This window comes from Thermococcus sp. 21S7, assembly GCF_012027615.1.
GTDB lineage: Archaea > Methanobacteriota_B > Thermococci > Thermococcales > Thermococcaceae > Thermococcus.
In genome coordinates, this window is the sequence record NZ_SNUT01000003.1 from 164,358 (window position 1) to 220,140 (window position 55,783).

The 55,783-nt window shown below is 55.5% G+C and carries 56 protein-coding genes and 1 tRNA gene (2 of these 57 only partly in view); 32 read left to right on the forward strand and 25 right to left on the reverse strand.

What is annotated here, in order from left to right:
- The 6 genes from E3E51_RS06570 to E3E51_RS06595 all read left to right on the forward strand — a co-directional run.
- Positions 1-681 carry the end of an elongation factor EF-2 gene (locus E3E51_RS06570; protein ID WP_167912323.1) on the forward strand. Its footprint begins 1,518 nt before the window's first position, so 681 of the gene's 2,199 nt are visible here — the last part of the coding sequence; its start codon lies beyond the left edge, outside the window; it ends in the stop codon at positions 679-681.
- A gap of 134 nt (positions 682-815) precedes the next feature.
- A complete protein-coding gene (locus tag E3E51_RS06575; protein ID WP_167912324.1) occupies positions 816-2,210 on the forward strand; it encodes an ATP-binding protein in 1,395 nt (464 codons plus the stop codon).
- A 186-nt stretch (positions 2,211-2,396) separates the two neighbouring features.
- The gene (gene tuf / locus E3E51_RS06580; RefSeq protein WP_167912325.1) at positions 2,397-3,683 is read left to right on the forward strand and encodes a translation elongation factor EF-1 subunit alpha; all 1,287 of its coding nucleotides are present in this window, start codon (positions 2,397-2,399) and stop codon (positions 3,681-3,683) included.
- A gap of 51 nt (positions 3,684-3,734) precedes the next feature.
- Entirely contained in the window at positions 3,735-4,043 is a 309-nt protein-coding gene (gene rpsJ, locus E3E51_RS06585) for a 30S ribosomal protein S10 (protein ID WP_167912326.1), read from the forward strand.
- Between the two features lie 16 nt (positions 4,044-4,059).
- Positions 4,060-4,146: transfer RNA gene (locus E3E51_RS06590), tRNA-Ser, on the forward strand.
- Positions 4,147-4,213: 67 nt separating this feature from the next.
- Entirely contained in the window at positions 4,214-4,573 is a 360-nt protein-coding gene (locus E3E51_RS06595) for a hypothetical protein (protein WP_167912327.1), read from the forward strand.
- Here the strand turns inward: E3E51_RS06595 and E3E51_RS06600 are convergent.
- Positions 4,563-6,491, reverse strand: coding sequence for a helicase C-terminal domain-containing protein (locus E3E51_RS06600; protein WP_167912328.1), 1,929 nt, complete (start codon positions 6,489-6,491; stop codon positions 4,563-4,565). The two genes, E3E51_RS06595 and E3E51_RS06600, sit on opposite strands and share 11 nt — an antisense overlap.
- A 40-nt stretch (positions 6,492-6,531) precedes the next feature.
- Between E3E51_RS06600 and E3E51_RS13050 the strand changes: the two genes are divergently transcribed.
- Complete coding sequence (locus tag E3E51_RS13050; RefSeq protein WP_206204508.1) at positions 6,532-6,930, forward strand: hypothetical protein; 399 nt, start codon at positions 6,532-6,534, stop codon at positions 6,928-6,930.
- Here E3E51_RS13050 and E3E51_RS06610 read toward each other — a convergent pair.
- Both E3E51_RS06610 and E3E51_RS06615 read right to left on the reverse strand, forming a co-directional pair.
- Positions 6,893-7,939, reverse strand: coding sequence for a M42 family metallopeptidase (locus tag E3E51_RS06610; protein WP_167912329.1), 1,047 nt, complete (start codon positions 7,937-7,939; stop codon positions 6,893-6,895). The two genes, E3E51_RS13050 and E3E51_RS06610, sit on opposite strands and share 38 nt — an antisense overlap.
- A 53-nt stretch (positions 7,940-7,992) precedes the next feature.
- Positions 7,993-9,348, reverse strand: coding sequence for an ATP-binding protein (locus E3E51_RS06615; protein WP_167912330.1), 1,356 nt, complete (start codon positions 9,346-9,348; stop codon positions 7,993-7,995).
- Between the two features lie 97 nt (positions 9,349-9,445).
- On the opposite strand from E3E51_RS06615, the gene sfsA reads away from it, so the two are divergent.
- Entirely contained in the window at positions 9,446-10,153 is a 708-nt protein-coding gene (sfsA, locus tag E3E51_RS06620) for a DNA/RNA nuclease SfsA (RefSeq protein ID WP_167912331.1), read from the forward strand.
- On the opposite strand, the gene E3E51_RS06625 is transcribed toward sfsA, so the two are convergent.
- Complete coding sequence (locus E3E51_RS06625; RefSeq protein ID WP_167912332.1) at positions 10,150-11,388, reverse strand: glycosyltransferase; 1,239 nt, start codon at positions 11,386-11,388, stop codon at positions 10,150-10,152. The genes sfsA and E3E51_RS06625 overlap by 4 nt on opposite strands.
- Before the next feature lie 96 nt (positions 11,389-11,484).
- Between E3E51_RS06625 and E3E51_RS06630 the strand changes: the two genes are divergently transcribed.
- Positions 11,485-12,381 (forward strand): toprim domain-containing protein, encoded by an 897-nt coding sequence (locus E3E51_RS06630; protein WP_167912436.1) that lies wholly within the window; start codon positions 11,485-11,487, stop codon positions 12,379-12,381.
- A gap of 1 nt (position 12,382) precedes the next feature.
- Positions 12,383-13,225 carry a site-specific tyrosine recombinase/integron integrase gene (xerA, locus tag E3E51_RS06635; RefSeq protein ID WP_167912333.1) on the forward strand — a complete coding sequence of 281 codons (843 nt, stop codon included), beginning with the start codon at positions 12,383-12,385 and terminating at the stop codon, positions 13,223-13,225.
- Here the strand turns inward: xerA and E3E51_RS06640 are convergent.
- The 3 genes from E3E51_RS06640 to E3E51_RS06650 all read right to left on the reverse strand — a co-directional run bounded on the left by E3E51_RS06640 (position 13,176) and on the right by E3E51_RS06650 (position 16,742).
- Complete coding sequence (locus E3E51_RS06640; RefSeq protein ID WP_206204509.1) at positions 13,176-14,492, reverse strand: ATP-binding protein; 1,317 nt, start codon at positions 14,490-14,492, stop codon at positions 13,176-13,178. The two genes, xerA and E3E51_RS06640, sit on opposite strands and share 50 nt — an antisense overlap.
- Before the next feature lie 68 nt (positions 14,493-14,560).
- Positions 14,561-15,940, reverse strand: coding sequence for an ADP-specific phosphofructokinase (pfkC, locus tag E3E51_RS06645; protein ID WP_206204510.1), 1,380 nt, complete (start codon positions 15,938-15,940; stop codon positions 14,561-14,563).
- A gap of 88 nt (positions 15,941-16,028) precedes the next feature.
- Complete coding sequence (locus tag E3E51_RS06650) at positions 16,029-16,742, reverse strand: aspartate/glutamate racemase family protein (RefSeq protein WP_167912334.1); 714 nt, start codon at positions 16,740-16,742, stop codon at positions 16,029-16,031.
- Positions 16,743-16,837: 95 nt separating this feature from the next.
- Here E3E51_RS06650 and E3E51_RS06655 point away from each other — a divergent pair, with 95 nt between their 5' ends.
- The 5 genes from E3E51_RS06655 to E3E51_RS06675 are packed head-to-tail and all read left to right on the forward strand — an operon-like array spanning position 16,838 to position 20,159.
- Entirely contained in the window at positions 16,838-17,446 is a 609-nt protein-coding gene (locus E3E51_RS06655) for a nitroreductase family protein (RefSeq protein ID WP_167912335.1), read from the forward strand.
- 41 nt (positions 17,447-17,487) lie between these two features.
- Positions 17,488-17,814, forward strand: coding sequence for a hypothetical protein (locus tag E3E51_RS06660; protein WP_167912336.1), 327 nt, complete (start codon positions 17,488-17,490; stop codon positions 17,812-17,814).
- A gap of 4 nt (positions 17,815-17,818) precedes the next feature.
- Positions 17,819-18,961: a tRNA uracil 4-sulfurtransferase ThiI gene (thiI, locus tag E3E51_RS06665; RefSeq protein ID WP_167912337.1), complete on the forward strand. Its 1,143-nt coding sequence runs from the start codon at positions 17,819-17,821 to the stop codon at positions 18,959-18,961.
- A gap of 9 nt (positions 18,962-18,970) precedes the next feature.
- Complete coding sequence (locus E3E51_RS06670) at positions 18,971-19,525, forward strand: DUF998 domain-containing protein (RefSeq protein ID WP_167912338.1); 555 nt, start codon at positions 18,971-18,973, stop codon at positions 19,523-19,525.
- A gap of 43 nt (positions 19,526-19,568) precedes the next feature.
- Positions 19,569-20,159, forward strand: a complete 591-nt coding sequence (locus tag E3E51_RS06675; RefSeq protein ID WP_167912339.1) for a hypothetical protein — start codon at positions 19,569-19,571, stop codon at positions 20,157-20,159.
- Between the two features lie 42 nt (positions 20,160-20,201).
- Here the strand turns inward: E3E51_RS06675 and E3E51_RS06680 are convergent, their stop codons facing one another.
- The 3 genes from E3E51_RS06680 to E3E51_RS06690 are packed head-to-tail and all read right to left on the reverse strand — an operon-like array spanning position 20,202 to position 23,626.
- Complete coding sequence (locus E3E51_RS06680; RefSeq protein WP_167912340.1) at positions 20,202-21,101, reverse strand: hypothetical protein; 900 nt, start codon at positions 21,099-21,101, stop codon at positions 20,202-20,204.
- Positions 21,102-21,143: 42 nt separating this feature from the next.
- The gene (locus E3E51_RS06685; protein ID WP_167912341.1) at positions 21,144-22,145 is read right to left on the reverse strand and encodes a hypothetical protein; all 1,002 of its coding nucleotides are present in this window, start codon (positions 22,143-22,145) and stop codon (positions 21,144-21,146) included.
- A 23-nt stretch (positions 22,146-22,168) separates the two neighbouring features.
- Entirely contained in the window at positions 22,169-23,626 is a 1,458-nt protein-coding gene (locus E3E51_RS06690; RefSeq protein ID WP_167912342.1) for a hypothetical protein, read from the reverse strand.
- A 302-nt stretch (positions 23,627-23,928) separates the two neighbouring features.
- On the opposite strand from E3E51_RS06690, the gene E3E51_RS06695 reads away from it, so the two are divergent.
- The 5 genes from E3E51_RS06695 to E3E51_RS06715 all read left to right on the forward strand — a co-directional run bounded on the left by E3E51_RS06695 (position 23,929) and on the right by E3E51_RS06715 (position 27,719).
- The gene (locus E3E51_RS06695; protein WP_167912343.1) at positions 23,929-24,750 is read left to right on the forward strand and encodes a PLP-dependent cysteine synthase family protein; all 822 of its coding nucleotides are present in this window, start codon (positions 23,929-23,931) and stop codon (positions 24,748-24,750) included.
- Positions 24,747-25,091 carry a hypothetical protein gene (locus tag E3E51_RS06700; RefSeq protein WP_167912344.1) on the forward strand — a complete coding sequence of 115 codons (345 nt, stop codon included), beginning with the start codon at positions 24,747-24,749 and terminating at the stop codon, positions 25,089-25,091. Before E3E51_RS06695 ends, E3E51_RS06700 begins: the two co-directional genes overlap by 4 nt.
- A 93-nt stretch (positions 25,092-25,184) precedes the next feature.
- On the forward strand, positions 25,185-25,883 hold the full coding sequence (locus tag E3E51_RS06705; protein WP_167912345.1) for a DUF257 family protein: 699 nt from the start codon (positions 25,185-25,187) through the stop codon (positions 25,881-25,883).
- A complete protein-coding gene (locus E3E51_RS06710; protein WP_167912346.1) occupies positions 25,870-26,568 on the forward strand; it encodes a DUF257 family protein in 699 nt (232 codons plus the stop codon). The genes E3E51_RS06705 and E3E51_RS06710 overlap by 14 nt, the downstream gene beginning before the upstream one ends.
- A 26-nt stretch (positions 26,569-26,594) precedes the next feature.
- Complete coding sequence (locus E3E51_RS06715) at positions 26,595-27,719, forward strand: MFS transporter (RefSeq protein WP_167912347.1); 1,125 nt, start codon at positions 26,595-26,597, stop codon at positions 27,717-27,719.
- Between the two features lie 20 nt (positions 27,720-27,739).
- On the opposite strand, the gene E3E51_RS06720 is transcribed toward E3E51_RS06715, so the two are convergent.
- The 4 genes from E3E51_RS06720 to E3E51_RS06735 all read right to left on the reverse strand — a co-directional run bounded on the left by E3E51_RS06720 (position 27,740) and on the right by E3E51_RS06735 (position 31,960).
- Positions 27,740-28,450, reverse strand: a complete 711-nt coding sequence (locus E3E51_RS06720) for an acetate--CoA ligase family protein (RefSeq protein WP_167912348.1) — start codon at positions 28,448-28,450, stop codon at positions 27,740-27,742.
- 26 nt (positions 28,451-28,476) lie between these two features.
- The gene (locus E3E51_RS06725) at positions 28,477-29,895 is read right to left on the reverse strand and encodes a CoA-binding protein (RefSeq protein ID WP_167912349.1); all 1,419 of its coding nucleotides are present in this window, start codon (positions 29,893-29,895) and stop codon (positions 28,477-28,479) included.
- Positions 29,896-29,998: 103 nt separating this feature from the next.
- Positions 29,999-30,766, reverse strand: a complete 768-nt coding sequence (locus tag E3E51_RS06730) for a sugar phosphate isomerase/epimerase family protein (protein ID WP_167912350.1) — start codon at positions 30,764-30,766, stop codon at positions 29,999-30,001.
- A complete protein-coding gene (locus tag E3E51_RS06735) occupies positions 30,767-31,960 on the reverse strand; it encodes a magnesium transporter (protein ID WP_167912439.1) in 1,194 nt (397 codons plus the stop codon). It abuts the gene before it with no gap.
- 124 nt (positions 31,961-32,084) lie between these two features.
- On the opposite strand from E3E51_RS06735, the gene E3E51_RS06740 reads away from it, so the two are divergent.
- The 3 genes from E3E51_RS06740 to E3E51_RS06750 are packed head-to-tail and all read left to right on the forward strand — an operon-like array spanning position 32,085 to position 34,069.
- On the forward strand, positions 32,085-32,693 hold the full coding sequence (locus E3E51_RS06740) for a potassium channel family protein (RefSeq protein WP_167912351.1): 609 nt from the start codon (positions 32,085-32,087) through the stop codon (positions 32,691-32,693).
- Positions 32,686-33,264, forward strand: a complete 579-nt coding sequence (locus E3E51_RS06745; RefSeq protein ID WP_167912352.1) for a potassium channel family protein — start codon at positions 32,686-32,688, stop codon at positions 33,262-33,264. The genes E3E51_RS06740 and E3E51_RS06745 overlap by 8 nt, the downstream gene beginning before the upstream one ends.
- 49 nt (positions 33,265-33,313) lie before the next feature.
- Entirely contained in the window at positions 33,314-34,069 is a 756-nt protein-coding gene (locus tag E3E51_RS06750; protein WP_167912353.1) for a hypothetical protein, read from the forward strand.
- On the opposite strand, the gene nth is transcribed toward E3E51_RS06750, so the two are convergent.
- Positions 34,047-34,763, reverse strand: coding sequence for an endonuclease III (nth, locus tag E3E51_RS06755; protein ID WP_167912354.1), 717 nt, complete (start codon positions 34,761-34,763; stop codon positions 34,047-34,049). The two genes, E3E51_RS06750 and nth, sit on opposite strands and share 23 nt — an antisense overlap.
- Positions 34,729-35,160, reverse strand: coding sequence for an ATPase (locus tag E3E51_RS06760; protein ID WP_167912355.1), 432 nt, complete (start codon positions 35,158-35,160; stop codon positions 34,729-34,731). The genes nth and E3E51_RS06760 overlap by 35 nt, the downstream gene beginning before the upstream one ends.
- A gap of 94 nt (positions 35,161-35,254) precedes the next feature.
- On the opposite strand from E3E51_RS06760, the gene E3E51_RS06765 reads away from it, so the two are divergent.
- From E3E51_RS06765 to E3E51_RS06785, 5 genes are read left to right on the forward strand one after another with little or no spacing between them, the layout of a single operon-like run.
- Positions 35,255-35,719, forward strand: a complete 465-nt coding sequence (locus tag E3E51_RS06765; RefSeq protein WP_167912356.1) for a PadR family transcriptional regulator — start codon at positions 35,255-35,257, stop codon at positions 35,717-35,719.
- Positions 35,706-36,683, forward strand: a complete 978-nt coding sequence (locus E3E51_RS06770; protein WP_167912357.1) for an ATP-binding cassette domain-containing protein — start codon at positions 35,706-35,708, stop codon at positions 36,681-36,683. The genes E3E51_RS06765 and E3E51_RS06770 overlap by 14 nt, the downstream gene beginning before the upstream one ends.
- Positions 36,684-36,687: 4 nt before the next feature.
- Positions 36,688-37,452 carry an ABC transporter permease gene (locus tag E3E51_RS06775; RefSeq protein WP_167912358.1) on the forward strand — a complete coding sequence of 255 codons (765 nt, stop codon included), beginning with the start codon at positions 36,688-36,690 and terminating at the stop codon, positions 37,450-37,452.
- A gap of 11 nt (positions 37,453-37,463) precedes the next feature.
- Entirely contained in the window at positions 37,464-37,772 is a 309-nt protein-coding gene (locus E3E51_RS06780; protein ID WP_167912359.1) for a hypothetical protein, read from the forward strand.
- A 59-nt stretch (positions 37,773-37,831) separates the two neighbouring features.
- A complete protein-coding gene (locus E3E51_RS06785; RefSeq protein ID WP_240924271.1) occupies positions 37,832-38,374 on the forward strand; it encodes a hypothetical protein in 543 nt (180 codons plus the stop codon).
- On the opposite strand, the gene E3E51_RS06790 is transcribed toward E3E51_RS06785, so the two are convergent.
- Positions 38,375-39,610 carry a phosphoglycerate kinase gene (locus tag E3E51_RS06790; RefSeq protein WP_167912360.1) on the reverse strand — a complete coding sequence of 412 codons (1,236 nt, stop codon included), beginning with the start codon at positions 39,608-39,610 and terminating at the stop codon, positions 38,375-38,377.
- Between the two features lie 145 nt (positions 39,611-39,755).
- Here E3E51_RS06790 and E3E51_RS06795 point away from each other — a divergent pair, with 145 nt between their 5' ends.
- Positions 39,756-41,894: a restriction endonuclease gene (locus E3E51_RS06795; protein ID WP_167912361.1), complete on the forward strand. Its 2,139-nt coding sequence runs from the start codon at positions 39,756-39,758 to the stop codon at positions 41,892-41,894.
- Here the strand turns inward: E3E51_RS06795 and E3E51_RS06800 are convergent, their stop codons facing one another.
- The 7 genes from E3E51_RS06800 to E3E51_RS06830 all read right to left on the reverse strand — a co-directional run bounded on the left by E3E51_RS06800 (position 41,895) and on the right by E3E51_RS06830 (position 50,938).
- The gene (locus E3E51_RS06800) at positions 41,895-42,518 is read right to left on the reverse strand and encodes a hypothetical protein (RefSeq protein WP_167912362.1); all 624 of its coding nucleotides are present in this window, start codon (positions 42,516-42,518) and stop codon (positions 41,895-41,897) included. It abuts the gene before it with no gap.
- Between the two features lie 80 nt (positions 42,519-42,598).
- Positions 42,599-44,581 (reverse strand): metallophosphoesterase, encoded by a 1,983-nt coding sequence (locus tag E3E51_RS06805; protein WP_167912363.1) that lies wholly within the window; start codon positions 44,579-44,581, stop codon positions 42,599-42,601.
- 65 nt (positions 44,582-44,646) lie between these two features.
- A complete protein-coding gene (locus E3E51_RS06810) occupies positions 44,647-45,252 on the reverse strand; it encodes a DUF447 domain-containing protein (protein WP_167912364.1) in 606 nt (201 codons plus the stop codon).
- A gap of 32 nt (positions 45,253-45,284) precedes the next feature.
- The gene (locus E3E51_RS06815; protein WP_167912365.1) at positions 45,285-46,349 is read right to left on the reverse strand and encodes an ABC transporter ATP-binding protein; all 1,065 of its coding nucleotides are present in this window, start codon (positions 46,347-46,349) and stop codon (positions 45,285-45,287) included.
- Positions 46,350-46,359: 10 nt separating this feature from the next.
- Positions 46,360-48,198, reverse strand: a complete 1,839-nt coding sequence (locus E3E51_RS06820; RefSeq protein WP_167912366.1) for an iron ABC transporter permease — start codon at positions 48,196-48,198, stop codon at positions 46,360-46,362.
- A gap of 164 nt (positions 48,199-48,362) precedes the next feature.
- Entirely contained in the window at positions 48,363-49,802 is a 1,440-nt protein-coding gene (locus tag E3E51_RS06825) for an extracellular solute-binding protein (protein WP_167912367.1), read from the reverse strand.
- Positions 49,803-49,894: 92 nt separating this feature from the next.
- Positions 49,895-50,938 (reverse strand): CGP-CTERM sorting domain-containing protein, encoded by a 1,044-nt coding sequence (locus E3E51_RS06830; RefSeq protein WP_167912368.1) that lies wholly within the window; start codon positions 50,936-50,938, stop codon positions 49,895-49,897.
- A 123-nt stretch (positions 50,939-51,061) separates the two neighbouring features.
- Here E3E51_RS06830 and E3E51_RS06835 point away from each other — a divergent pair, with 123 nt between their 5' ends.
- The 3 genes from E3E51_RS06835 to E3E51_RS06845 are packed head-to-tail and all read left to right on the forward strand — an operon-like array spanning position 51,062 to position 55,331.
- Positions 51,062-52,189: a tyrosine--tRNA ligase gene (locus E3E51_RS06835; protein ID WP_167912441.1), complete on the forward strand. Its 1,128-nt coding sequence runs from the start codon at positions 51,062-51,064 to the stop codon at positions 52,187-52,189.
- A 32-nt stretch (positions 52,190-52,221) separates the two neighbouring features.
- A complete protein-coding gene (locus tag E3E51_RS06840; RefSeq protein WP_167912369.1) occupies positions 52,222-52,695 on the forward strand; it encodes an Lrp/AsnC family transcriptional regulator in 474 nt (157 codons plus the stop codon).
- A gap of 20 nt (positions 52,696-52,715) precedes the next feature.
- Complete coding sequence (locus E3E51_RS06845; protein ID WP_240924280.1) at positions 52,716-55,331, forward strand: DEAD/DEAH box helicase; 2,616 nt, start codon at positions 52,716-52,718, stop codon at positions 55,329-55,331.
- A 3-nt stretch (positions 55,332-55,334) separates the two neighbouring features.
- Here E3E51_RS06845 and E3E51_RS06850 read toward each other — a convergent pair whose 3' ends face one another.
- On the reverse strand, positions 55,335-55,783 hold the 3' portion of the coding sequence (locus tag E3E51_RS06850) for a DUF63 family protein (RefSeq protein ID WP_167912370.1). The gene runs 358 nt beyond the window's last position; 449 of the gene's 807 nt are visible here — the last part of the coding sequence; its start codon lies off the right edge, out of view; its stop codon occupies positions 55,335-55,337.

Below are 55,783 nucleotides of genomic sequence, written 5' to 3' on the forward strand. Positions count from 1 at the left end.
ATCCCCGAGGGCAGGCCCAAGAACCCGAAGGAGGTCGCCAAGAAGCTCGCCGAGCTCGGCATGGACTACGAGGTCGCCAAAGGCATCGTCGACATCTACCAGGGCAACCTGTTCCTCGACAACACCAAGGGTATCCAGTACCTCAACGAGGTTATGGACCTCCTCGTCGATGGATTCCACCAGGCCATGGATGAGGGCCCGCTCGCCAGGGAGCCCGTCATGAAGGTCATGGTTCGCCTGCACGACGCCAAGATCCATGAGGACAACGTCCACCGCGGTCCGGCCCAGATATACCCGGCCATCAGGGGCGCCATCCAGTGCGCCATGATGAAGGCCCAGCCGATCCTCTACGAGCCGTACCAGAAGGTCATCATCAACGTGCCCTACGAGTACATGGGTGCCGTCAGCAGGGAGATCAACCAGAGGCGCGGTCAGCTCATCGACATGCGCCAGGAGGGCGAGGTCATGATCATCATCGCCGAGGCCCCGGTCGCGGAGATGTTCGGATTCGCCGGAGCCATCCGTGGCGCCACCAGCGGAAGGGCCCTCTGGAGCACCGAGCACGCCGGATTCAAGAGGGTTCCAGGAGAGCTCGCTGTGAACATCATCAGGCAGATACGCCAGAGGAAGGGTCTCGACCCGAACCCGCCGAAGGAGCAGGACGTCTGCCCGCAGCAGTGAGGGCTTTCTGCCCTCTAAGTTTTCTCTTCTCTTGGACTTTTGGAAGGCTGATTGGTCTTTTCCAACATGAGGCACATCACTTTCGGCGTTCTTTCGCGAAACTCTTAAATAGTTGAAGCACGAGTATTATACTCATGAGTAGACAAACTTTCGTGGACCGGAAGAGGGAACTTGAGTTTCTGGAGAGGAGGTACCGCAGTGACAAAGCCGAACTGCTCATTATATACGGCCGCAGGAGAATTGGAAAGACCGAGCTGCTCCTCCAGTTCGCCCGGGACAAACCCCACGTTTATTTTCTCGCAACGGAAAAGCCGTACCATGAGAATCTCCGAGAGCTTCAAAAGCTCCTCGCGGAATTCCTCGGCGATGAATTATTCAGCAGAGTCTCTTTCCATGATATTGACGAGCTTTTGATGGCCTTCGCCGAGAGGGTACGTGATGAACGCGTTGTCCTGGTGATTGACGAGTTCCCCCTGCTTATAGAACGCTACCGGCCGGTTCTCTCGCTCCTTCAGAGGGCATGGGACTTGAAGCTCTCGAAGGGCAGAATAATGCTGATTCTCTGCGGTTCGAGTGTTTCGGCAATGGAAACGGAGGTTTTGGGCTACAAAAGCCCGCTCTACGGAAGGCGGACCGGGCAATGGCGCTTAACGGAGATTCCCTTCTTCTACATCGGTGAGTTCCTTCCCGGCTATTCGATCGAAGACCTCGTGAAGGTCTGGGGTGTGGTGGGGGGCATTCCGGCCTACCTCCTTAAGTTTGAGCCCGGGAAGGACTTTAACGAAAACGTCGTTGACAACGTCCTCTCAAAGGGTGCCTTCCTCTACGAGGAGGCTGAAATACTACTGCGGGAAGAGCTCAGGGAGCCGGCCAACTACTTCGCGATACTCGAAGCGATAGCGGGTGGGAGGAATAGATTTGGAGAGATTGTGAACGCAACCGGGCTCGACAAGAGCCTCGTTTCCAAGTACCTGAGCGTTCTTCAGAGGCTTGGAATAGTCCGGAGGGAAGTTTCCGTTACTGCAACGGCCAAAGAAGCCAGCAAAAGAGGACTCTATTCCATAGACGACAATTACTTCTCCTTCTGGTTCAGGTATGTCCTCCCGAACAGGAGCTACCTTGAGGCTGGACTGGCGGAGGACGTCTGGGAGCGTTCGCAGAGGAATTTCAACGCTTATATGGGTTCGGCCTTCGAACGACTTGTTGGAAGTCCGGAGGTTTTCATCAAGCTCACCGGCTTCCACTTCACAAAACTCGGTCGCTGGTGGCACAGGGGGGAAGAGATTGATTTGGTGGCGTTAAACGAGCACGAGAAAAATGCTCTGTTCGTCGAGGTGAAGTGGAAAAGTCTTAGCGAGAGGGAAGCGCGGGGGATTTTGAAGGACTTGGAAAGGAAGGGTGAGTTGGTTGGCCTCGAAGACTGGAAAAAGCACTGGGGACTGGTTGCCAGGAAAGTCGAAGGAAAGGAACGGTTGAACGCCGAGGGCTGGCGGGTGTGGGATTTGGGCGATTTTGAAGTGCCGTCCTGAAAATTAACAAATTCCCGTCCAACATTCATTAGTTAACTTTTTAAACCCGCTTCGTAACTTAGGGACGGAACTCATGAGGCCTCCCCGAGAAAAGGCGGGTTTCCCGCCCGAGGGGGCCGAGGTTCGAAAGATTTAAAAAGCCATCCTAGTCAACGAGACTAGACCAAAATATGGAGGTGTATGAAAATGGCTAAGGAGAAGCCGCACGTTAACATCGTCTTTATAGGCCACGTCGACCACGGAAAGAGCACCACCATCGGAAGGCTGCTCTTCGACACCGCCAACATACCGGAGAACATCATCAAGAAGTTCGAGGAGATGGGTGAGAAGGGTAAGTCCTTCAAGTTCGCTTGGGTCATGGACAGGCTCAAGGAGGAGCGCGAGAGGGGTATCACCATCGACGTCGCTCACACCAAGTTCGAGACCCCGCACAAGTACATCACCATCATCGACGCTCCGGGCCACAGAGACTTCGTTAAGAACATGATCACCGGTGCCAGCCAGGCCGACGCCGCCGTTCTCGTCGTCGCCGCCACCGACGGTGTCATGCCGCAGACCAAGGAGCACGCCTTCCTTGCCAGGACCCTCGGTATCGGCCACATCATCGTTGCCATCAACAAGATGGACATGGTCAACTACGACGAGAAGAAGTTCAAGCAGGTCGCCGAGCAGGTTAAGAAGCTCCTCATGATGCTCGGCTACAAGGACTTCCCGATCATCCCGATCAGCGCTTGGGAGGGCGACAACGTCGTCAAGAAGAGCGACAACATGCCCTGGTACAACGGCCCGACCCTCATCGACGCCCTCGACCAGATCCCGGAGCCGCCGAAGCCGACCGACAAGCCGCTCCGCATCCCGATCCAGGACGTCTACTCCATTAAGGGTGTCGGTACCGTCCCGGTCGGCCGTGTCGAGACCGGTGTCCTCCGCGTCGGTGACGTCGTCATCTTCGAGCCGGCCAGCACCATCTTCCACAAGCCGATCCAGGGTGAGGTTAAGTCCATCGAGATGCACCACGAGGCCATGCAGGAGGCCCTTCCGGGTGACAACATCGGATTCAACGTCCGTGGCGTTGGTAAGAACGACATAAAGCGCGGTGACGTTGCCGGACACAGCAACAACCCGCCGACCGTCGTCAGGCCGAAGGACACCTTCAAGGCCCAGATCATCGTCCTCAACCACCCGACCGCCATCACCGTCGGCTACACCCCGGTCCTCCACGCGCACACCCTCCAGGTCGCCGTCAGGTTCGAGCAGCTCCTCGCCAAGCTCGACCCGAGGACCGGCAACATCGTCGAGGAGAACCCGCAGTTCATCAAGACCGGTGACTCCGCCATCGTCGTCCTCAGGCCGACCAAGCCGATGGTCATCGAGCCGGTCAAGGAGATACCGCAGATGGGCAGGTTCGCCATCCGTGACATGGGCCAGACCGTCGCTGCCGGTATGGTTATCTCCATCCAGAAGGCCGAGTGAAGGCCTTCTCTGACCTTTCCTTTACTCCCTTAAGCCTTAGGAGGGACTGAAATGCAGAAGGCAAGGATTAAGCTCGCGAGCACGGACATTAAGGCCCTCAACGAGGTCACCGACCAGATCAAACAGATCGCCGAGAGGACCGGCGTCAGGATGAGCGGCCCGATACCGCTTCCGACCAAGAGGATAAGGATCACCACCAGGAAGAGCCCGGACGGCGAGGGCACCGCAACCTTCGACAAGTTTGAGCTCCGCGTTCACAAGAGGCTCGTCGACATTGAGGCCGACGAAAGGGCCATGCGCCAGATCATGCGCATCCGCGTTCCCGAGGACGTCACCATCGAGATCGAGCTCATCTCCTGATTCCTCTCCTTTATGCGCCGGGGTAGCCTAGCCTGGGAAGGCGCGGGCCTGGAGAGTCCGTGGGCGTTAGCCCGCCAGGGTTCAAATCCCTGCCCCGGCGCCAAAACCTTCGCGGCTTCTTTTCCGTAAAGTTTATTACTCGTGGTAACGATTAACTTAACGATGCGACCATGAGGATAGTCAAGGTTCCCACGGGGGACAGGGTGGGCATCATCCCGGGTGGAATCCCACCGGAGGTGAACCTGGAGATAACGGTGACTTTCAAAAACGGAGTCCTGAGCCTGTGGATCTCCAACCCCAACCCGCATAAAGTTGAGGTCAGCAACGTCATAGAGCTCTACCAGCACGCCGGCGCCTGGAAGAAGCTAGACCTCGGACTGGTCTTTATAGAGCGCCCCATAGTTTTAATCCCCGGCGAGACCATCGAACAGAAGGTACAAGTAAACTTGTTCCCCGGCAGGTATAAAGTCGTTAAATTCGCCTACGTCAACGGCGCGAGAGTAAAGGTCGAAAAGGAGTTCACCGTGTAGTCCAGAATCTTCTCAGGTACAGCCTCATCCTCGCACGATCTACGGGTCTTATACTCTCGCGCATCCAGTCAGGTAAATCCTTCTTTATCGAGTTCCAGAGAAGGCGATAGTCGAGGACTATTATCGAGCCCTTCTCCTCGGCGGAGCGGTGAACCCTGCCGGCGGCCTGAACCAGTTTCCTGTGGGCGGGGAGGAAGTAGCCGTAGTACCTGCCCTTTCCAGGGAACTTCCTCTCGAAGTACCTTATCCGGGCCTGAACCCTGGGAGTGGGCCTCGCATAAGGGATTCCTACTAGCACAACTCCGTTCATCTCGTCGCCGCTGTAGTCCTGCCCCTCGCTGTTCCTGCCCCCCATAACCCCAAGGAGCACCGCCCCTCTGCCCTTCGCATGCGCCTTAAAGCTCGCCACCATCGCGTCGTTCTCGGCGGAGCTGACCCCCTGCTTCTCAATGAATATCGCCTTCCCGGTCTCCTCAAGACGAACCTGGAGATTCGCCGAGAGGAGTCCCTGAAGAACCTCATAGGAGGCCGTGAAAACTCCGACGTTCTTCGGTATAAATCTGGCTGCCTCAACGATGTATTCCACCATGCGGCTGTAAACCTGGAGTGAACGCTCATCACCCCTCGTTGAGACGTCTTTCGCGACAAGAACCTGGGCATTTTCGCGCTTTACCATCCGCGGGAACTTCTTCAGGCGGGTGTTTTCCACGCCCATGACGTCGCGGAATGCCTCAAGCGGGGTGAGCGTTCCGGACATGAATATCGCACTCTGGACGTTTTTGACGAAGCCCAGAGCCTTCGAAGGATCCAGGGCAACCAGTTCAAGGCTCAGCCCCCTTTCCCTGCTCATGAGGAAGAGGTAGTCCTCCCTTCCGGTAAGGGAAAGCCAGAGGAGAAGGAACTCACCTATTCTGCCTATGTAGGAGCGGGGCGGCTTGCCCTTCTCTATCCTGTCCTCTCTTATGGCATCGCCAACCGCCACCATGTCATTGAGTATTCTGACGAGCCTTCTGGTGTCGAGGCTCAGAATGTCAATGACGTGTGCAAAAACGAGCTCCGGCTGAATGGGGGTTTCGTGAACGTCCCGGCCCTTGAGCTTTTCGTCGTGGAGCATCTCCAGCCCCCTGCCCAGGATGCTGAGGAAGTTGGCTATCTCGTGCTCGTTGTACTCGTCGGCCTCTTTTATTGCTCTGTTTACCGTGTGTATGCTTATCCTATCGCTTAAAGCCGAAATCGCCTGGTCGGGCAGGTTGTGCGCCTCGTCGAAGATGACTATCAGGTCGGAGTAGTCGATGTCAAGGGAGCTTATGAAGTTCTCCCGGATGGTGGGGCTGAGGAGGTAGAGATAGCTGGCCACTATAACGTCAGCCTTCTCCGCTATCCTCTTGGTTAAATCGTAGGGACACAGCTCCAGGGTTTCGGCGTAGCTCAGAATCTCGGCCGGATGGCTCGGCTCGCTCAAGAAGAACTTCACCAGCTCGTCGAACTCGGTCTTTTTCTTCTTTTCATTCTCATAGAACTCGCACTTCTTGAGCTTCTTGAGGTTCCTGCAGACCACCATGGCGGTATAGGCGTCGCTCGTGAACTGGGTGAGATACGTATGAAGGCAGAGATCCTTTCTGCTCCTGAGCTCAACGCCGGAGACCGGATTCTTCCCGTTTATCGCCTTCAGCTCCTCTATAACCCTGTCCATCTGCCTGTGGGTTCTCGCGAGGTAAAGAACCTTGTAGCCCATCTCCCTGGCGTAGGGCAGGATTCCAGCTAAAACGCTCACCGTCTTTCCAAAGCCTGTGGGGGCCTCTATTATGGCGTTCTCACCGTTTCTAACCGCCTCCGAAACGAGGTCTATGAATTCCCGCTGATGTGGCCTGAGTTCCCTGTAGGGAAAGTACTCGAATCTTTCGCCCGTTTCGTTCATGGGAAAGAGTTTTAACGGCTCGCTTTTAACTTTTCCCCAGGTGAAGGGCGTGAACGAGAGGGAGCGGAGACTGGTTGAATACTCCATTGAGGCCGTTATAATAGCGTGGCTCGCGTACCTGTTCTTCTATCAGAACTACCTGCTTCACGGCTGGCACCGGGGGTTGCCACTTCCCTCGAAACTGCCCTTTATGGTGGCTGGAATCGTTGTTGCGGCGCTGTTCTTCTGGTACGAGTGGAAGAGATTCGAGCGCGAGCTTGATGGGGGGAAGAAGGTGCCCCTGAAGTCCGCCCTGCCCGTTGCCCTTAAGAACGAGAACCTCCCCGACTCAGACTCGAACGAAACAGAGAACGACGGCGAGACTACGGGTAATGGGGCCCAGAAAGAAGAATGGGAAGAGGTCAGAGCTTCAGCTCCGGAATCTCCTCAAGAACCTTGACGGTCAGCTTAACGGCTGCATCGACGTCGCGCTCGTCAACGACCTCCGTGTTGGAGTGGATGTAGCGCGCTGGAATGCTTATTCCGCCGCTCGGAACGCCGGCCTTGTTGAGGTGTATCGCTCCCGCGTCGGTTCCGCCGCCGGTGAGGATGTCCCACTGGTAGGGAATCTCGTGCTTCTTGGCCACCTCTTCCATCCAGCGGACGATGGTCGGGTGGCAGATAACGGAGCGATCCATTATCTTAATCGCGACGCCCTTTCCGAGCTGGCTTATCTGCTTGTGCTCCGGAGTTCCAGGAACGTCGGCGGCTATGGTGACATCGAGGGCGAAGCCGTAGTCGGGGTCTATGCCGAAGGACGAGACCTTTGCACCGCGGAGGCCAACCTCCTCCTGGACGGTGGCGACAAAGTAAACATCTGCGTCGGTCTCGGCCAGCTGCCTCGCGGCCTCGACGAGGATGTAAACAGCTATCCTGTCGTCGTGGGCGATGCTCACCAAGCGGTGCTTTCCAAGGCGCTCAAGCCTGCCGTCCCAGGTGATGACGGTGCCTATCTTGACACCCATCTCCTCGGCCTCTTCCCTGCTCTCGGCGCCTATGTCTATGAAGACCTGATCCCAGGTCGGGGCCTTGTTCCTCTGCTCCGGCTTCTGGATGTGCGGCGGAACGCTTCCACCGACGCCGTAGACGAACTCGTTCGGGCCGACCCAGACTTTAAACCTCTGGGCTATGAGCGTCCTCGGGTCAACACCGCCAACCGGCGCAACGCGGAGGAATCCGTTCTTCTCTATGTGGGTCACCATGAGACCAATCTGGTCCATGTGCCCCGCGAGCATGACCTTCGGGCCCTTGCCCTTCTTGTGGGCAATGACGTTGCCGAGCTTGTCGACGGTTATCTCGTCGACGTGGGGCTTGAAAGCCTCGATAACAACGTCCCTGACGCCGAGGAACTCGTAGCCGGAAACACCCGGCGCCTCTATAATCTTTTTCAGAAGTTCGTAGTCAACCATCACAACCACCCCTTTCGTTTAGATTTCCATCTAAATGGTCATGCAAGGGATATTTAAGGTTTTAGGTGCTCCAGAACTCCATCAATAGTAATACAGTCGGCACACTCCCTGCGAAAGCCCCTTGCTATGAGGAGGTAGCGCTTTTCCCCCTTCCATGGGGCGTTTTGGGCCTTGGCGATGAGCCTGCCGATCTCCCTCGGGCCATCAACGTTGGTTTTCCATTTCGTCTCTATGAACGTGGCGATGTTCTCTTCCCTGTTGATGGCAACGAGGTCTATCTCGTAGTTTCTCCCCCAATGAGGGCCGATACTGTCAAAGGTAATTAGCTCCCCGTTCAGGTCGTGCAGGAGGTCTAGAACGACCCTCTCAAAGACCCTCCCAAAGAACTCCTGGAACTTCCCTTCGATGTTTCTTCTGAAGGCATTAAAGTCCCCTGCCTCAACCTGCCTGCGGTTCGGTTCTATCAAACTGAACCAGAAGTTCAGGAAGTAATCGCTGATTACGTACCTCGAACGTCTACCGCCGAGGATGGGCCTTTCACGGGTTATTATTCCATAGTAGTCTTCCAGGGCCTCAAGGTACTTCGTTATGCTGCCCGGCTTCATCCCCACGGCATTGGCAATCTCAACGAGCCTGTTCTTTCCACTCGCTATTGCATCGAGGATTGAGAAATAAGTCCTGTACGCCTTACCGAACTCGTCCATAAGGAGGCCTTCTCCTTCAGCCGTTAGCAGTGTGGAGTACCGGACCGCATCAACAACGAGATTCAGTGGGTTGTCCGCTTCGAACACCTCCAAGAGTTCGTAGTACTTTGGGATTCCACCGAAAATACCATAGAACTCAACCTGCTGGACGGGCTCCGTGATTCCAAAATCTTTGAGCATCTCGAAAACCCATCTTGGACGCAGGGGTTGCAGTTCCACGAAGAGGGTGCTCCTGCCGTAGAGGGGGGCTTTCCTGGAGGTCAGCAGTTTCCTCATCATTCCAAGGTACGAACCAGATAGAATCATGAGGAGCGGCTTATCCCGGTTTCTGTCTATGAAGCGCTGGAGGTCAAAGGCTATGGCCGGGTTTACCCGGAGAACGTTCTGAAACTCGTCAAAGAAAACTGCCCCGATGTCGGCCACTTCAAGGTATTCAAACATCTCGGAGAATGTCTCAAACCGTGGAGAATACCCCAACTTTGCCCTGAGCTCCCTGGAGAAGTCCTCAAGGATGAGCTTTTCGCTTTTGACTGGAATGAAGAAGTCGAGATAATCAACGCCTTCCCTTTTGAAAAACTCCCTAACAAGTCTTGTCTTTCCAACTCGCCGGCGTCCTGTTATGGTCACAACCACGAGCCGGGAGCGGGATAGTTTGAGCGCCTTCCTAAGGGATTCCATCTCGCGCTCCCTGTTGTAGAACCTCATTTATAACCACCAACAGGATTATCCTGTAACAGGATATAAAATTTTCGAAGTTTTGCATGTTCCAAAAACTTATATTCTCACCCTCCGAGACCGGACTATGCACGTCCTGCTCGAACTCAACATCGTCCCCTGCACCTTCCTCAAAAGGCTCAACCGCTTCGTGGCGCTGGTCGAGGTTGATGGTGAGGAAAGGAAAGCCCTGGTGACCAACACAGGTCGCTTGGAGGAGTTCATGGTTCCGGGTAGGAAGGCCTTCTGCACGCCCAAGACCGGCGGAAAGACAGACTTCGTCCTGGTCGCCTTCGAGGACCTGGGCGGGAAGGGAGCGATAATTGACACGAGGACTCAGGCGAGGGCCTTCGAGAGAGCTTTGGAGCTTGGTCTGGTGCCCTGGCTGAGGGACTGCAGGATAAAGCGGAAGGAGGTCACGGTCGGCAAATCGCGCCTTGATTACCTCTTCGAATGTCCCGAGGGCGAGGTCTACGCCGAGATGAAGAGCGCCGTCCTGCGCGGCGGGAATAAGGGTGAGTACGCCATGTATCCGGACTGTCCGAGCGTCAGGGGGCAGAAGCACATCGGGGAACTTATAGAGCTGTCAAGGGCAGGAAAGAGGGCCATGATCTTCTTCATTGGCGCGATGCCGGGCGTTGAGAGGTTCCGGCCCTATGATGTGGGCGACCCGAAGATAGTGAGGCTCCTTAGGGAGGCGGACAAGGTGGGCGTTGAAATCCACGCGCTGGGCATATCCCTCCTGCCAGATGGAAGGATCATCCTTGAGAGGCCGAGCCTTGAAATCGAGCTCTAAACCGCCGTCCGCGGGGTTTTGTACCACACCTTCTTGGCTTTTCCCGCCTCCCACAGGCCGGCCAGCGAAATGAATATCCATATCTGGGAGTAGGTGTAGTACATGAGCGGCGCGAGGAGCCAGCAATCAACGCTCCTTATCTTTCCGTCGTAGAGGCCGGCGAATATCTCCAGCAGGAATGATACGTAAACGAAGCTCAGGATGAATCCTGTGAACCACGTGACGTTTCCGAAGGTTACCAGGAGCGCTACGAAGGCCACGTCCGCCACTATGACCGCTATCGCCAGGAGATAGTACACCATCAGCGTGAGGAGCAGGTCAAAGCGCAGGCCCCAGCCGGGAATCTCGCGGAACCTCTTTATGTGCTCCCTCACGGTGTAGACGTTTCCCGCCGCCCAGCGCGTCCGCTGCCTGAACCACACGCGCCAGCTCTCGGGCTCCTGCTCCCAGGTAACGGCGAGTGGATTGTAGGCTATCCTCTTGCCCGTTGAGAGTATCCTGAAGGACATCTCCAGGTCCTCGGCCAGAGCCTCTTCATCCCAGCCTCCGAGCTTTTCGAGCAGGCCCTTTCTGATTACAAAGTTCGTTCCCGGGAGCACAGCGGTTTTGTAGAGTTTGCTCTTTCCGCCCTGGCCGGCCAGCTGGAAGTAGAGGTACTCCATGCATATGAACCTCGTGAGGATGTTCCCCTTCCAGTTTATCGTCCTGACCTTTCCAGTCACCGCCGGCGTCTCATCGCTCAGCATCGCTACCAGGGCCTTGAGCGCCCCTGGCTCGGGTCTGTTGTCCGCGTCGTAGACCGCTATGACCTCTCCCTTCGCCAGCTTTAGGCCGTAGTTCAGGACGTAGCTCTTTCCCCTGCCGCCGCCCTCAACGCGGATTACTTTGATGAACGGGTACTCCCTAGCGACCTCCTCAGCTATCCTCACGGTATCATCCGTGGAGCCGTCGTCCAGGAGGAGAACCTCCAGTTTATCCCCAGGATAGTCGAGGTTCGCCATCGCCAGGAGAGTGTCCCTTATAACTACAGCCTCGTTCCTCGCTGGGATGAGGATGGTGACGGAGGGAAGCTCGTCAGGAATCTCGGGTTCCTTAAACTTTGAGTTGTAGCTCAACCCCGCCACAGTCAGGGCTATGTAGTAAAAGAACACGGGGTAGATAATCGCAGCTGAGAACAGCCAGATGAAGTGGAGGACGGACACGGCAATGTCCACGGCACCGGTTAACGGCTCCATACTCCCCTCCAGTTGTTATGTCCGTTTTCCTTATAAGTCTCTCCCAACGCGGAAGCGTTTTAAACCCGAAGGGGGAGAGAAAGTCAGGTGATGCGTATGGCCATAGTCGATGTTAGAATCCTCGTGGAAGGTGCGAGCGACGTCGAGGTTGTAAGTAAGGCCCTTCAGGGCTTGGCTTTGGGAAGCGAGTACAACATCACGATTTCCGCGATAATCCCGACAACCAACGTGGAGATAGCGAAGAGCGCCGCCGCGGGCGCCGACCTCCTCATCATAGCGACCGACGCCGACCGGGTCGGGCGAGACCTGGCCGAGAGGCTCTTCAGTGAGCTGGGGGAGATGGTCGGGCACGTTGAAAGGATGAAGCTCCCCCTCGGCCACGATTTGGAGCACGTTGACGTTGAACTCGTCAGGAAGGAGCTCAAGAACACCCTCGTCCGCGCCGGTCTCAAGACCCTCCAGCTTCTCCCCGGATACATGGAGCTGAGGAAGCAGCTGCTGGATGTGAAGGGACAGTACGACCTTTTAGCTCAGGAATACGAGAACCTTGAGAAGGAGCACGGGGAGCTTCGGGAAAAGTACGAGGAACTCCGCGCCGAATACGTCAGGGTTAGAAACGAGAACGATGGCCTGAGGGAACTGCTTGAGAAAAAGAGCAAGCCCCTCAGAATAGACGATGCCTGGAAGTCCCTCTTCCCCGCGGAGCCTGTTCCGGAAGAGAGGGTCATAGCTCTGGCCGTGGAGAAGCTCGGCTTGGCCGGTAAGGTGATAGTCGGGCAGGGCTACATCTTCGCCGAGGAGAAGGAGCTCGTGGAGGAACTCCTGAAGACGGTCTACCTGAGCCTGAGCATAAAGGAGGAGCTTCCCAAGCCGCCCAGGCCGCCGGCTGAAGAGCCGCCGAAAGCCCCAGAGCCCAAGCTAAGCGAACCGGGGGTCGTTGAGGACGCTGAAGTAAAGCCAGAGGACATCGAGGGACTTCTGAAGGGGCTGTGAGATGGAAGTCCCCGAGCTTATAGAGGAGTACGAAACCTACCTCGACCTTGAGGGGAAGAGCCCGAACACGATTAGGATGTACTCCTACTACGTGCGCCGGTATCTGGAGTGGGGCGGCTCCCCAAACGCCCGCTCCGCCCTCCGTTTTCTCGCGAGGCTTAGGAAGGAAGGCTACTCCAACAGGAGCCTCAACCTCGTGGTTCAGGCCCTGCGCTCCTACTTCCGTTTCGAGGGCTACGATGAGGAAGCCGAGAAGCTCAAGCCCCCAAAGGTCCCCCGGAGTCTCCCGAAAGCCCTAACGCGCGAGGAGGTTAAGAGACTCCTCTCGGTTATTCCGCCGACGAGAAAGCGCGATAGGCTCATAGTTCTCCTCCTCTATGGCGCCGGTCTGCGCGTAAGCGAGCTGTGCAACCTCAAGCGGCGCGACGTTGACCTGGAGCGCTCCATCATCGTGGTTCGGGGCGGCAAGGGTGCCAAGGACCGCGTCGTACCCATTCCAGAGTTCCTTACAAAGGAGATACGGGCATACCTCGAAACGCGCTCCGACGACAGCGAGTACCTCCTCGTCGAGGAGAGAAGGAGGGAGAAGGACAGGCTCTCCACCAAAACCGTGTGGTACCTCTTGAAGCGCTACGGCGTCAGGGCCGGCGTTGAGGTCACGCCCCACAAGCTCCGCCACAGCTTCGCGACCCACATGCTCGAAAACGGCGTCGACATAAGGGCCATCCAGGAGCTCCTCGGCCACTCGAACCTCTCAACGACGCAGATTTACACCAAGGTTACCGTCGAGCACCTCAGAAAGGCGCAGGAGAAGGCGAGGCTGATAGAGGGGCTGATGGAGTGAGCCCGAGCAGGAACTTCCAGAGCGGAACAACGTTTAGTCTGCGGCCGTCCATTTCAATGGTTTCCTCTTCATCGAGTGTCACAACCGTGAGATTCTCGCAGCCGAGATTTTTGCCGGCTCTAACGATGGCAGACAACTCCCGCTCCCGTGCATCCTTGAGGCTTAAGGTCACCTGAATCAGTTCCACAGTCTTTCCCGACTCCGAGACGACGAAATCAACCTCCTTCTCGCCGGAACCACCGTAGTAGTAAATGTTGAGAAGCGGGTTCAGATAGTGCTTCCTTCTGAGAAGCTCAAGGAACACGGCGTTTTCAATATCCCTTGCGGGGTCCTTCTTTGAGAAGAGGGCCAGGCCGGTATCGACGAGATAAACCTTCTTGGGGGCTCTGAGGGACTCTTTTTCGGAGCGGGCAAACTTCGGAAGGAAGAAGACGAAGAAGGAGTCTTCAAGTGCTCTGAGGTATTCGAGGACCGTCGTTTTTGATGTTCCAAACTCGGACTTGAGGAAGCGGTGGATTGAGCTGTACGAGGTGTATCTTGCGTAGTTCAAAAGCAGAAGCTTGACAATGGCCTCAATCAGGGCCACGTTCCTTATCCCGTGCCTCTCTACGACGTCCTTCGTTATCATCACGGAGAGGTACTCTTCAAGTATTCTGACCTTATCGCCGAGCAGGGCCACCTCGGGGAAGGCGCCGTATCTTAAGTACTCATCCAGAAGATTTTTTATCACGTGCACCTTTCTGCCGTAGAGGTCGCGCTTTTTAAAGTCCACCCCCCTGAATCGGAGGAACTCCCGAAACGAGAGGGGGAGGAGTGTGTATGAAATCCCGCGTCCCCTCAGCTGGGTCGCAACCTCCCTTGAGAGCAGCCGTGAGGACGAACCCGTAACCGCAACCATGAAACCCTCGTCAAGCAGATACCTTACGCCGATTTCCCAGTTGGGAACGTTCTGAATCTCGTCGAGAAGGAAGAAAACCTCGCCCCCAACGTTCTCGGGATATAGGTCAAAGTACGCATCAACAACTCCAGGAAAGTCCCGTCCAGTTATCCCGAACAGGAGCGGGTTCTCAAAGTTCAGGTAAACGTAGCGTTCCCTCTCATCGCCAACCAGGGAATAGAGGAGATACGTCTTCCCGGAGCGCCTTGGACCGATTATCACCGTTGCCTTTCCCGGGTTTAGGGAAAGCTTTAGCTCTCTCTCCACAACCTGCGGCAAATCCCTCTCGTGGAAGAGGCGGATATAGCGTTTGATGTCGTCCGGCTTCATGGTACAGTATACAGTACCAATCTTTAAAAGCATTTGGTACGCCATACCGTACCAAAAATATTGAACGTTCAAAGCTCCCCCTTCTTCTTCAACATCGCAAGGTAGCTCGTGAATGCTCCGGCGGAGATTGTGTCGCCCAGGCCCACCGTTGAGACAGGGTTCCTGACGAGCCTCGTCGGGATTATGACGACCTTGTACTCCCTGGTTCTCAGGCGCCTCTTGGCCTCCTCGAAGCGGAGCTTCACGAACTCGCCGTACTCGTTGTATGGAACCCTCGTGCCGACTTTCACGTCCCCCGGGCTTTTTATGTCCCCCAGCGATGCCCTCGCTGCCGCGAGGGTTGTTGCGAGCTCAAGGCTGCTCCTCAGCTCGTCCTCGCTCAGCGGGTTGTCAGCGTGGGTAATGTACATGATGTAGTAAATCGTGTGTATCTGAAGAACCTCAAGGTTCATCTCATCAACGAGGATTTTGCCGCCCAGGACGGTGTCCTCTATGCGGTTGTAGGTAAATATTCTCTCCGCGAGCCTGGAGTAGCCGAGGGCGTTGAGGACGTGGGCTATCTCCGCCTCGTCCATTCCCACGCTGTCAACGAGCGGGAAGAGGTTGTAGATGACCTTCTTCCTGAGTTCTCTGCTCTGTATCGAGGCAAACTCCAGGTGAACCTTAACGTCCTTCTCACGCTTGAGCAGGAGTATGTCCTTTTTGGCCTCCCTGAGGTAGTGGTTCGCGTCCTTCCCATCAGAATAGCGGAGCTTTATCCCCTGGTAACCGGAGAGGATTGCCCCGTCAACCTGGAGGCCAATCTCAGGTAAGAACCGCTTCAGCTCCGGCTCGGTGTAAATCCTTATGCTTTCGAAGCGGGCCGAGACGATGAACCTGCCCGAGAAGGGAACCCGTATAGTCTCGTTTCCCAGCCTGAACCTTGTCCCAGCGCGGAACTCGAAGATGCGGTTCACCTTTATCGGGTCGCCTTCCCTGTATGCCTCGCGGGGGTGTTTGAAGGCCAATTTCCCGTCCTCGATGACAGGATAGAGAAGGTTGGGTTTATTAACGAACATCTCGGCCTGCTTTCTCGCGAGGTGGGGGGTGTAGACTATCACCCGCCCGAAGTCCAGGTTCGCCAGGAGGTTGGCTATGATTCCGGCCTGACCGCCCATCCTCTCAACGTCGTATTTGAAGTGGGAGTCGAACCACGTGTGAAGTTCCTCGTTGACGAGGGGGACCGCCATAGGTTTGCCCGTCTTGAGGGCATGAACCAGTCTCGCGACGAAGTCCAGGGGCTCGTTTATCTCCCTCGGATAGTCGTCCATCCTTTTTCGAACCGCTTCGGCACCGAACTCATCTATGAGCCCCTCCACTATCTCCCCGTTCAGGAAGGTTATCGCATCGACGTTCGTGTTGTACGCGGTGTAGATTGAGAGCTTCCTCGCCTCATCCAAGAGCCCCATTTGTATCACCCTCAGTGACTAACCTTTAGAAAATGCGGATGAATTCTTAAAAGGGTTTCGGAGGGATGGACAGAAAAATGTTGAAGGCTCAGAACTCCGTGAGGAGCTTTCCAAGCCAGGGAATTCGTTCCATGACGTCCATCTCTCTCAGAGCAAGCCACAGTGAGGCCTGGTTGCTCGTAACGACCGGAATCCCAAAGTCTTCCTCAAGGGGCTCGATTATCTCAAAGGTTCTGAGGTTGGTGCAGCTGATGAAAATCGCATCTGCCTCGTCCATGAAGCTCGCCTTGGCTAGGCGGTAGGCCTCGTGGGGTTCGAGCTTTCCAATCTGGGTGTTGTCCTCTATTCCAAGCCCCCTTATGTCGAGCACTGTGAACTCGTTCGCCTCCAGGAACTCTTTTTCACGTTCATTTATCTCGTCGGTGTAGGGGGTTATCACGAGGACGTCCCTCGCGTCAAGCATCTTGAGGGCCTCGACAACGGCCGTGCTGGTGCTGACCACTGGGACGTTTACCTCCTCCTCGATCTTCGCCTCAATCTCCTTTTCGTAGTCCTTCCCCCCGATGAAGGAGCCGCTCGTGCAGCCGTAGAGGATAAGCTCAACGCCCGCGTCGCGCAGAAGTCTGGCGCTCTCAACGGCCATGGCGTTCATCTTGACCAGTTCTTCCTCGGTGACGTTCTTCAATGGAACCCTCGCAGTATGAAGGGAGACCCCCTCCGGGAGCGCCGAGTGAAGCTCCATCTCCATGGTAGTGTTCGATGATGGAACGATAAGACCGAGCCTGCCTCTCCATCCGTACATGCTTTCACCTCTTGGGGATTACTCCGGAGTTCTCTTAAACCTTTGGTTTCGGAAAGGCTGATTAATGCTGGCGAGGAATCCCTAGGGGTGATAGCGTGGAGCTCGACGACGCGATATTGAACAGGACTTCCGTGAGGTATTTTGAGGAGAAGAACGTCCCTGAGGAGCACGTTAGAGCGCTTGTGGAGGCCGCGGTGAGGGCACCGACCGCGAGTGGCCTGGAGAACTGGAAGTTCGTGGTCTTCATGAGTGAAAACGTGAGGGAGAGGCTCTACAACCTCATAGCTGAGGGCATGATTCGATACTACCGCGCCGTGAACCTGCCCGATGAGAAGATAGAGAAGCTCAAGAAACGCATGTACGAAAGCGGGATGTACCGTGCACCGGTATACGTGGCGGTCTTCATCGACAGGCGCGTTCGATTCCTCCCAGGTGAGGAATTCGATGAGCCCGAGTTCATCTGGAGCATCGAGAGCGCGGCGATGGCGATTCAGAACCTCATGCTCAAGGCCGTTGAGCTCGGTCTCGGAACTGTCTACATCGGCGTTACGAATTTTCCTGGGATAGAGGAGGAAGTTCGGGAGCTCGCGGGCCTCGACGGGAACCACTACCTCGTTGGAGTCATCCCGGTTGGCTATCCCAAGGGGGAAGTTAAACCAAGGAAGAGGAGAAAGACCCTCGATGAGGTACTGGTCTTCATCTAAACGTTTTTATTCCCTCCCCCTCAACTCCACCTGGTGGAAGGATGATAGAGTTCGTGATACTCCTCGGCGTCATCGGCGGCTGGATAATAGTGGCCTCGACGCTCTTCCTCATGCTGGCCCTGGGCAAGATGTGGGGCCTAGTGGGGGTTCTGCTCCTCGTTGTGGCGATTCAGACAAACCACTGGCTCAAGGGAAAGTACATGCAGGCCATAGTCGATGCCACGCCGAGGGCCAAGGCCATAGCCGCGCACATATTCGAGATGAACGAACTCATCCTTCTCTCCTCCTACCTAATATCCGTGGTTCTCTACGTCGTCATCCAGAAGTACGTGGAGATAGTCATCAAGTTCCCGCACGCACTGGGGTGAGAGCATGAACGTCGTCATAGTCCGATACGGGGAGATAGGAACGAAATCCCGGCAGACGAGGAGGTGGTTCGAGAGCATACTCATGAACAACATCCGCGAGGCCCTGGTGAGCGAGGGAATCGAGTTCAAAAAGGTCGAGGCGAAGCACGGAAGGATTCTCGTGAAGACGAATAAAGCGAAAGATGCTGTTGACGTTCTCAGACGGGTTTTCGGCATAGTCTCGCTCTCCCCGGCGATGGAAATCGACGCCGAGCTGGATAAAATTAACAGAACTGCTCTAAAGCTCTTCAGGAGGAAGAAGCGCGAGCTTGGCCTTGAGAGGCCGCGCTTTAGGGTCACCGCGAGGAGAATCACCAAGGAGTTCCCCCTCAAGAGCCCCGAGGTTCAGGCGAAGGTCGGCGAGTACATCCTTGAGAACGAGGAGAGCGAGGTAAACCTTCACGACTACGAGGTTGAGGTCGGCGTCGAGCTGATGGAGGGCAGAGCCTACGTCTTCATCGACAAAATCTACGCCTGGGGCGGTCTTCCCATCGGCACCCAGGGCAAGGTGGTGGCGCTCCTCAGCGGCGGCATAGATTCGCCGGTTGCCGCTTTCCTCATGATGAAGCGCGGCGTTGAAGTCATTCCCGTCCACATCCACACCGGCGAGAAGACCCTTGAGAAGGTGCGCAGGATATGGAACCAGCTCAGGAAGTACGGCTACGGCGGAAAGGGCGAACTGATAGTCATCAAGCCGAAAGAGCGCGAGAAAATCCTTGAGAAGCTGCGCGAGATGAAGAAGGAGAAGTACACCTGCGTCTTCTGCAAGTACATGATGGTTAGGCACGCCGACAGAATAGCCAGGGAGTTCGGGGCGAAGGGCATCGTCATGGGCGATTCCCTCGGGCAGGTCGCCTCGCAGACCCTTGAAAACATGTACATAGTCAGCCAGGCGACTGACCTGCCGATATACCGTCCGCTCGTGGGGCTCGACAAGGAGGAAATCGTCAGGATAGCGAAGGAGATAGGAACCTTCGAGCTCTCAACGCTGCCGGAGGATGAGATTCCATTTATCCCAAAGCATCCGGTCATAAGGGGCTCCTGGGAGGAGTTCAGGAAGCTCTACAGGGCGGTCTTTGGGGAGGAACCCCGGAAAAGGCAGTGCTGAGGTGCTCCCATGGACTTTGAAAGGGCCAGCGTGTACTTTAGCCTCTCCCTTCCCATCATCTTCATCGCGGGACTGCTCATCGTCCTGAGCCAGAATCCCTGGTTCTCCTTTACGAAAAACGCCCTGAGCGACATGGGCTCCATACAGAATCCGGTGAACTACTACTTCAACGGTTTCTTAAAGGTCTTCGCGACCATTAGCTTCGTCGCCTCCATCGGGGCCCTCAGGCGTGGTCTCTCTTATCTGATGCCCCTCGCAATGGTTCTCCTGTTCCTCGTGGGAGTTTTTCCCGAGGAGTACGCCCCTCACGCCCCGGCGGCGGTCTTCTTCTACGTCCTTGCCCTGGCGGATATAGCGATTATCGGCCTGAAGCTCGGGAGAAGCGGGCTTTCGGCCGGCTACGCCTGGAGCGTCCTGGCGGTTCTCACCTTCGCCCTGATGCTCTACCTCGTGAAGGCGGGGATTTTTAAGGGGATTGCGATTCCTGAACTGATTGGCGCCGCCACGATACTCGCGTGGTTCACCTACATCGGCCTGCTCCAGCTCAAGGGTTTCAAACTCTGAGTTGAGGAAAGCTTCATATATCCTTCCCCGCCTCCCTTCAATTATGAAGGCAGTGGCGCTCTTAAGTTCGGGCATTGACTCGCCGGTGGCGATCTACCTCATGCTTAGAAAGGGCTTTGAAGTGACCCCCGTTCACTTCAGACAGAGCGGTACGAAGGAGTCCAAGGTTTTTGAGCTCTGCGAGGTTCTCGGAAGGTACGGAAAGCTGAACGAGCCGGTTATAGTGGATGCCTACGATGAACAGGCACCGATTTTTTCGAAGCTGGCCGAGATTGGAAAAGCGAAGTGGACGTGCCTTTTCTGCAAGTGGACGATGCTGAGGAAGGCCTGCAGGGTGGGGCACCGGATTGGGGCAAAGGCGATAATCACCGGGGACAGCCTCGGGCAGGTCGCCTCGCAGACCCTCGACAACCTGCTCATCATAAGCACCGCGAGCGACCTTCCGATTCTGCGGCCGCTCATAGGCCTTGACAAGGAGGAGATAGTTAGAATCGCCAAGGAGATAGGGACGTTTGAGATAAGCATCGAACGGGAGGAGCCGTGCCCCTTCGTGCCGAGGTATCCTGTTGTCAGGGGCTCGCCCGGTGAGTTCGAGAGGATAAAGGAGAGGCTCGTGAGGGAAGGGCTTCTTTAAACATCCCGTCCAGTTCACGAGGGCATATCGAAACGTCACTGGTCACCACAGGCTGAGTATTTTGTAGGCTCTCACCCCTTCAGTGGTTTGAACGTAAACGATGTTTCCTTCGAGTTTGACGTTTAGAGGTCTATCACCATCTTTAAATTCTCTGCAGGCAAGTTTTCTTAAGCTCCCTGCTGTAAACACACAAACTCCGTTCTTCTCCTCTTCGCGTTCGTTTGCCAAAAAGTAAGCAACAACCGCGTACTTCTCATTAGCGTCTATTAAGAGTCTGATGCCAACTCCCTCTCCCGGGATGCTGGTAATCCCCGCTTTCCTAATCTTTCCGTCTTCCTTCATGTAAATCAACGCGTGAGTCTCCAGTGGGGGCCTTCTCGGCTCTCCAATGGTGGCGTATATTCTTCCATCAGTGATTTTAACGTCCGAGACGTGGCCGCCAAGCACATCCGGGCAGAGCCAGTTTAGGAGCCGTCCCGTGGTGATGTTCATAAGGTAAACGCATGAGCTCCCAACGGAGCCAAAGATTGGATTGCTCACGAGAATTAGCCCATCCTTCGTGTACTTAAGCGGATACGCCGGAAAGTCCCGTCTCCACCTTTCGCTGAGGTTGTAGTCAAGGAAGACCAACGAAGATCGACTATCCGCGGTGAAGTACGCATACAAGAGTACCCCTTCAGGAGTGCAGACATACCCTTTACTTATTCCGGGCAAGGTGTAGTTGATGGTCATTGTTTTACCTGCTGAAACTGTGAAGGTGCAGGAAAAATTTTCAAGGGTAGAATATGTCTGAATCTTCAATGAGTCACACTTTGTTGCGGGCGAGGTATTATCAAAAGATACATCTTTCGGATTCGTGGAGATAAGCAGACCCTTGGGTAGGAGATACAGCAGGATTAAGAGGACGAGTCCCAAGGTTGCTAATTTTTTCTTTTTGTTCATAACACTCTCACCCTGCTGTCCTTTCCCCTGTTTATAATCTACTCATTCCAAACTAAGTATCTTGTATGCCTTTACCCCCTTTGTAGTTTTGATGTAAACGATGTTTCCTTCAAGTTTCACATTTTCCGGCCGTTCCCACTCCTCAAACTCCCTGCAGGCGATTTTTCTCAAGTCATCCGCCGTGAACACGCAAACGCCGTTCCTCTCCGTTCCGTCCGTTGGGTACAGGAAGTAGGCTACTGCAACGTACCTCTCATTCACGTCGAGGAGCATTCTCATCCCAACAAGTTCGAAGGTTGGAATATTTATCACTTCAACCTCCCTCCTGCCATTGTTATCAAAGACGTAAAGGTGGGCCATGCCTTTGGGATGTGCCGCCGCTATGTACAGCCTCTCGCCCATGAACTTAAACGCAGATATGGGTTCTCCGACGCATTTCCTGTCGTGAAGACTGCCGGTTTTCGCGTTTAGCATATAAAGGCACTTCTCTCCGAGGAGGAGTATGCTCCCGTTTTTGTATGCAACTGGCGAGCCTTCATATTCGGTCCTCCACAGTGGGGTTAGGTTGTAGGTGAAGAAGGCAATAGTACTGTGCTCTCGTGTGTAGTACCCGTAAACGGCAACTCCCTCGGGAGTACAGAAGTAAGAGCCGGAAAACTCCTCCAGGATCATGTTGAGATAGGAGGTGTTATTGATAAAGACGGTGAAGTTAATGAAAACGGTGTTATTTGGAGAAGCCTCTCGTTTCCATCTGATGTCCAACCACTGTGGACACGTGATAAAACCTCCATATTCCTCCGAGAAATCCACTTCTTTAAACTTTCCATCGATTTCGATTAGAGGGTTGGGTGAGTATGGTAGAGTGGAGTTATCCGTTATTGCTGTTGGAGTCCGCTCCAATGCTTCCTCCCTAGTGGACGTTTCCCAGCGGGTTGTTTTATTGTTGTTGCTAAGCTTTGGATATTCCTCGTAAACAACCGAGGCCGCTGAAATTAGAATGAGCAAAAATAAAAACAATGCTGGGTACTTTCCCATTGAATTCATAGACTATGCCCCCTGCTAGTCATCTACCATCTCACTATGTATTGCCACGTGTTTCGGTCAACAATCGGGAAGTTCTGCGAGGCTGATTCATCGGGAGCGAAACATCCTCCGCAGTGTCCGTTAGCCCATTTACACATATTGCCAACATCTCCACCTTTACAGCATCTGTCTCTTAGCCACTGGAAATTTATGTACAGCCTTACGTATATATCCGAATGGGAAGTACCTGGATTGGAAAGTGGAAGTTGGTAATACGAAACTACCCAGCATCCGTTTTTGTTGCACTCTACCTGCCAGATTAAATTACTTTCCTGAAATCTGCCATTTGAGGAGCCTGTGGACATGCCGGCAGTAGAGTGTGGGACAGGGTTGGAATTTGTATTATATGCCCAACCCCGATAGAATAGCTTAATTTCCATCGAGCCGCCAATATCTGGAAGAGCTGGGTATAGCTGTACTGCACGATCCCAGTATTTTTTAAAGTCTGTGCTGCTCTTAGGAAAATCATATGTGCAATACTGACCCCAGTAGTAGTCCTTGTTTGGAATACTGCTTTCGTATATTCCTACCCACACTGCAACTGGAGAAATGTATGTATAATGCACCACTGGGGCTGAGCTTGCATATGCTTTGTTAAACACTCCTGGAAGAGGTGGAGCTAGTCCATAAGCATCCATACAGATAGACTCAGAACAACTGTCTCCTTGTGCAATTCCACCAAAGTTTATTGCCAACGGCTCTACCCCTGTAGCACTTGCTATCAGTATCTGCTTTCGTCCGGTTTCTCTGAGTGTTTGTATGGTTTGTAGTTTTTCTTTCTCTTCGGTGAATCTGTAGATTTCATTCCAGAGTTTTTCCCTTTTGTCCAGCAGAGTGAAAATTTCACTGATTGTGTCGTCAGTATAGTTTCCGGCTTCAACTTTCTTAAGCAGTTCTCTCATCCGCATGTCCGTTTGAACGACCTCCGTAAACGTCAGCTCCGCCGCCTGCCTGTAGTAGGCTATGAACCACTCCAAGTCAACATCGGTCCTTACCGGATGGACCTTTTTAATGTGCTCTTGGACGATGGTGCTCTCTGAAGGCAGTTTATAATAGAGAATCTTTTTACCATAAGGTGTTTGCACGGTGTAGTTCTGGGCAAGTTGGAGGCTGAGCTTTTGGCGTTCGAGGTACTTCAGCTCGTTGGTGAGGAGTCTAATCTCATCTTTTAGCTTCACGATTTCAAAGAGAACGCTTGTGTTTTTGGTGACGCTCCATTCCCCATAAAGAGTTTTGAGTTTCAATCTCTTCTGTCCAATGGTGTTAGTCAGGTTTGTGATGTTCGCTGTGAGATTACTTAGAAGGACGTTAACATCGATGCAGGAGCAGTCCTGACAGCTTGTCTGGACTTGGCTGGTGGTTTGTGTTGCTTCCGCTTTGACGGTATGAAAACCGCTCAGGAAGAGAAGCCCAAGGAGGAGCATCGTTACCCACTTTCGCATTTGCCCCCCCCAAAGAGGTTATCAATCACAATTATTAAGAGTATTATATAAAACTTTCGCCCACAAAATACTGAGATTAAACTTGCATTGAATAATATATAACTGTTGGAGGTATGTCCAAAGCAGTCAAAATACAGATTAATTACCCAATTCTGTCCATAACTGAACGTTTTAGGAAAGTTTTTAAAGCCCTCTTCTCACCCATTTTTGGTGATGGCAAATGAACGTGTTTAACAGCACCCTCGAACTGTTCGAGAAGTACAAGCCGACCCCCCTGGTCAAACTCTCAGCCGAGAGGGGGGATGTATTTTGCCAAGCTAGAGTTCTTTAACCCGTTCAGCAGGAGCATAAAGGACAGGGCCGTTTTTAACATGCTTATGAAGGCCCTGGAGCGCGGCGACATCAACGGCACGAAAAAGCTTTTTGAGGCCACTTCCGGCAACGTTGGAATTTCTCTGGCGGCTCTGAGCAACGTGTTTGGCATCGAGTTCAGAGCCTACCTGCCGAAGCCAACACCCAGGGCGACGCAGATTCTCCTGAGGGTTCTCGGTGCAGAGGTCGTTATGACGGACTTCGAGACGATAGACCCAGCGATGGTGCGCTTTGTGGGGGAGGAAGCCAGAAAAGCCGGTGCGGTGAACCTCAACCAGTTCGAGAACGACGACAACTTCGACGCCCACTACCGCTTCACCGCCAGGGAGATCGAGGAACAGCTGAGGAGCATAGGGAAAACGCCCGACGTCATAATAGCCGGCATCGGAACTTCCGGACACATAGCCGGCATAGCGAGCTACTTCAAGGAGCGCTACGATACACAGGTTATCGGCGTCGTTCCAGCGAAGGGTGAGAAGATACCCGGCATCAAGAGGCTTGAGACGAGGCCCAAGTGGTACTTCCAGGTTGAGATAGACAGGGTCGTGGAGATAACGAGAAACGGGGCCATCGAAGGAGCCATCCGCGTTGCCAGAAGCGACGGTCTTCTCATAGGTCTAAGCTCCGGTGCCGTTTTCAGGGCCTATGCGGAGATTGCCGGCGAACTCGGCGAGAAGACCTACGTCCTCATCTTCCCGGACGATGGGTTTAAATACGTCGAGGTATTTGAGAGCTATCTGGGGATAACATGAAGCGTTTGAGGGTTGCCTCGTCTCTCCTTTTTCTCAGCGGTTTTCTGCTCCTCTACTACGCCTACTACCTAGCCTCGCCCGTTTACCTCACCTTCGCAATCTTCAACATGGGGCTTGGATACGGCGTCGGGATTGAAAACAAGACCGCCATCAAGGTCGCCCTCATATACGCCGGCGTGACTTTCTTCTTCTCCCTGCTGTTCCTGATAGCCGGCAACCCCCTGGCCCTGGTTGAGGTGGCGATGAGCTTCTTCATAATTCACGACATCCTGAGCTACATCAAGGTGGTGGTGCAGGAAGAGGAGGCAGAGGAAGAGTTGGAGACCGGTACCGAAAATTAGGGGTCGCATCTCGAACCAATTTGGGAAATCTGGTGCGTTTACGGAACCGTTTTAAGACCTAATGGAGGAACATTACACAAGGGGGTGGATACAGTGAGGAAGAATCTAGAGAAGACCGTTTTTGAGTACGCCGAAACCGTTAGGCCCGGTGAACTGGTTCTCGTGGAGTACACCTCTGAGGAGCCAGTTTACCTGCTCCTTTACGAAGTCCTCAAATACGCAAGGCACAATGGCATTCCCTACGCAATAGTGGATGTGCTCGATGGGCTTCACGTCATGAAGGCCCAGTTCAGGTTCGCCGGCCTCGACACGTCACCCATTGACGATGCCCCAGTGATAAAAATAGGGGGGCGGCTGGACACGGGCAGCGTTCTTGCAACGATCGACGAGAGAACGGAACTTCCGATACTGAAGAGGCGCTTCATGGAGTTCCTTGAGAGAGTCGAGGAGACTGTGGGCGGAGAGTCATTCATCAGGATTGTAGTCGGCGCCACAGAACTCCTCCAGCAGCTGGAGAACGACCCGATGAAGCGCGAAGAGTTCTTTGCCAGCATCATACGGCCGATGATTGGAAACCCCGAAAGCAGAGGACTGGTCTTCATAAACAGGAAGCGCGTGAATGGGTCGGGTCTTAGAGAGGCGGAGGAAATGTCCACCCGCGTTCTCAGGACCCGCATTGAGAACGGAAGGCTTGTGATAACGGTCGTTAAGTCGATTTACTTCGATGAATACCGCTCCGAAGTGGTGTTTGAATCCGGCGCGATTGGGGGTGGGAAAAATGATGAAGCATAAAACGGTGGAGGACGTCGTTGATACCATGAAGCGTCTCCAGCCCGGGGAAGTCATCATAGCGGAGTACGATTCCCTCGCCCCGGTTCACCTTGCTGCGTCCGTGCCCCTCTCCGTACCCCTCCTTGACGCCGACGATGAAAGGCACCTCATAGTCAACGATATATTTGACCAGTTCCACGTTATAAAGGCCCACCTCTCGATAACAGGGATTGACACAGGATGGATGGACGAGATACCCGTGATTAAGTTCGGCGGCGTTCTCCACACAGGGAACGTAATCAAGAGGATAAGCGTGCTCAAGGCCGCCTCGGTGTGGCATCGAGAGTACGTGGAAGCCTTGGAGACATTCCCCGGGCTGAAAATTATAGTGATACTGGGGCTTGAGAAACTCCTGACCGTTAAGACCGACATTCCGTCATCCTCCATCTGCCGCATGTGCATGGCCTCCGCCATGGGCTCGGAAGACATGATTATGGTGGCGTTCGTCAACAGGGATATGCTCCCCGAGAGCGTTCGGGAGGACATCAGGGAGCTGGCCAGCAGGGTTTTTGAGTTCAGCTTCCGGAACGGCAGGCTCGTGCTCCGCGTGGTTAAGTCGCCCACCCTTGAGCGTTACGGCTCCGAGTTCTCGGTAAACGCCGGTGAACTCGTGGAATACCTCCACAGGAGGAGCGGGCGTAGATAGTGCCTCAACGGCTGGGGATGCGGGGAGTGAGAACCGACTCCAAGGCCCCCTATCTCATTCTTCTCGCCGGCTTCTTCGCGATACTTGGCTCAACGATGAGCAAGTCCCCCACGCTTCCCCTCTACGCCCAGGGCATAGGGCTCGGAAAGGCGGAAATCGGCCTTGTCGCTGCCGCCTCGACGGTGACGGGCGTCTTCATAAACTTTGCCTCGGGCCTTCTCAGCGACGTTTACGGGAGGACGAGGCTCCTCAAGATGAGCGGCTTCGTTTTTCTCAGTGCGCCACTGCTGTACTTTCTCGCGGGCGACGCTTTAACCCTCGCCCTCGTCAGGGTTTACTACGGCGTTGCGACGGCCATCTTCGTCCCGGTGTCTTTCGCCCTGGTCAGCGATCTCTATCCGGACAGGAAGGGCACTTTCATGGGTTTCCTAAGCTCATCAACCCTCGTCGGCCGCGCCCTTGCTCCTGTCCTCGCAGGAAGCATCATATACTTCCTTGGATTTTCCGTGGTCTTCATCCTCTGTTCGCTGACTGGGCTTGTGGTTTTTGCCCTCACCTTCAGGTTCCCCGAGACGGGGGGTGAGCTCAAGAGGTTCGAGTTGACCTTTAGTATGGAGCTCCTCCTGATCGGCCTCCTGGACGCAGCCGTGTACATGGCCTACCAGGGTATAGAAACCTTCCTGCCCCTCTTCTACTACCTTCAGGACAAGGCCTGGCTCTCCGGGCTGATACTGACGGTGGAAATCGCCATAATGGCAGTCGTTAAGCCCTACGCGGGCTATCTCAGCGACAGGATTGGCAGGACGAAGCCGATAGTGGTAGGCATGAGCATGGTGGGCCTGGCGATGTTCATGCTTGCCCTTTCGGATTCCCTTCCGCTGGTGGTTCTGGGTGCGGTGGTCTTTTCGGTGGGCGCCTCGATAAGCGAGGCCTCAACGAAGCCCCTGGCCACGGAAGTCTCGAAGCTCCGTGGAACGGCATTAGGCTTTTTGGAGAGTGTGAAGGACATCGGCCAGGCGCTGGGGCCGGTTTTGATAGGATTCCTCGGGTTTAGAACCGGATTCCTCTTCGTGGGTGTGTTTGGGTTGGGGGCACTGGCGGTTTTTCTCCTGCGGGCCAAGAGCGGTTTCTCGCAGGGAATCAACCGCTGAAAAGTGGAAGAAAAGGGAAATCAGCCCTTCAGGATTATCCTGGCGTCGACGACGACGGCACCCTTGCCCTTCTCGTAGACGAAGACGGGGTTGAGGTCCATCTCCTTGATGTACTCGTCGAGGTCGTCCACGAGCTCGCTGACCTTGAGGAGGAGGTTGACTATTGCGTCTATATCAGCGGGCTCCTCTCCGCGCGCTCCGGCAAGAATCGGGTAGCTCTTTATCTCCCGAATCATCTTCCTGGCGTCGCGCTCGGTTATGGGCACTATGCGGAAGGTGACGTCCTTGAGAACCTCGACGAAGATTCCGCCGAGACCGAACATGAGTGCGTGGCCGAACTGCGGGTCTTCGGTGACGCCGATGATGATTTCCCTTCCGACCTTGAGCATCGGGGCTATGAGAACACCCAGGATTTCGGCGTCCGGGCGGTATTTGCGTGCGTTCTCGTGGATGAGCTCCCACTTCTCCTTCAGCTCCTCTGGGGTCTTGATGTTGAGAAGGACGACCTTGGCGTCGCTCTTGTGGAGAATCTGCGGGGACATCAGCTTCATGGCGACTGGATAGCCGATTTCCTCGGCGTACTTGAGTGCTTCATCGAGGGTCTTGGCAAGCTTTTCCTCCGGAACCGGGAGGCCGTAGGCTTTGAGAACCTGCTTTGCCTCGTACTCAACGAGCGAAGTCCTTCCGGACTTCAAAACCTCTTCAATAACTTTAAGGGCTTCCTCCTTCATGATACCACCACCGGAAGATTGGGGGGTCAGGCCCCCCTCCTGAGGTATTCAGCGTACTTAACAAGGCCCGCCAGGGCGCGGACACCCCTTTCGGGGGTCGGGTAAACGGGAACTCCCCTGTCCTCAAGGATTCTGGCGTAGTGGTCGGTCTTCTTACCGCCCATTGCAACGGCAACGATTGGCTTGTTGCTCTTCTTCTGGTACTCCGCGAGGATGTCGATTATCTTCTCCTCTTCGAGGAGCGGGACCTGGAAGAGGACTATGACGAGGATAGCGTCAACGTTGGGGTCGTTCACGAAGCCCTCGATGGCTATCCTATAGCGCTCGGCGTCGGTGTCGCCAACGACGTCGGTCGGGTTTCCTGCCACCGCGTGCGGCGGGAAGTTCTCCTTCAGGTACTTGAGGGTCTCCTCGCTCAGGTCTGCCATCTTGAGGCCGAACTTGGCGACGGCATCGCTGGCCATAACGCCCGCTCCACCGCCGTCGGTGATTATCCCTATCCTGTCACCCTTCGGGAGCTTGTCCTTGAGCCGGGCAAAGGCCTTTGCCAGGTCAAACATGTGCTCAAAGTCCTCGGCGCGGATAACCCCTGTCTGCTTGAAGACGGCATCGTAAATCGTGTCGGCACCTGCGAGCGAGCCGGTGTGGGAAGAGGCGGCCTTGGCACCGTACTCGCTCCTCCCGCTCTTGAGGGCTATGACCGGCTTGACTTTCGTAATGCGCTTGGCGGCCTCTATGAACTTCCTGCCGTCCTTGACGCCCTCGATGTAGAAGGTGACCACGTTGATTTCGTCATCGTGGATGAAGTAGTCCATAAGGTCTGCATCATCAACGTCGAGCTTGTTGCCGTAGCTGACCATCTTCCCGATTCCTATGCCTGCTCCAGCGGCCCAGTCGAGCATAGCTGCCGCGAAAGCTCCGCTCTGGCTGACGAAGGCTATCGGCCCGCTCTTCGGCCTGTCCATCTTGCTCTCCGGCAGGAAGACGGTGTCAACGCCGGTGTCCGGGACGTAGACGCCGACGCAGTTCGGGCCGATGACCCTTATTCCGTTCTCCCTGGCTATCTCAAGGATCTCGCGCTCCAGCTTCTTTCCTTCCTCACCGAGCTCACCGAATCCGCCGGTGATGATGATGACGGACTTTATTCCCTTCTTGGCTATCTGCCTCATCGTATCGGGGACGAACGGGGCGGGAATCGATATGACCGCCAGGTCGGTGTCCTCCGGAAGCTCCTCGACGCTCTTGTAGACCTTGTAGCCCTCTATCTCATCGAGCTTGGGGTTCACGGGGTATATGTTGCCCTTGAAGACCCCGCGCTCCTTGTTCATCCTGAAGTTCTCAAAGATGACGTTTCCAACCTTACCCTTCTTGTTGGTTGCACCGATGATAGCGACCGCCTTCGGGTCGAAGAAGGGCCTCATTTCCGTAACTATCTTTTCCACCATTGGTATCCCTCCACCAGAAACTGCTTCTCGCAAGAACTTCAGTTTAAATGTATAAAAGAGTTGCGTTTTGTAAAAATTGGACGCCAATGAACTGAAACGTCCATTAATGAAGGCTTTTCAAAAATCCGAGGCTTCTCCTGGCAGATTCGATGTCGCCAACTTCGAGGGTCCGCGTCACCTTCGGGAGCTTTGGCAGCACCCTGACCCACGGAACCGTGCCGTCGCCCAGGGCGAGGTGCTCATCCTTCTCGCCCCGGTTGTCGTGGAGGTGAACGTGAACTATCCTGTCCCCGAGAACCTCCAGGAAGCGCTCGAACTCTCCGGTTGTCGTGTTCAGGTGTCCAACGTCGAAAGTCACCCCTATCTCGACGTCACCGAGTATCTCGCACAGCCTCTCGCACGTCTGGGCGTCGAGGATTACGAAGCGCGGCATGTTCTCGACGCCGACCTTAACCCCGTACTCGAACCCCCATTCAGAGATTCTTCTCAGGGATTCCCTGTGTATCTCCAGGTACTTCCCCCGGTTCTTCATGCTGACCGGCGAGCAGTGGCCGGGGTGTATCGTGACCGAGAGCGCATCGAGTTCGGCCGCCAGTTCGATGGTCTCATGGATTATCTCCAGAGACGTTCTCCTCAGCCTGTCGTTGAAGGAGCCTATGTTGACGTCGCTGAACGGCGCATGGACGGTTCTCTTCATGCCCCAGCCGTCAAGGACCTCCGCAAAGACGCGGTAGTTGTCCTTCGTCAGGTAGTGGGGCCATTCGCTCAGAATCTCGATGAAATCAAAGCCCATCCTTCTCGCTTTCTGAACCCATTCCTCCAGCCCGGAGAGGTCCCTTCCGGAATATGCAGTCATGGAGAGGCCTATCATTCAACCACCCACCATCAGTTTGGCCATGAGCACGACGTAAATCGTGCCGAATATGTCGCTGTTGTTCGAGATGAGCGGTATCGCCACGTGGTCGGGGTCTATGTTCTTCTGGAAGAGGAAGTAGGAGACCGTGTAGGAGTAGAGCATGATGAAGAGAACCATAAACGGGTACGTGAGGACTATTATCCAGGCGGAGCCCGGAACCGCCATCCCTGTCGTCAGCTTCACAAGGGCGATGCCTATGAGGAGCTTCGTCGTCCCGATGACCGGCGCCGTCGTGAATAGCGCCAGGATGTCTGTGAGGGGCTTCCAGCAGATGAAGCTCTCTATCTCACCGAGGTGGAGCTTCGTCGAGGTTTTCGCGGCTATTATGGAGCCGTAGTTTCCGAAGCTGCTGAGGAGCGAGGGATAGATGAAGCTCAGTATGACCGACGCCTGGATTATCCCGCTGAACCTCGCGAGTATCGAACCGGATATCGTCGAGAGGAGCGCCAGCCCGGTTATCGTTATGAAGACCTGCTTGAGCTCAACGAACTCCGCCTTCCTGACCCGGCTTACGGCCGTCACGACCGCAAAGAGGGCAAGCACCGCGTAGTTGAAGAGCCTGAATCCCTCCGGTGAGCGCTCTATGAGGAGAATGAACAGCACCAATGAGGGGACGGTAAGGAAGTCGCCCATGGAGGCGACCAGCGGGGCCGCAACGCTGTCCGGGTCGGTGCCGCGCCTGAAGGAGAATATCGTGACGAAGGAGGTGAAGTAGCCGAGGATGAAGGACACGAGTATCGTCGAGGTGACGACTATGAGGAGGACGTCAAAGGCGTTCTTCCGGACACCGGTGGCGACGCCTATGGCCCACAGCATGACTATCGGGATGAGCGAGATGAGCATTCTGAGAACTATCTCCTTGAGAACCTTCTTATCCCTCATCGAGGGTTCGAGATCACCGAGGTAGAGCATCGTGGAGAAGCGCGATGCCATCGAGCCGAAAACGTTCCCGCGGAGGCCCATTATGCCCGGCAGAACCACAAGGAGGCCCGGGAACTGGGTTCTTATCGTCTCAAAGTATTTACCCAGAAACGTACCGCCGAATAGGCCGAACACCTGCGAGGTGAACAGGGACGGCAGCGTAACCCTGTAGGCTTCCCTGACCTTTCCCCTCAGCTCCTTCCTGACCTCTCCGCCGATCACTGCCATCACTCTCCATCGCCCTCACCCCGTAGACGTTGACCCTTGCGGGTATTAAACTTTTCGAAGCGATGCTGTGTTGAGGAGAAAAGGATATAAGATTTCCCCCCGTTCCCCCATCGGTGAGAGCCGGGTGGAAGAGTGGGACGAAATCGAGGTTCCGAGGAACGTTAAGGACATCTTCGTTGAGATGAAGAACACCGCAGAGCTGATGGTTGATCTGGCCTACTCCTCGATACTCTTCAACGAGGAGGAGATGGCCGAAGAGGTGCTCGAACTTGAGGAGTACCTCGACCTGCTCAACTACCACCTGATGGTTCACGCGGTTCTGGCAGCGAGAAGCCCCAAGGAGGCGGAGCAGATAACGTCCATCCTTCACATGGCGCACGCCATAGACGACATGTCCAACGCAGCGGCAGATTTGGCAAAGATGGTTCTGGAGGGGGTCGAACTCCACCCGGTCATAACGGAGGCGATACTGGGCAGCGAGGAAATAATAGGCAAAATCTACGTCTCGGCAAACTCGATACTCGTGGGTAAAACCCTGGAGGAGCTGGACGTGGCCACGAACACCGGCGTCTGGATAGTGGCCGTCAGGAGAGGCAAGCGCTGGATTTTCGACCCCGACGGGGACTTCAAGATATTTCCCGGGGACATACTCATAGGGAGGGGCACGAATACTTCCATAGATTACCTCAAGGAGATAGCCCGGGGCAACATCAAGGTGATGGGCAATGAATGAGCTTGAGGAGATTAGGAACTGCCTCATAGAGATGAAGGACCTGTCCTCCCTGATGGTGGACCTGGCGTTCTCCTCCGTCATGTACAACAGCGAGGACATAGCGGAGGAGGTCTACCTCCTCGAAGAGCGCATGGACGAGCTGACGCTCAAGGTCAAGAAGCTGGCCCTCATGCTGGCCAAGAAGGAAGACGACCCCCTCAAGCTCCTCAGCGTTATAGACATGGCCGAGATAAACGAGCAGATAAGCGATGCCGCCTACAAGATTTCCGACCTCGTGCTGAGGGACGTTGAGCCCCACCCGATAATCAGGCGGATAATGGAGGACACAGAGGAGGAGCTCGGCAGGGTGACGGTTCACGGGGGCTCCGTTCTCCACGGCAAGACCCTTGAACAGCTCAAGCTTCCGAGCAAGATAGGCACGAGGATACTGGCAATAAAGCGCGGGAGCAGGTACATATACAACCCCGGAAGGAACGACGTCATCATGGAGGGGGACGTTCTCATTGCGGTTGGCTCCGACCTCGACAGGCTGAGGAAGCTCGCCGGTGAGGAAGTGGAAGAGGAGGAGTGACCTCCCAACATTCGAAAACTTTTTATCCTTTAGCATAGTTTCCCCTACAGTGGTCGCGGTGAAGCCAAGGAATCTGGCGGTAGTATTAGGGGTTCTTCTCCTGACGGCCTATTCCCTCACGTGGCTCCACGAAAGAACGCTGGCACATTCGGGAAACTCCCGCGTTTTCTGGCTGGAAGGGGAGAACGTAACCGCAGACGGCTCGAACCTGTCGAGCATCCTCGGGGACTTCAGGACGCTGGGGTTCGTCGAGAGGGAACGGAACGACCCCATTGACCTGCGAATTCGATACGTTCCCCAGGCGCTCTGGGCAACCGCTGGCCAGTGCAGCATTGAGGGGCCACTCCTGATAACGCTGTCGCCAAATCAAACGGTCACAATAGAGCACATCTCGGTCAGGGTCACGCTCACCGGCGACGGCTGGGCCGACGAAATCTGGCCCGATTTTTCAGACCCCAACCCGGTCATCATCCCTCCGAAATTCGAGGGAGGACCCGGCTGTCTCGACGAAATCGGTAAAAGCCTGTGCGCCAGGTTCTGGGCGCTTAAACCCCTCTGGGGCAGGGAGGTTAGGCTGTATCTCCATCCGGACTTTACCCTGCTCCAAAACGGCTCCACCTGCAACGGGAGCCTTCTACTTGAGTTCCGCGTAGAATACCTCGTGAGGACTGGCCTTTTCACGTCCCGGCGGGAAGCGATGGTTCTCAGGCTCCCCGTGAAGTTCCACATCCACAACCTTCCGGAGCCGACATCCAGGATAGTTGTGAGGTACAAAAACGAAACTACCGTATATCCTCGTCCATGACGAGCCCTTTTGCGTAGGGGCAGAGCCCCCTCAGCGGGCACTCGTTGCATTTCGGCCTTATAGGGTTGCATATCCTCTTTCCGTGGTCAACCATCGCGTGGTTGACGTAAATCCACTTCTCGTAGGGAATCAGCTCCGCAAGGTACTGCTCGACCTTTTCCGGAGAAGCCCTCGGTGGAGCCAGGCCGAGGCGCTTGCTTATCCTGTTCACGTGAGTATCAACCGGAATCGCCTGCCTGCCAAAGCCGTAGGCCAGGACGATGTTGGCGCACTTCCTTCCGATTCCTGGGAGAGTCATCAGCTCCCTAAGGTCGTCCGGAACCTTTCCGCCGTACTTTTCGAGGATTATCCGTGAGGCCTTCACTATCCACTCGCCCTTGGTCTTCCAGAGGCCGACTCCGTTCTTTCTCAGAAACTCCTGCATCTCTTCGACCGGCGTGCTGGCTATCCTGCGGATGTCTCCGTATCTCTCAAACAGCCTCTCCCAGACCTTGTAGGTTACCTCGTCCCTCATGCGCTGCGAGATTATGCAGTGTATCAGCGTTCTGTACGGGTCACCGATGAGGAGATTCTCCCTCGGATGAGTTTCCATCAGAATCTCGACGATTTTTTCCGCACGATTTCTCTTCTCCTCCCAGCTTTCATCGAAGGTGAACTTTTCAAGGCTTAACGATCCTGATTTTGTTTTCCCCATAGATTATCACCACCGAGTTTTTGGAGACCCTAACTGCCTTTAGGTCATCGAACTCATCGCTATAAATCTTTTGCCCGTTCGGGTTCAGAATCAGAACCTTTTTCTCCAGGGTTATGACGAACCCGCTCTCGAAGGGGATTACCTCCCTCACGGGTTCATCGAACTCAAAATCAACGACCTCAACCTCGCCCCGCGAGAACTCTATCCTAGTGCTCCTGTTCACTTTTAGCGGCGAGGGCTCCGCCAGGACGACCTTGAAGCGGAGGGACTTTCCGAGAAGCTCAACTTCGATTTCCTCTCCAGTTCTGAGTTCCTCCCCGATGAGCTTGCCCTTTATGACATCGCTGAAATCCGCCGGCAGTTCGGCCTCGAAGAGGGGCTTTAGAACGGCCCGCATGGTATCACCACTGAATCATTGGGGAAGACGGTAATAAGCGTTCCCACCGCAATCTTTTTAAGCAATATATCGTTCGATATATTGGGTGAGATAATTGGAGCGTCCGAGCTTCAAGGGTTACATGAAGATACTCGTGCTGGATCTCCTCAGGGAGCCAAGGCACGGGTACGGGATAATGTCCGAGCTGGAGAGACTCTACGGAATAAAGCTGAGTGCCGGCACCGTTTACCCTATACTCTCCGCACTAAAGAGAAACGGACTAATTGAAGTTGCCGACACGGGAAGCAGGGACAGAAAAACATACAGAATAACCGAAAAGGGCAAGAGGTATCTGGAGGAGCATGAGGAGGAACTCCGGGAGATACAGGCAAAAATGCGCGCCTACCGGGCCTTTCTTGAGATGGGAGGCGATGAGCTGAGGGCGGCCTTCAAGGAGCTCTTTGAGTCCGTGGACGAACTGACTGACGAGCAGAGGGAGAGGATTCGGGAACTCTTCACTGGCTGTGCGAGGGAACTCAGGTTGATTCTACTTGGAGGTGGGCTGTATGAACGCGATTGAGGTTGAGAACCTCGTGAAGAAGTACGGGGATTTTGAAGCCGTTAAAGGAATATCGTTCAACGTGAGACAGGGCGAGATATTTGCATTTCTCGGGCCGAACGGGGCCGGAAAGACCACGACCGTCCACGTCCTCACCACACTGCTGAAGCCAACGGCCGGAAAGGCCATCGTTGCCGGACACGACGTCGTTAAGGAACCGATAGAAGTTAGGAGAAAGATAGGCATAGTTTTCCAGGATCCAAGCGTTGATAGAGAACTGACCGCCTACGAGAACATGCTCATCCACGGCAGGATATACGGGGTCGAAAATCTGAAGGAGAAGATAGAGCGCCTCCTCAAGTTCGTTGAGCTGTGGGAGTTCCGGGACAGACCCGTCAAGACCTTCTCCGGCGGCATGCAGAGGAGGCTTGAGATAGCGCGCTCCCTCCTCCACGAGCCCGAAATCCTCTTCCTCGACGAGCCGACGATAGGCCTCGACCCGCAGACGAGGGCGCACATCTGGGACTACATAAAAACCATGAAGGAGGAGCACAACATGACGATTTTCCTCACGACGCACTACATGGACGAGGCGGAGGGGTTGGCCGACAGGATAGCGGTGATGGACCACGGAAAGATAATCGCCGAGGGTACCGCCGAGGACCTGAAAAAGCTCGTGGGCAGCGACATAATCTATCTGAAGCTCCGGGCGAGGGAGGAACTCAAGTGTCTTAAGGCGGACTTCATCAAGGGCTGCAAGATGCTCCCGGACGGGAGGATAAGGCTCGACGTGAACAACGCCGCCGAGGCTCTGCCGAGGCTCTTCGAGCTGGCGAAGGAGACCGGCATCAAAATCCTTGAGGTCACGTACCACAGGCCGACCCTCAACGACGTCTTCCTGCACCTCACGGGCAGGGAGATTAGAGACGAAGGTGGAGAGCAGAACGTTGCGAGGATGATGATGAAGGCGAGGATGAGGAGGTGAGGGCATGCAGGTCTTTTTCACCATGATATACCGCGAGCTGAAGCGCTTTTCCCGCTCCAGGGCAAGGGTCATCGGAAGCATAATAAACCCCCTCATCTGGCTCATATTCTTCGGAAAGGGTTGGAGCGGCGTCTTCAACAACCCCATGGGGGCGCCCATCTTCGGCGGCGTCGACTACATGACATACCTCGTGCCGGGAATAATAGCCATGACGGTCTTCAACATGAGCTTCATGCAGGGCATAACGCTAATCTGGGACAAGCAGTTCGGCTTCCTGAAGGAGATTCTAGTCGCCCCCGCGAGCAGAACCGAGGCAATACTCGGCAGAATCACCGGGGGAGCGCTCATGGCCATGATACAGGGCATCATAATCCTCGCGCTCAGCTTCTTCATGGCCGACCTCAACGTGAGCGGAATCCTTCCAGCCCTCGGGCTGAGCTTCCTCGTTGGAATAGCGATAGCCGGCATGGGCGTCGCGATAGCGCTCAAGATGACCAGCATGGAAGGCTTCCAGATGATAGTGACCATGATAATGCTCCCAATGACCTTCCTGAGCGGAGCGTTCTACCCGATAAGCACGATGCCGGAGTGGATGCAGTGGCTGGCCAAGGTAAACCCGCTGACCTACGCGGTCGACGGTTCCAGGTACTACCTGGCCGGAGTCGAGCCGACCTTTGGAATCGTCACGGACTGGGTCGTGCTCATCGGCTTGGCGGCGCTCTTCGCTGGAGTTGCCGCTCTTGGATTTAGAAAAGCCACAATAGACTGAGGTGATGAAAGATGAAGAAGCAGGTTCTGACGATGCTGTGCGTGGCCTTTGCGGGCCTCATCTTCATCCCCACCGTCTTTTTCAACCAGCCCATCTTTGCCCTGGCCGGGGCCTTTTTCGACTGGCTCCCCCTTCCAACGGGCTGGATGAAAGCCGGAGGAGAGGTAAACAGAACCTTCCTCAAACTTCACGTGGCGGTGACCCTCATAGCCTACGCGATATTCGTTGGATGGCTCATCACAGGAACGGCTACGCTGGGCTTTGCCTTCCTTGAGGTCTGGTGGGTGGCGGTAATCTTCGGCGTGCTGATGGGCTACTGAAGTTTTCATTTTTAGTCGAAATCTTTTTAATTTTTAAGTCCTAAAAATCCCGATGCGGGATGAGTGACGCAACATCCGCCGCAATCCTGCTGATGGTCGGCGTTCCCCTCTTCGGTGTCTACCCGGTTCACCTGTTCAGGAAGGGACGACTCTCGCTGGAATCCCTGACGGTCTACCTGGCCGTCACGGCCTGGATCGTCATGCTGGCCTTCGGGGCAGTTCTCGACAGCGGTTTCCTCGTAATCGGTTCCTTCGTTATCATGCTGCTCGCCGCAGGACTCGCGATTGCGTTCCGAAAGGATATGCTGAGGGACGCCTACTCGGTGGAGGTTTCCCCAGACGAACCTCTCAGGCTTCGCTGGCTGGTGGCGCTCAACTCTTCGTTCTGGGTCTGGCTCGCGTACCGCCGCGGAGCGACATTGGCGGCAGCCCTCGACGTCCTCACAACCTATCTGACCGTTCTAGGGACCATAGCCCTGCTGAATCACTTCCTCGGCGGCCACTTTCCCCTGAAATCCTTCGCGGTGCTCTACGCGGTTGTCTCGGTTTTCCAGTTCAGGGATGCCTACGGGAGGCTCTACGAGAAAACGGGAAGGGATTGATCACCCCTCAAGCATTCCCTTGAACCTCTCGTAGCTCTCCCTGAACGCCTCCAGGACCGGGAGCTTTTCACCTGCGAAGAAGCTCAGCATCGCGCCGCCGCCAGTGGAGACGTGGCTTATGCCGGTTATGTTGTGCTGGTATATGCTCGCTATCGAGTGGCCTCCCCCGACTATGCTGAAGGCTGGGCTCTCCCCTATCGCCCTGAAGACGCCGACGGTGCCCACCGCGAACTCCTCCCTCTCGAAGACGCCCATCGGCCCGTTGGCAACTATTATCTTCGCCCCCATCAGCACCTCGCGGTACTTCTCAACGGTTCTCGAACCTATGTCGAGGATGGAATACTCGTCGAACAGCCACTTCTCATCGCTCAGCAGGTCGACCTCGACGCGCTCCCCCCTGTAATCAACGGCGAAATCAACGGGGGTTCTCACGTAGGGGTAGAACTCGTTGAGTATCTCCTCGGCCCAGTCCACCAGTTTGAGAAGGCCCTTCCTCTCCATGAACTCAAGGTTAGAGTCGCCGAGGTGGAAGCCCTTGGCGAGGGTGAACACGTGACCGACCAGCCCGCCGGTGAGTATGACCTCTGCCCTGCCGTTCCTCAGCACGTTCTCCGCCACGCGGAGGGAGTCGTCAACCTTTGCACCGCCGAGCACGTAGACCCTCGGCTTCTCCTGGGTCTCGTAGGCCTTCGTGAGGGCTTGGACCTCCCTCTCCATGAGGAAGCCCATTATCATTGGTTTCAGCCTCGCGAAGCCCACCAGGGAAGGCTGGGAGCGGTGGGCGGCGGCGAACGCATCGTTCACGACGTAATCAATAAGGGGCGCGAGTTTTCTCACGAAAAACGTCTTCTCACAATCTTCAATCGGCTTGTATTTGACCTCCTCCGCGGCAAATCGGAGGTTCTCAAGGACGATGGCCTCGCCGGGTTTCAGCGCCTTTATCCTCTCGCGGGCGTATTTTCCGAAGATGTCCTCAACGTACTCCACTTCCTGACCGAGCAGCCCGCTCAGTATCTCGGCGTGTTCCTCGGTGGTGATGTAGTCCCCCTTGTAGGGCTTGCTCTGGTGCGTTCCTATGACTAGTTTGGCCCCGTGTTCGAGGAGGTATATTATCGTCGGGAGAACCGCCCGAAACCGGGCGTCGCTGATTATCCTTCCGTCCTTGACGGGGGAGTTGAGATCAGCCCTCAGAAACACTGTCCTGTTGTGGTAGCTGAAGTCCGTGAGCCTGAACATCCCATCACCAGACTGGTGTTAAATTCCTCCCGTTAAAAACTTATTTTGAACACTTCGGGTGATAATGAATTTCGGGGGAAAGAGATTTATAAAATGAGATTCAAAAATATTCCAGTGTCTGATTTCGCTTTCATAGGTGAGAGTGATGCCGTGGACTCAGGATATAATAATGCTGGCATCTGAGGACGTTCTCATTGAAAACGTAATCGAGCTGCTTAAGAGAATGGGTTTCAGGGACTACGAAAAGGTCTCCAGCAAGAAGGACTGGGGAATAGACATAGTGGCCATAAGGGACGACCCCATAGCGGGTATGGAGAAGCTGGTTATAGCCGTTCACCGGAAGGGACTCGCTTCATCCCGCGACGTCAACGTCTTCGCTGGGCTCGTGGACAAGTATAAGGCGGACAAGGGAATACTCATCTCAACCGCGGGATTCACCAAAGACGCCAAAGTTCTTATCTCCAGGGAGCACCGGGGAAGGATAATCCCCTGGGATGGGGAGAAGCTCATCTCGCTCTTCCACAACTATTCTCTTGAACCGCCTGAGGAACTCCTCAAGATGGCGGAGAGCACCAAGAAGAAATCCGAGAAAAAGAGCCCCCTGAACGAGTTCGAACTCGATGCCCCCCTCCTCTACGAGTTCTCGGCCAAAGATGTGTTCAAGAAGGTTGCCTCCTTCGCCGCATCCAAGTATCCGATCAAGCCCTCCGAGATGAACCTCCGAGCCCTCTCCGTGACGCTCTCCAGCGCCTACATATTTTCCTGGTCCGTCGAGGGCGGGAATGAGAAGGACAAGGCAGTGGTGTTCTCGGGGGAGGACATAGTCCTGCGCGCAACTGAAGATAAAAGGCTCAGCGTCCCTGTGACCAAAGCCCTCCTCAACGATTCCTCTTCCATCCAGGCAACCGAGAGATACATAGAGGTTCCAATAAGCCCGAGCGAGGCGGTTCTGATACTCAAAGAGCGAGCCGCCAGGGAACTGGGCGTCGCCGAGGGGAAGGTCTCAATCCATGAGCGGAAGAAGGTCTACGTTCCAAAGTTCGCCAAGCTTGAGCTCAGGGTTGGTGAGAACACCGCGAAGGCCACCGTCAACCTGGAGAGCGGCAAGGTCGAGTTCGAGATAAGCCCCCTCCCGGACGAGTACTTCATCGGAAAGACAGAGGAGATAGTTCTCAAGCAGACAGGGGAGGAAGTGCTCGAAAAGGAGCTGAAGAGGGACAGGGGGAAAGTGAAGATATCGGGCAAAACCAAGAGCTTTTCCTTTGAGATGGCTTTCAACGAGTACACCGGAAAACCCCTCAGCCTCGAAGCCCTGCTGAGCGACGAGGCACTGAACGAGCTCCTTGAGAAAGCTTACCCCAGCGGGAAAGTCATGAACCTTGAGAAGGGTAAGAAGGTTGCCGTTGCCGACATTCTGCTCGACGACGGCATAGCCGTCCTTGAGGTCGACCTGACCACCGGGAAGTACTCCGAAGTGAGAAAACTTCCGTCCCCAAGGGAGGCCTTCAAAAACGCCAAAGAGGTCATAGAAGGCAATTTTCCGCCCAGGAACCTTGAGATGAGCTCATACCGCGTGCTGGAGCACAAGTACCTTGAACTGACCCTTGAGAGTCCGGACGGCAAGGCGGTAGTTAAGGTGGACGGCGCCACGGGCGACGTTCTGGACTACCTCGTCGAGATAACCCCCGAGCGGGCCAAGGAGCTGGTGGCCGAAAGGTACCCCGACTTTGAGATAACCTCGGTTGAAGGAAAAGATGCCGAGTACGTACTCAAGGCCGAGAACGAAATGCACGTGGTTACGATACGGCTCAGCAAGGACGGTAAGCTCGTCGAAGAGGTTGACCGCGTTCTGAAAAGGGAGCTGGCGGAGAAGATAGCCCTGGAGCGCGCGAGGGAGGTCGACGAGGAGGCCGGTATAGACTCAATCTCCCTGAACGACAACTGGGAGGTCGAATTCACCGGCAAGACGAAGATTGGAACGCTGGTTCTTCACAGGGCCACGGGAGAGGTTCTGGAGGAGAACGTGCGCTTCACGGAGATGGCGATAGAGGCCATGTACCACGAGCACCTGATGAAGAGCTTCGGTGAGAGGGAGGTCAGAACCGAGAGGCTGACCCACTACAAGGATAAGGGGTATATAACCATCAAGGTCTCCGGCGCAGGGAGGCTCTACTACGCGCGGATAGACACGAGAACCGGAAAAATAATAAGCGAAGACACGGCACCTATAAAGGGAATAACGGCAAAGCTGAAGCAGATTCAGCTGGAGAGCAAATACAAGTGACTAAGTCATCAGCATGTTCTCTATCATTTTTATGGCTTCCACTATCTTCCTCTCCGGCTTTTCCTCGTTCTTCGGTATCTCAAGGTTTATGACGAGCCTCTCCTCCTTGCCCTCCTCGAAATCGTAGACCTCAAGCTCCTCAACCTCAACGTCCTCAAAGATGCTCTCTATCTCCGGGCTGATTATCTTCTTGTCGTTGCCGTAGACCTCAACGCGCACAACGTCCTCCGTCGTCGAGGCTATTACCATTATCTCGTACGCGCCGACCTTTTTGGTGAAGCGAAGGACGCTTCCGTAGCCCTCGACCTCCTCCTTGAAGCCGAGCTGGTGCATGGTGCTCCTTATCGCCTCAGTCTTGCTCTTTATCCTGTTCAGAATCCTCTCGCGGAGCTTGTAGCTCTCCTGGAGGGCCTTCTTTATCCCCTCCCCGGCATCCTCAACGGTGCCCTCCCAGATGCCGATGACCTTGATACCCGATGAAGTGGGTTTAAGCTCTATCTTGATCGAGTCTATATCGAAATCTCGCAGATCGTCTATTTTAAGCTCGCTCAGCGTGAGGATGTCGAATTCCATCCTCACGATGCTGCCGAAGGCCTTGCCCTTGAACTTCACCTTCATCACCATGGTGGGCTTATGGGGATGGTTTAAAAACTCTTCCCCCTTGACGATGCGCAACGTCACAAAAAATGGAGGAAGGAAGGCTTTCACTTCCTTCTCCTGAGAAACGCCGGGAGAAGGGCTATAGCCACCAGAGCAGCAGGGCCGCAGACGCCCTTGCCCTCGGACGGGGCGCTGGTTGTCGTGGTGGTCGCGGGTGCGTACTCGTAAGTGGTCTCGGCCGTGTTGCCGTAGAAGTCCTCAACGACCACCCTCAGGGTGAATTCCGAGGAGTTCACCGTGAACTGACTGAAGTAGTTGCCCTTGACGTCCCACGGATTGGTGGAGAAAGCGGGGTACTCCGCCACGACCTTTCCGTTCTCGATGACCTCAACCCTGGCGCTCTTTATTCCAACGTTGTCGCTGGCGTCGAAGAAGACCTTAAGGAGCGTTCCCGGCTTCGGCTTCCTCGGTGAGATGTAGCCGAACTCAACGGTCGGTTTCTGAGTGTCCTTCTCCCTGACAACTGCCAGCTGGCTCTCGCCCTCCGGCACCGTAACGTTCAGCAGCATGTAGTAATTACCGCCTATCTCCCTCTCAGCGATGACCTTGTACGTTAAGGTGGTCGCGTCGGGGTCAACCTTGGCACCCTCGGGTATCTGAACCCCGAGGGGGCCGCTGACGGCTCTGCCCAGGTCGTTGAAGAAGTGGACCGCGCTTCCATCCTCACCGTTCTGCCTGAAGACGACGAACTTCTGTGGAACCGGGAGGGAGCTTATTCCCGCGTGGAGGACATCGTCCATCTCCGGAAATGCCACCGTTCCGTTGGGATAAACGTATATCACCTGGGAGCCGTACCAGGAAGGAACGTCGTAGTTATGGGACAGGTCCACCTTGCTCGGGGGGTTGCTGGTCTTGTCCGGCGCCCCCGTGGTCGTCAGGGTGTAGAACCAGTGCTCGTTTCCGTCCCTGTCAATGTACAGTATCGGCTTGTCGTGGTGTATGTGGCCCGCGAGGACGAGCCTGACGTTGTACTTCTCGACGAGCTGGAGGAAGTACCTGGCTATGTCCTGGTACTGTCCGTCCCTGCCGGCCCAGTCCCAGCTGATGTACTTCATGAGGGCGTTCCAGTCGTTGTCGTCGAAGGCCGTGTAGCCCTTTATGGTGCCGTACCCTCCCTCGTCGGTCTTGTACCAGAACGGGTGGTGGACGAGAACTACGACCGTCTTGTTCGGGTGGGACTTGAGTACGTCCTCCATCCACTGGAGCTGCTCCATCTCGGGGTGCCTCTCCTCGCCGCGGCTGTCGAGGCCTATGATGAGGAAGTTCCCGATGACCTCGTAGAAATACCTGGGGCCGACGTACTTGGAGTAGTAGGTCGGTGGATGGTCGTGGTTGCCCTTGATGCCTATGAAGGGCATTCCGGCGGCCGTTCCGTGAAGAACCGCCAGGTCAAAGAGATGGTAACCCATTCTGTCCCCGTTGGTGTCAACGTCGTCGCCGGTGCTTATCATGACGTTTACATCATCACCGTCCACCATGGCGTAGTACGTCATGAAGCTGTCGGTGGCGGTGTAGCTGTGCATCGGTATCGGGTCGTCGCAGTACTTCAGTATCTCCTGGACGCTCTTCTGGAAGTACTCCCCGCAGACAAAGCCCATCTTAGAGCCGCTCGTCACGTGAAAATCGCTTCCCTGGGCAATCTTGAGGACCTTCGGGGCCTCCTTCATGACCCAAACGCCGTTCGGAATTGTCACTTCTCCCTTGTCGCTCTTCACGACCAGAAAGTAAACGTCCGGTGCGGCATCTTCGGGTATCCTCGCCTTCACGACTCCGTTTTCGGTTCCGAGTATCTGAAGGTCGTACGGGCCGTGGAGTATTGAAACTATCCGCAACCCCTGAATTGTAACCCCCTCTGCCGGCTGTACTTCTATGGTCTCCCCGGGGAGGCCGATGGCCGGAACGCCCGGGAGGGGCTTCAGGACGATGTCTCCAGGAGCCACTGTGGTTTCTGCCCTGGTCGGAACCGATAAAACCGCCACAACGGCGAGAAGGGCAACGATTATTGCAAGGGCTCTTCTGACCGTCATGTTATCACCAGGAAGGGGTGGTACAACTCAATTATAAGCTTTCCTTTCAATGCGGGAAGGGATTTTCAGAGAATTCGTTCCAGTAGCTCCCGCGACCATGCCACGATTCTCTCTGCGGTTTTTGAGCCTCCGCCAAAGCGGAGGTAGAGGCTGTAGTTTTCTTCTATCCTTCTTCCAAGCTTTAGAGACGGCTCCCGTTTTCCAGCCTTGACCGCAACGATAAGCCGCGTCAGGTCGACGGCCATCTCCACCAGCGCGCAGTCGGCCCTGCTGAAGGGTTTCGGCGGCAGCATCCCCTCGATGATCCCCCCAGGTTCCAGGGAACATGCCAGAACCGTAGTTTTCCCCAGGTCGTCCTCGTAGGGCTCCTCGCGGATATCAACCATTCCGTAGAACCCCGGCAGGCCTTTAACCCACCTGAAACGGTTCCCCTCCGCGAACTCAAGGCTCACCGGAAGGTTCAGCCCGAGTTTTACCAGGAGTTCGGCGTCGTTGGTTACCTGTATCGAGGCGTACGGATGCTCCTTAAGCTCCTCAGCACTCCTCCCGCCGAAGAGTTTGAAGAACAGCCGGTTTCCTTTCCTCACAACGCCCACCGGGGTGACGTTTGACCTCGTGACCAGCAGAACCTCGTAGACCTGCCCCTCAGTGAGGAACTCCAAAGGCTCCATGCGACCACCGGGGAGAATAGAAATAAGGAGATTTAAAGCTGCTGCCTCGGAAGGACTATTATGTCGTCCCTCTCGACGTAAAAGGTCACCTCCTGCAGGGGCCTGAGTCCCGAGACTTCCCTGTCGCTGATGGTTCTGGCGATTATCCTGGTGTCCCCGAAGAGGCCGACGACCTCGATGAAGAAGCCGTAGTACTCGATGAGGTCCACGGTTCCGGTGAATGAGACCGCGTTCTCGACGGGCTTGAGCTTTATCCTCTCGGGTCGGATGACTATGACGACGTCGTCGCTCTCCTCGGTGTAATGGAGGCCGTCAAGCCTTATACCCTCGAATTCGACGGAAACGCGGTCGCCGTTCCTCTCAACAACCTTGGCCGGGATGACGTTGGTCTTGCCCATGAAGCTGGCGACGAATTCAGTCCTCGGGCTCTCGTATATCTCCTTTGGCGTTCCGACCTGCTCGACGGTTCCAACGTTCATAACCGCTATCCTGTCGCTTATCGCCATGGCCTCCTCCTGGTCGTGGGTAACGTAGATAACGGTGATTCCGAGTTCGCGCTGGATTCTCCTTATCTCAGAGCGCATCTCAAGTCTGAGCTTGGCGTCGAGGTTGCTCAGCGGCTCGTCCAGGAGGAGAACCTTGGGCTCGACGACCAAAGCTCTGGCTATCGCGACACGCTGCTGCTGACCGCCGGAGAGCTGTGTCGGGTAGCGGTCTTCAAAGCCCTTGAGCTTGACCAGCTCAAGCGCCCACTCCACCTTCTTCCTTATCGCCTCCCTGGAGAGTTTTTTGAGCTTCAGGCCGTAGGCAACGTTGTCAAAGACCGTCATGTGCGGCCAGAGGGCGTAGTTCTGGAAGACGAGCACCGCACCGCGCTTGCTGGAGGGGAGATAGGTGACCTCCTCGTCTCCGAAGTAGATGGTTCCGCTGTCCGGGAAGTCTAGACCGGCGATTATTCTCAGCGTCGTGGACTTTCCACAGCCGCTCGGTCCGAGCAGTGTGAAGAGTTCCCCGGCTTTGATATGAAGGTCTATCCCCTTGAGGGCGACCGTTTCTCCGAAGGTTTTAACGATGTTCTCAAGCTTAACGTCAACCATCCCAACCACCTCACGTGAGACCTATGAAAGAGTACCTCTGTTTGGTTATCACGTTGGCGAGGACTATGGCTATAATCTGCACCGTCATGAGGAAGACGCCGAGCGCGGCTGCTAGATTAGCGCTTCCAACGGCACTCGTCATCAGCTCGACCATTCTGGCGGTTATCGGGTAGTACTCGGGGTTTATTGAACCAAGGGTGATGCCGACGCTGGTCTCGCTCATGCAGTATACGAAGCTCAGCATCGCTCCGCCCAAGAGGTTCAGGAGTATCAGGGGTATGAGGATTCCGGTTAACGCCTTCCACCTTCCGGCGCCGAGGTTGAGCGCCGCCTCCTCAAGGGACACGTGAACCTGCTGGATTCCGGCGGAGATGGAGCGCGCCGCGAAGGGCAGACGCCTTATGGAGTACGCCAGCACGAGAACCATCGCCGGGTTGAAGCCGAGCAGGTTGGTGGGGTCCAACGGGGTGTCGGGGAACACCTTGGCAAAGAAGAAGAAATAGCTCATGGCTATAACGATACCGGGAACCGCTATCGGGATCGTCGAGAGGCTGTCGAGGACCGGGCCGAGCTTGCTCTTCTTGAACCTGCTGGAGGCGTAGGATGCCGTGAGTGAGAGCAGGAGGATGACGATTATCGCCGCCGTCGAGTACATGACGCTGTTCATGATGACCCTCTCGATGTCGGGCTGGGTGATGATGCTCTGTATGTGGGCCGTCGTGAAGCCCTGCGGCCACGTTCCCGACCAGCTCTCGCTGAAGGCGAGGAGAACCACACCCACCTGCGGGAATATCGAGATGAGGAGCATCGGAATGACGACGAGGTAAATCAAAGCGGCCTGCCAGCCCTTGGGCTTGGCCACGCGCGGCTTCCACCTTCCGCCCTTGCTGAGCATGGCGTACTGGCGCAGGCTGACGTACTTCCTGATGCCGAGGAACATCAGGATGGCGATGGTGAGCATTATGAGCGCGAGGGCGGCGAGCTGTGGACTGCCAACGTTGAAACCGCTCGTGAAGGCGCTGTAAATCTGGAAGGACATGAGCTTCCTGGCGAGCGGGTTGCCCTGGAAGACTATCGGTGCGGCGAGGTCTTCAAGGCTGAAAATGCCAACGAGGGTTGCACCGGCCGCTATTCCAGGAAGGGCAAGCGGGAACGTGACCGTCCTGAAAAGGTGGAACCTGCCGCTTCCAAGGTTCTCGGCCTGCTCCTCAAGGGTGGGGTCGATGTTTATGAAGCTCGCGTAGGCGTTGAGGTAGACGATGGGGTAGTACGTCATGGTCTGGGCCACTATGACGCCGACCAGACCGTCGATAACGATTCTGTGCGGGAACAGGTGAAGGGTGTCGTAGAACAGCCAGTTGATGAGGCCGTTGGGGAGGAACATCTTCTTGACGATGAAGACGTTGACGAACGGCGTGACGAGGAGGGGAACGAAGAGCAGAATTCTAACGATGTTCTTACCCGGAAAGTCGTAGCGGGCCATGACGAAGGCGAATATAGTTCCGAGAATCGTCGTCAGTATCATAACGCTTATCGAGACGAGCAGGGAGTTCAGAATGACCCCAAAGTCAACTCCCTGGATGTAGTATATCTTCTCCCCGCTGGGCATGGTGATGAGCCTGTAGAACTCTCCCGTTGGTTTGCTGATGTAGTAGTCCGACGTCAGGATGCTGGTAAACCAGTGGAATGAGAAGTGACCGTTGTACTCGAAGGCCACCGCCAGCATCGTCACCACGGGAATTATCAGAAATGCCACCAGGTAGATGAGTGGAAACAGGAATGATGCCGTTACGACAGGGTCGAAAATGGGCGTTCCGAAGAGATTCTCGCTCCACTTGCTAACCTTCATCGAGCATCAACCTCCGTTGTTTTGAAGTACCCGTCACTCTGATTGGGTCGAGGTGGGGTCTATTTAAATATTTCCAAAAATTTGTTGATTTACTGGCATCCAAAACGGGGGCAGGGATAGAAAAAATCTTCAGAAAAATATCAAAAAATGTGTAGATATCAAATTCAGCCGGTCATGCTCTTGAGTTCCTGGAGAACCCTGTCGTACTTGTTTCCGGCGGCCTGGCGCCACTCCTGGACGAGCTGATCCTGGAAGTTCCTGTCGCTGGTTATCTTGTTGTTTATCTTCTTGGCGTAGTCCTCGGTGAAGGTGACGGTCTGGCCGGTCTCGGGGTCCTTGAACTGTATCGGAGCAGTGAGTTCATCCTTGAGCCGCTCGAACTGCTCCTTGGTTATCTTGCCGTCCTTATAGGCCCCCACTATGGCGACCCATGCGTCGTGAAGCTTCTGGTTGGGGTCAACGAGGGTGGCCTTGAAGTAGTACTGGAGTGCGCTGACGGTCTCAAGGGCGCGTTTGTCGTCGAACGGTATCCCCTTGGCGTTGATGGCGTCCTGGTAGGCCTTCTTGAGGGCGGGCCTGACCTGGCCGTAGGTCTGTCCCTCGTGCTGGCCCTTGAATATGACGTCGGAGTAGGTCTTGGTTATCTTCATGTCAAAGATGTTCGGGTTGATGGGAAGCCTGTTGACGTCGGGGCTCATCCAGACGGCCTGGCCCTCGGTGAGGACCCAGTAGATGAAGGCCTGCGCCGCCTCCGGGTGCTGGGCGTTCTTGAGGAGCGCTATCGGGTCGCCGTTGATGATGCTCTCCCCCTTCGGGACTATGTACTGACAGTCAGGGTTCTGCTGCATGGCGGTGTAGCCGTAGAAGTCGATGGTGTTTCCAGCGGCAATCTCGCCGTTTATGACGGCATCCCTGACGGCGTCACTCTGCATGTATATCTTGGAGTTGGCCGCTATGAGGGTCATGATGCGCCAGCCCTGGTCCCAGCCGAAGGCCTGGACGATGATCTGGTAAATCCTCGTGTTGGACGTGCTCCTGGTCGGATCGGCTATGCCGTACTGCGGCGGGTTGAGGGCCCACTGCTCGCTGGCAACGTCCTCCCACTTCTCCGGAACCGGGAGGTTCCACTTCTTGAGCTGGGCTTTGTTGATTGTGAATCCGAACGATGAGAGTGCGGCGGCTATCCAGTACACCTTGTCGCCTTCCTTTCTAATCATCGGCATTCCAGCGAGCTGGGTTGGAATCTGATTGCCCACGAGACCGAGAACCTTCTCATCGGTTATCGGCGCGAGGTAGCCGGCCTTGTAGAGGTCGTCGAAGAGGGTCGGACCTCCACCCCAGCCGACGTCTGCGCCCTTCTCGATGTAGCTCGGCCAGAGGCTCTCAGGAACCTTGATGAACTTCAGGTCTTCGATGTGATACTGCTTCGCAATATCGCTCTTGAGGAACGCCTGCTTAGCCATGTACTGTATCGTTGCATCGTGTCTGGTGACGATGACAAGGGTTATGCCGCTGCTTTCGCCACCTCCGCTGCTAATGCAACCGCTGGCCACAACACTGATGGCAAGAAGCAGGATAAGACCAAAGGAGGCCCATTTTTTCATGCTTATCACCCAGTTATGTTCAATCAGTGGAAGTTTCTCAAACTCAATAAAAAATTAATGGTTCAAGGGGCTAAAGGAAAAGGAAGAAAGATTCACCTCTTTCTCCTGTAGAGGGCAAGCGGTATGAGGGCAAGTCCAACGAGAACGGCCGGACCGCAGGTGCTTCCACCGCCCTCCTCCTTGCCGAGGTTCTGCTGGACGCTGATCGCCCAGTGGATGAAGTTGGTGACGAACTGCGGGCCGTCGAGTTTGACGCCGTGGTATTCCGGACTCCACATGGGCTCGTAACCGCCGTAGGGGGTCTCGCCGCTGACTATAAGCACGTTCTTCTTGTCCGGGAAGACCTCAACCGCCATGAGAGGGAACTGGCCAGTTGAACCGGCGGTGTAAGCCTGGGCCACCGGGTCAGTGTTCTCCACAATCTGACCGTCGCCGCTGCTGGTGACGATGACGTAAACGTTCTCAATCCCTCCCCCGCCGGGTATGGCCTTCCAGTTGCCGTCATCGTCAACGTAAGCGACGACGCCCGGCCCGTGGAAGAGAACCTTCCCACCGTTGGCAAGATCCTTGGTGAGCATGTCTTTCTCGGGGGTGTTAGCCTCCGGGTTAACGAGACCAACGACACGGTAGCCGGCTCCGGCGTTGCTGGTGGCGTCCTCCACCGAGCACTGGTCTAGTCTGAGGTGAACTCCAAGGGCGTCAAGTATGGAGTCAACATAGTCAATCTTGTCGCCGCTTCCGTAGTCGCTGTCGCCTGCAATCCAGAGGATTTTTCCGCCCTGGTTCCACCAGTCCTCCAAGGCCTTTATCTCATCGTTGCTGAAGGGCTGGCTGGGCTGTCCAATAATGAGAAAATCAACGTCCTTAAGAGCATCGGCGGTTATCTTCTCGCCGGCGCTCTGTATGCCAAGCTGATCCGCCAGAGAGGGATCACCGATGTAAACCCAGTTGACATCCGTTATAGTCTTGATCATTCCCTCGGCAAGGACGTTGCCGTTCTTGTCAGTCAACACTGCCAAGCCCTTGTCGCTTTCACCATGGGAGAGATCAACACCGACCGTGGTGGCGCCGGCCATGGCAAATCCAAACACTCCAAAGAAAACAAACACCGCGAGTATTACTGCAGCCTTCCTCATGGTATCACCGGGTTATTTAAGGCCCAGGAAGTTATAAATCTTGTGAATCTGAACTTTAACAGTCCGGAAAAACTTCCGTAAAGTCCTTAAAGGCTTATACCGTTCAGGCTTCAGGTGGTGAGTATGGACATAGAGGGAAGGATAGAGCTCATTAAAAGAAAGCCCACGGAAGAACTTTTGACCGAGGAGAACCTCAGGCATCTGCTCGAAGTCGGCGTTCCAATGCAGCACTACATAGGATTTGAGATAAGCGGTTACATTCATCTGGGAACCGGTTTGATGGCAGGAGCGAAGATAGCCGACCTCCAGAAGGCTGGAATCAAGACGAGAATTTTCCTCGCCGACTGGCACAGCTGGATAAACGACAAGCTCGGAGGAGACCTTGAGGTCATCCAGAAGGTCGCGCTGAGCTACTTCAAGGAGGGCATGAAGCAGAGCATAAAGGTCATGGGCGGCGACCCCGACAGGGTCGAGTTCGTTCTGGCCAGCGAGATACTGGAGAAAGGCGACTACTGGCAGACCGTCATAGACATCTCCAAGAACGTCACCCTCGCGAGGATGATGCGCTCCATAACGATAATGGGCCGCCAGATGGGAGAGGCCATAGACTTCGCCAAACTCATCTACCCGGCGATGCAGGTGGCGGACATCTTCTACCAGGGCGTTACCATAGCGCACGCCGGAATGGACCAGAGGAAGGCGCACGTTATAGCGATTGAAGTTGCCCAGAAGCTGAAGTACCACGCTATAGAGCACAACGGCGAGAAGCTCAAGCCGGTCGCCCTGCACCACCACCTCCTGCTCGGCCTCCAGGAGCCGCCGGTCTGGCCGATTGAGAGCGAGGAGCAGTTCAAGGAGCTCAAGACCCAGATGAAGATGAGCAAGAGCAAGCCGTATTCGGCGGTCTTCATCCACGACAGCCCCGAGGAGATAAAGGGGAAGCTCAGGAAGGCATTCTGCCCGGCGAAGGAAGTCAGGTACAACCCCGTCCTCGACTGGGCGGAGTACATAATCTTCCGCGAGGAGCCGACCGAGTTCACCATCCACCGCCCTGCCAAGTTCGGTGGAGACGTCACCTACACCACTATCGAGGAGCTCAAGAGGGACTTCGCGGAAGGAAAGCTCCACCCGCTCGACCTCAAGAACGCGGTCGCCGAATACCTCATCGAACTCCTCAAGCCGGTCAGGGACTACTTCGAGAAGAACCCGGAGCCCCTTGAGCTGATGCGGGAGATAAAGATCACCCGCTGATTTTCCTTCCTTTGCCCCTTGCCGGTGATAGGATGCCAGGGATTGACGAGAAGGACAGGGAGATACTCAGAATCCTCAGAAAGGAGGGCAGGATAACCCTAACTGAGCTCGGAAAGCGCGTTGGCCTGTCCCCGGCGAGCGTGAAGAACAGGGTCGAAAAGCTGGAGAAGCTCGGGGCCATCAAGGGCTACTCCGCCGTTGTTGACCCGGCTTTCCTCGACGAATACGTTCAGGCGTTCTTTGAGCTCAAGCTTGCCATAGACGACCACACGGTCGACCCGATTCTGAGACGGGTCGCCGGGCTGGACGAGGTTCAGAGCCTCCACCGGCGCAGCGGCGAGAGGCAGATACTCGTGAGGGCGAGCTTCCACAACACCGACGAGGTTAAGGCCTTTGCCGGAAGGCTCAGACGGCTCTTCGGCAAAAACCTGGAGCGGGTTGAGGTTACACTCATAATAGACACCTTCAAGGAGAACTGGGTGTCCTGTGAGAAGAGAAAACGCTGAGTGCCTGCGAGGGAGTGAGGATGCTCTTCGTCGTGAGACCCGGGAGAAAGAAGAACGAGCTTGAGGCATTCTTCATCGAGAACGAGCCCGAAAAGCTCACCGCCATGAAGAACCTGAAGGCCGAGAGGATATACCGCTTCATAATGCGTGAGGGAAGGCTCTTCAAGGTTCTTGAGGGCAGCCAGTACCGCAACCCCAAGGAGATCGAGAAGCTCCTCCGCGGGGCCAGGATAGTCCTTGTGAACGCCGACGAGTGGGAGGACTACTTCAGGAGGAGGCTCCAGAACAAGCGCGTTGAGAAAGCCGAGCTCTGCCGCCTCTGCCTCCTCGACGGCAGAGTGACCGTCCTCACCGAAGGGAATCGCATTAAATACCACGGCGAGTACATCTGCGAGCGCTGTGCGGAGGACGAGCTGAAGAGGGAGCTCCGCTTCAGGTTCAGAAGCGTTGCCATGTTCGACCAGGCGAAGAAGCTCCTCGACAGGTTCAGGGACCTCGATAAAGTCCTCTACGCCTTCGACCCCCGCTTCGACCCGACGAGGCATCCCGAGATAACCAAGTGGGACGAGCTGAAGGCAAAGCACGTGCGCGTTGAGAAAATCCACCTCGACGAGCTCCCGCTTCCCGAGAAGTTTAAATCCGTTCTCAAGGCGGAAGGCGTTAACGAGCTCCTCCCGGTTCAGAGTTTGGCAATAAAGAACGGCCTCCTTGAGGGCGAGAGCCTCCTCGTGGTTTCCGCCACGGCGAGCGGCAAAACCCTCATCGGTGAGCTGGCCGGTGTCCCAAGGGCCATGAAAGGCAGGAAGATGCTCTTCCTCGTCCCCCTTGTCGCTCTGGCCAACCAGAAGTACGAGGACTTCAAGAGGAGGTATTCAAAGCTCGGCCTTCGTGTTGCCATTCGCGTTGGAATGAGCCGCATAAAAACCCGGGACGAGCTGATGGTCGTTGACACGGGCATCGACGCGGACATTATAGTGGGAACCTACGAGGGTATAGACTACCTTCTCCGCGCCGGCAGGAAGATAGGGGACGTTGGAACCATCGTGATAGACGAGATACACACCTTAGATGACGAGGAGCGCGGGCCGAGGCTGGACGGACTAATTGCGAGGCTGAGGAAGCTCTATCCGAGCGCGCAGTTCATCGGCCTCTCCGCAACCGTTGGAAACGCCGGTGAACTGGCGAAGGAACTTGGTCTGAAGCTGGTGCTCTACGACGAGAGACCGGTGGATTTGGAGAGGCACATAATCATAGCGAGAAACGAGTCCGAGAAGTGGCGCCACATAGCGGTTCTCTGCCGGGCCGAGGCGATGAGGAAATCCCGGCAGGGCTACAAGGGGCAGACGATAGTCTTCACATTCTCGCGCAAGAGGACGCACGAGCTTTCCGCCTACCTCACGAGCAAAGGGCTGAAAGCCAAGCCCTACCACTCCGGTCTGCCCTACAAACAGAGGAAGCTCACCGAGATGGAGTTCCTGGCCCAGCGGTTGGACGTGGTCGTTACAACGGCGGCTTTGGGAGCCGGCGTTGACTTCCCCGCTTCGCAGGTGGTCTTCGAGAGCCTCGCCATGGGCAACAAGTGGCTGAGCGTGAGAGAGTTCCACCAGATGCTCGGAAGGGCAGGAAGGCCGCTCTACCACGAGAAGGGCAGGGTCTACCTCATCGTCGAGCCAGGAAGGAAGTATTCCGCCCAGATGGAAGGCTCCGAGGACGAAGTTGCCTTCAGGCTTTTGACCGCTCCAATTGAGCCCGTGATGGTGGAGTGGAGCGACGAGCTTGAGCAGGACAACGTTTTGGCCCATTCCTGCGTCTTCAACCGGCTCGACGTCATCGAGGATGTCCAGTCCAAATGCCTCGGCGCCAACCAGAGCGCGGAAAAGGTTCTCGAAAAGCTTGAGGAGCACGGCTTTGTCCGGCTTAAAGGGCCGTCCGTGGAGGTCACCCCCTACGGAAGGGCCGTGAGCATGAGCTTCCTCCTACCCAAGGAGGCGTCCTCCATAAGGAACAACCTCGGGAAGAAGCCCGCCCGGTGGATATCCGTCAAGCTCCTGCCCTTCGAGAACCTCTACCTGAGCGGAACGCTCCAGAGGGAGCTTGAAGGTGCAGTGAGGGGAAGGCTGAGCGCCAACGTATTCTCGCCGAGCTTTTCAGCTATCCTTGAGGAGCTCGACAAGGTCATCCCGGAGCTCAGTCCTAACGCCGCCGAGAGGCTCTTCACGCTCTACCAGGAGTTCTTCATGTGCCCCGAGGAGGACTGCACGGACTACGCGATGGAGCGCGTCAGCAACATGATAATCGAGCTGAGGCGGAACGGTAAGCACCCGACCCAGATAGCGGAGCACTTCAGGAAGGTCTATGGCCTCATAGTCTATCCGGGAGACGTCTTCACGTGGCTCGACGGGGTCGTGAGGAAGCTTGAGGCGGTGGAGAGAATCGCGAGGGTCTTCCGCGTGAAAAGTGCCGAGGAAGAGGCAAAGGTTCTGAAGAGGGAGATCGAGGAGGGCAGAACGATACGCAGGGACCGCGGGGAGGAGAGAAGTTATCGGCGGCCTTCAAGCCGGGGAGACCAGAGGAAACCGGGGAGAGGAAACCCGGCCATGAGAAGGGCCGATAGAAGGGGGAAGAGGGTGGGCTGAGGATCAGCCCCCTATCTGAAGCACCAGCTGGGCCGGGTCCCTGATGGCCGGCCCCAGGCCGAGGACGTAAACCATGAGATACCAGAGCCTTCTTTCCTCTTCATCATCGACGAGCTTCTGAATGCCGTAGTAGACGACAATGAGGATGAGCGTTATCCATGGGTAGTAGAAGTACGCCCCGAAGTGCTGGACGAGGATGTTCTCCAGCCAGTGAACCTCGCGGTAGCCGTAGAAGTGTATGGCAACGACCGTTGAACCCATGTCGTAGAGGTGCGCCAAGACCGCGTAGAGGTAGAGCCTGTCAAAGGGTTTGTATTTGTATATCAGCAGCGCTGGTATCCATGAGATGAAAGTGTGAAGGAGCGTCAGTTCGTAGGGCTCCCAGCTCTTTGCGTGAGTGACCAGCAAATAGTTCGCCCACAGTGCCAGGAGTGCTCCCCAGCCGAAGGTCA

Coding starts and splice junctions, on each gene's coding strand:
- E3E51_RS06575 (WP_167912324.1), top strand. CDS start 816: ATGAGTAGACAAACTTTCGTGGACCGGAAGAGGGAACTTGAGTTTCTG.
- tuf (WP_167912325.1), top strand. CDS start 2,397: ATGGCTAAGGAGAAGCCGCACGTTAACATCGTCTTTATAGGCCACGTC.
- rpsJ (WP_167912326.1), top strand. CDS start 3,735: ATGCAGAAGGCAAGGATTAAGCTCGCGAGCACGGACATTAAGGCCCTC.
- E3E51_RS06595 (WP_167912327.1), top strand. CDS start 4,214: ATGAGGATAGTCAAGGTTCCCACGGGGGACAGGGTGGGCATCATCCCG.
- E3E51_RS06600 (WP_167912328.1), bottom strand. CDS start 6,491: ATGAACGAAACGGGCGAAAGATTCGAGTACTTTCCCTACAGGGAACTC.
- E3E51_RS06610 (WP_167912329.1), bottom strand. CDS start 7,939: ATGGTTGACTACGAACTTCTGAAAAAGATTATAGAGGCGCCGGGTGTT.
- E3E51_RS06615 (WP_167912330.1), bottom strand. CDS start 9,348: ATGAGGTTCTACAACAGGGAGCGCGAGATGGAATCCCTTAGGAAGGCG.
- sfsA (WP_167912331.1), top strand. CDS start 9,446: ATGCACGTCCTGCTCGAACTCAACATCGTCCCCTGCACCTTCCTCAAA.
- E3E51_RS06625 (WP_167912332.1), bottom strand. CDS start 11,388: ATGGAGCCGTTAACCGGTGCCGTGGACATTGCCGTGTCCGTCCTCCAC.
- E3E51_RS06630 (WP_167912436.1), top strand. CDS start 11,485: ATGGCCATAGTCGATGTTAGAATCCTCGTGGAAGGTGCGAGCGACGTC.
- xerA (WP_167912333.1), top strand. CDS start 12,383: ATGGAAGTCCCCGAGCTTATAGAGGAGTACGAAACCTACCTCGACCTT.
- E3E51_RS06640 (WP_206204509.1), bottom strand. CDS start 14,492: ATGAAGCCGGACGACATCAAACGCTATATCCGCCTCTTCCACGAGAGG.
- pfkC (WP_206204510.1), bottom strand. CDS start 15,940: ATGGGGCTCTTGGATGAGGCGAGGAAGCTCTCAATCTACACCGCGTAC.
- E3E51_RS06650 (WP_167912334.1), bottom strand. CDS start 16,742: ATGTACGGATGGAGAGGCAGGCTCGGTCTTATCGTTCCATCATCGAAC.
- E3E51_RS06660 (WP_167912336.1), top strand. CDS start 17,488: ATGATAGAGTTCGTGATACTCCTCGGCGTCATCGGCGGCTGGATAATA.
- thiI (WP_167912337.1), top strand. CDS start 17,819: ATGAACGTCGTCATAGTCCGATACGGGGAGATAGGAACGAAATCCCGG.
- E3E51_RS06670 (WP_167912338.1), top strand. CDS start 18,971: ATGGACTTTGAAAGGGCCAGCGTGTACTTTAGCCTCTCCCTTCCCATC.
- E3E51_RS06675 (WP_167912339.1), top strand. CDS start 19,569: ATGAAGGCAGTGGCGCTCTTAAGTTCGGGCATTGACTCGCCGGTGGCG.
- E3E51_RS06680 (WP_167912340.1), bottom strand. CDS start 21,101: ATGAACAAAAAGAAAAAATTAGCAACCTTGGGACTCGTCCTCTTAATC.
- E3E51_RS06685 (WP_167912341.1), bottom strand. CDS start 22,145: ATGAATTCAATGGGAAAGTACCCAGCATTGTTTTTATTTTTGCTCATT.
- E3E51_RS06690 (WP_167912342.1), bottom strand. CDS start 23,626: ATGCGAAAGTGGGTAACGATGCTCCTCCTTGGGCTTCTCTTCCTGAGC.
- E3E51_RS06695 (WP_167912343.1), top strand. CDS start 23,929: ATGTATTTTGCCAAGCTAGAGTTCTTTAACCCGTTCAGCAGGAGCATA.
- E3E51_RS06700 (WP_167912344.1), top strand. CDS start 24,747: ATGAAGCGTTTGAGGGTTGCCTCGTCTCTCCTTTTTCTCAGCGGTTTT.
- E3E51_RS06710 (WP_167912346.1), top strand. CDS start 25,870: ATGATGAAGCATAAAACGGTGGAGGACGTCGTTGATACCATGAAGCGT.
- E3E51_RS06720 (WP_167912348.1), bottom strand. CDS start 28,450: ATGAAGGAGGAAGCCCTTAAAGTTATTGAAGAGGTTTTGAAGTCCGGA.
- E3E51_RS06725 (WP_167912349.1), bottom strand. CDS start 29,895: ATGGTGGAAAAGATAGTTACGGAAATGAGGCCCTTCTTCGACCCGAAG.
- E3E51_RS06730 (WP_167912350.1), bottom strand. CDS start 30,766: ATGATAGGCCTCTCCATGACTGCATATTCCGGAAGGGACCTCTCCGGG.
- E3E51_RS06735 (WP_167912439.1), bottom strand. CDS start 31,960: ATGGCAGTGATCGGCGGAGAGGTCAGGAAGGAGCTGAGGGGAAAGGTC.
- E3E51_RS06745 (WP_167912352.1), top strand. CDS start 32,686: ATGAATGAGCTTGAGGAGATTAGGAACTGCCTCATAGAGATGAAGGAC.
- nth (WP_167912354.1), bottom strand. CDS start 34,763: ATGGGGAAAACAAAATCAGGATCGTTAAGCCTTGAAAAGTTCACCTTC.
- E3E51_RS06760 (WP_167912355.1), bottom strand. CDS start 35,160: ATGCGGGCCGTTCTAAAGCCCCTCTTCGAGGCCGAACTGCCGGCGGAT.
- E3E51_RS06770 (WP_167912357.1), top strand. CDS start 35,706: ATGAACGCGATTGAGGTTGAGAACCTCGTGAAGAAGTACGGGGATTTT.
- E3E51_RS06775 (WP_167912358.1), top strand. CDS start 36,688: ATGCAGGTCTTTTTCACCATGATATACCGCGAGCTGAAGCGCTTTTCC.
- E3E51_RS06780 (WP_167912359.1), top strand. CDS start 37,464: ATGAAGAAGCAGGTTCTGACGATGCTGTGCGTGGCCTTTGCGGGCCTC.
- E3E51_RS06785 (WP_240924271.1), top strand. CDS start 37,832: ATGAGTGACGCAACATCCGCCGCAATCCTGCTGATGGTCGGCGTTCCC.
- E3E51_RS06790 (WP_167912360.1), bottom strand. CDS start 39,610: ATGTTCAGGCTCACGGACTTCAGCTACCACAACAGGACAGTGTTTCTG.
- E3E51_RS06795 (WP_167912361.1), top strand. CDS start 39,756: ATGCCGTGGACTCAGGATATAATAATGCTGGCATCTGAGGACGTTCTC.
- E3E51_RS06800 (WP_167912362.1), bottom strand. CDS start 42,518: ATGGTGATGAAGGTGAAGTTCAAGGGCAAGGCCTTCGGCAGCATCGTG.
- E3E51_RS06805 (WP_167912363.1), bottom strand. CDS start 44,581: ATGACGGTCAGAAGAGCCCTTGCAATAATCGTTGCCCTTCTCGCCGTT.
- E3E51_RS06810 (WP_167912364.1), bottom strand. CDS start 45,252: ATGGAGCCTTTGGAGTTCCTCACTGAGGGGCAGGTCTACGAGGTTCTG.
- E3E51_RS06815 (WP_167912365.1), bottom strand. CDS start 46,349: ATGGTTGACGTTAAGCTTGAGAACATCGTTAAAACCTTCGGAGAAACG.
- E3E51_RS06820 (WP_167912366.1), bottom strand. CDS start 48,198: ATGAAGGTTAGCAAGTGGAGCGAGAATCTCTTCGGAACGCCCATTTTC.
- E3E51_RS06825 (WP_167912367.1), bottom strand. CDS start 49,802: ATGAAAAAATGGGCCTCCTTTGGTCTTATCCTGCTTCTTGCCATCAGT.
- E3E51_RS06830 (WP_167912368.1), bottom strand. CDS start 50,938: ATGAGGAAGGCTGCAGTAATACTCGCGGTGTTTGTTTTCTTTGGAGTG.
- E3E51_RS06835 (WP_167912441.1), top strand. CDS start 51,062: ATGGACATAGAGGGAAGGATAGAGCTCATTAAAAGAAAGCCCACGGAA.
- E3E51_RS06840 (WP_167912369.1), top strand. CDS start 52,222: ATGCCAGGGATTGACGAGAAGGACAGGGAGATACTCAGAATCCTCAGA.
- E3E51_RS06845 (WP_240924280.1), top strand. CDS start 52,716: ATGCTCTTCGTCGTGAGACCCGGGAGAAAGAAGAACGAGCTTGAGGCA.